Below are 53,775 nucleotides of genomic sequence, written 5' to 3'. Positions count from 1 at the left end.
TGCTGGTGAGCAGGTTGCCGTCGGCGCCGAAGGAGGTGCCGAGGCTCACCAGTCCGCCGACGCGGATGCGCTTGCCGGAGATCTCGCTCTCCACCGTGCGGCCCTGCTTGAACCATTGGGCCACCGGGCCGAACTCCGGCCGGGAGAGCTCATCGAACAGCACCCGGCCCCGCTCGCTCAGCACCCGCGCCTTGGCGGCCAGGCCGGGGTCGGTGAACAGGGGATCGGTGGGCTCAAACCCGAGGGTGAGGATCGAGCGGGTGGCCCGGGTCTGGGGGTTGCGCCAGAGCAGCAGGGTCCAGTGCACGGGGGTCACCCCCGTCACCTCCGGGTCGGCCAGGGCCTGCACCAGGCGCCGGCGCGGGAAGCCGGCCATGCTCACCGAGCTGCTGGAGCGGGGGCTGATCAGCACCAGATCGGCGTCGAACAGCCGGTGAATGGTCACGCTGGCGTCGAACAGTCCGTCGCGGAAGCCGAACTGCATGAACATCAGGATCCCGGCGAAGCTGATGCCCGCCAGGGCCACCGCCAGGCGCACCGGCTGGCGGGTCAGCAGCAGCCAGGAGAGGGGAATGCGCCGGGATCCCCACCAGGCCCCCAGCCAGGCCAGGGGATTCACGGCTGGAAGCGGGCGATGATCTTCAGCCCCGCCAGCCGCGCCACCCGCTCGGCATCGGCGGGATCGATCGCCAGCCGCACCTCCACCACCCGGGCATCGGCGTCGCCGGTGGGGTCGGTGGAGAGCACCTGGCGCTGGCGCACCTGGGGCGTGATCCGGATCACCCGGGCCCGCAGGCTGCCGCTGAAGCCGCCGTTTTCGCTGGTGAGGGTCACCGCCTGGCCGGGGCGCACCCGGCCGATGTCGCTCTCGTACACCTCGGCCACCGCCTCCATGGCGGTGCCGGCGCCCAGCTCCAGGATGCCGTCGTTGCCGGGGCGCTCGCCGGTGCGGGCCCGCAGCCGCAGCACGGTGCCGTCGATCGGGGCCCGCAGCTCGCTCTGGATCAGGTCGGTCTCCACCTTGGCCAGGGAGGCGCGGGCCTCATCCCGCTGGCCGCGCAGTTCCAGCAGCTTGATCTCGCGGTTCTCCAGGTCGCCGGCGGCGGTGGCGCCGCGGCTGGCCAGCTGGCGGTAGCGGGCGGTGTCGCGCTCCAGCAGCACCAGCTGGCGCTCCAGGCTGGCGATGCGGGTCAGCAGCAGCCGGCGATCGGCCAGCAGGCCGGGGCGATTGTCGAAGCTGGCCAGCACCTGGCCCTGGCTGACGCGGTCGCCCTCCTGCACCAGCAGCGTGCTGATGCGGGGGCTGCCGCCCGGGCCACTGATCGGCGCCGCCAGCTTGCGCACGTCCCCGGCCGGCTCGAGCCGGCCTAGGGCGGACACCGCCTCGATGCGGGCCAGCGGGGCCTTGGCCACCGCGGGCGCCGGCTTGCTGGCCGGCCGGCTGCGCAGCAGCACAACGCCGGTGAGTAGCGCCAGCACGGCGACGCCGCCGATCAGCAGCGGCCTGGGCCAGCCCTGGTCACCCGTCATGGGGCGAAGGAGGCCAGGGGCGCCGGGTCGTCGAAGAGCAGCTCCTCGATGTACCGGTCCGCCCACTGGGGGTTGAACGCCTTCTCCAGCACGCGGCGGGTCTTGTCGTTGCGTTTCTGTTGCTGGCAATAGGAGAGCTGGCCCTGGTGGCGCTCAACGCTAGAGGGATGCCCCACAGGTTGCGGTTCGCAACGACGGCTCGCTTCCGCCAGCACCTTGAGGTAGTCGGCCACCAGATCCACGAACTGCTGCTCCTCCGCCGCATCGGCCGGGCGGATGAAGCGCACGTAGGGGGAGAAGATCGTGCCCCAGGCCGGCAACTCCCGCTCCTGGCTGAAGGAGCGCGGCGGCAGGGCCCCCAGCGCCGTCACGACCGCCTCCGGCAGGCTGCCGGTCACCGGCGAGAGGTCCACGATCGCGGCGGACACCACGCCGCGGCCGGCCACGATGTCGGCCCCGAACACCGGCAGGTCGTAGCGGGGATCGGGGAAGAACACGCAGTGCAGGATCTGCAGGCCGGCGCCGAGCCGGGCGGTTTCCAGGTGCAGCTTGCGCAGGCCCCGGCTGCGGCGCAGCTCGTTGCGGATGTAGAGGTCCTCGCCGTCGAGGCTGCCGCTGATCGCCTCCAGGGCCGGATCCACCGCCAGGGGCTCCAGCTCCGGCAGCTCCGCCCAGCACAGGCGGATCCGCTCGGCCAGGGCGTCCACCAGCGGGTGCACCCCCAATGCGGAAGACGTCATGGCGCGGGCAGCGGCAACACTGCCGCGATCCTGCCAGCAGAATGCGGTCTCTCACCCGGTCCCACCGGCTTTGCCCCCAGCCCCCACGGCCCCGGCCCCCGGCCCCCAGGCCCAGCCTCCAGGCCCCGCGGCCACCGCTGACGGCCCCACACCACCGGCCCGGAGCGGCCCCGGCGGCATCGCCAACGGCCTGCCGGACCCCCAGCGCGAGCGGCTGACCAACGGGGTGGAGCTGGTGGCCCTGGATCTGCCCGAGGCGCCGGTGGTGTGCCTGGATTTCTGGTGCCGGGCCGGCAGTGCCCAGGAGGCTGAGGCGGAATCGGGCCTGGCCCACTTCCTCGAGCACATGGTGTTCAAGGGCAGCGAGCACCTGGCGGCCGGCGAATTCGACCTGCAGGTGGAGGCCCTCGGCGGCACCAGCAACGCCGCCACCGGCTTCGACGACGTCCACTACCACGTGCTGATCCCCCCGGCGGCGGCGGGCGAGGCCCTGGACCTGCTGCTGGATCTGGTGCTGCACCCCCGTCTCGACGCCGGCGACTTCGCCATGGAGCGCCAGGTGGTGCTCGAGGAGCTGGCCCAGAGCGAGGACCAGCCGGAGGAAGTGGCTTTCCAGGAGCTGCTGCGCCGCGCCTGCCCCGACCACCCCTACGGCCGGCCGATCCTGGGGCGCCGCGAGGCCCTGGAGGGCCATGACCCCGCCGCCATGGCCGCCTTCCAGCGGCGCCACTACCGCTCCGATCGCGTCTGCCTGGCCCTGGCCGGTCCCCTGGGGGATGCCGCCGGGCAACGGCTGCTGGAGGGGGTGCGCCACTCCGCCCTGGCCGGCCTGCAGCCCGCGGTGGCGCTCGGGTCCGAGGCGCCCGCGGACGGACCCGAGCCCCTGCGCCTGCAACCCGGCGAACACACCCTGGAGCTGCCGCGGCTGGAGGCGGCCCGGCTGCTGATGGCCTGGCAGCTGGCCCCCGCCCACGACCAGGAGGCCGTGGTGGGCGCCGACCTGCTCACGACCCTGCTGGCCGAGGGACGCCGCAGCCGGCTGGTGGAGCGTCTGCGGGAACAGCGCCGGCTGGTAGAGAGCGTGGACCTGGACCTGAACGTGCTGGAGGCCGGCAGCCTGGTGCTGCTGGAAGCCGTGGCCGACCCCGAGCACCTGGACGCGGTGCAGCGGGAGGTGGAGCTGGTGTGGCAGGAGCTGGCGGAGGCACCCCCGTCCGAGGCGGAGCTGGAGCGGGCCCAGCGGCTGGTGGGCAACGGCTACCGCTTCGGACTGGAGGCCGCCGGTTCGGTGGCCGGGCTGCTGGGCAACAACAGCGTCTGGGGCCGGCGCCAGGGGCTGGCGGCGCCGCTGGAGCTCATGCGGCGCTGGAGCGCCGAGCGGCTCTGGCGGGAGCTGGTGCCGCAGCTCGATCCCCGCCACGCCTTCACCCTGCGGGCCCTGCCGGCATGACCAGCACCCGTCCCAGCCCCGCGCGCCCCGATCCCGCCATGGAGGCCCCCGGCCTGCGCCACTTTGACCTGCCCGGCGGCCTGCCGGTGTGGGTGATCGAGCGCGGCGGCCCGGCGATCCTCTCGGCCAAGCTCTGGATCCGCGGCGGCAGCAGCGCCGACCCCGCCGGCGAGCGCGGCGTGCACCAGCTGCTGGCCGGCGTGCTCAGCCGCGGCTGCGGGCCCTGGAGCGGCGAGGCCCTGGCGGACCTGGTGGAGGGCCGCGGTGCCGGCCTGCGCTGCGAGGCCGCCGAGGACGGCCTGCTGGTGAGCCTCAAGTGCGCCTCGGCGGACGCCCCGGCCCTGCTGCCGCTGCTGCTGAGCCTGGTGCAGCAGCCCTGGCTGGTGCCGGATCAGATCGACCTGGAGCGCCAGCTCAACCTGCAGACCCTGCAGCGCCAGCAGGAGGATCCCTTCCAGGTGGCCCACGACGGCCTGCGGGAGCTGCTCTACGGCACGGGGCCCTACGGCCACGACCCCCTGGGGGTGGAGGCGGAGCTGGAGAGCCTCGGCCGTGAGGCGCTGCAGCGGCAGGCGGGCGCCCTGGGCCAGGCCGGGGCCGTGCTGGTGCTGGCCGGCCAGGCGCCCGCGGATCTGGAGCCGTTGCTGCTGCAGGGGCAGGGCGAAGGACCCTGGGCGGTGCAGGCCCCGGCGCGGCGGCCCGGGCCCGCGGGCCACAGCGGCGGCCGTCTGGCCCCGGCGATCGACGAGACCGAGCAGCTGGTGCTGATGCTCGGAGCCACCACCACGGCCCTGGGCGAACCCCAGGCCCTGGCCCTGCGGCTGCTGCACTGCCACCTGGGCATCGGCATGTCCAGCCGCCTGTTCGTGGCCCTGCGCGAGGAGCACGGCCTCGCCTACGACGTGGGCGTGCACCATCCGGCCCGGCTGGGGGCGGCCCCGTTCGTGTTCCACCTCTCCAGTTCGGCGGAGCGGGCCGAGCTGGCCACCCGCGAGCTGCTCAACGAGTGGCAGCGGCTGCTGGAGCAGCCGCTGAGCGCGGCGGAGCTGGCCCTGGCCAAGGCCAAGTTCCGCGGCCAGGAGGCCCTGGGCCGCCAGACCTGCAGCCAGGTGGCCGACCGCCACGCCCTGGTGCTGGGCCACGGCCTCCCCTTCGACTTCGCCGACCGGTCGCTGGCCGCCGCCGAGGCACTCACCGCCGCCGATCTGCAGGCGGCGGCGCGGCAGCTCCTAACGCGGCCCTGCCTCAGCCTCTGCGGTCCCCAGCAGGCCCTGGCGGAGGCGGAGCGGGCCTGGAGCCGCCATCCCCTGGCGGCCTGAGGGCGGGCGGCCTCAGCGGGCCACCACCTCCAGCTGGCTGCGCTCCAGCAGGAACGTGCCGCGCCGGAAGCGCACCGCCAGCTGCTCCAGGGCCCGCAGACCCACCACCTGGCCCAGCTCCTCCGCATCCACCAGATCGGGCGGCCGCAGCATCGGCATCGGGTCGGCGGTCTTGAGGTAGGTGGGGGCCGCGACCAGCCGCACGGTCGCCCCCACCTCCAGGGCCATCTCCGGGGCGCCACCCACGGCCTCCGGGGCCTGCGCTGCCGCTGCGCCGGCCGCTAGGGAGACCTGGTCTGCGGCAGCCGGGGGCTGGGCCACGGGCTCGGCGGCGGGCGTGGGCTCCGGCTCGGGGGCGGTGCCGTCCATGGGATCCGGGGTTGCAGCTGACCCACTCTCCTGCAGGATGGGCCCAGCCTTCGGCCCCCCTTTGCGCGCGCTTGCCAACTGGACTGGTGCCGTCGCCGGCCTGCTGCTGATCCTCACGGGCGGACTGATCCAGGCGGCCCTGCCCGTGCCGGGCGCGGCCGGAGTCCAGCTCGTGAGCCTGCCGATCACCTTGCAGGTGCCCGCCCTGCTGCTCACGGCCCTGGTCTGCGGCCCGCGGCCGGCCCTGCTGGCGGGGGTGGCCTACATCAGCCTGGGCCTGTTCCAGCTGCCCGTGTTCCACACCGGCGGCGGCCTGGCCTATCTGCTGGATCCCGGTTTCGGCTACCTGGCGGGCTTCCTGCCGGCGGCCTGGGTCACGGGCCGCCTGGCCAGGCAGCAGGGCATGGACAACGTGCTGAGCCTGGCGATGGCGGCGCTGGTGGGTCTGGCGGTGCTGCAGCTCTGCGGCCTCGCCAACCTGCTGCTCGGCGGCCTGGCGGGCCGCTGGGGCGGCGGCCTGCCCCAGCTGCTGTTGAGCTACAGCGTGGGCCCCTTGCTGCCCCAGGTGCTGCTCTGCTGCGCGGTGGCGGTGCTGGCCCGGGGCCTGCGGCGCCTGCTGCTGATCGAGGCCCCATGAGGCAGCCCCGATGAACCCGCCCAGTTCCCCGCGCAGCGCCCTGGCCGGTCGGCGGCGCCTGGCCGCCTATGGCCTCGCCCTGCTGGTGGTGCTGGTGGATCAGCTCAGCAAGGCCTGGGTGGTGGAACACCTGGCCCTGCGTGGCAGCGCCCCCCTGCTGCCGGGTCTGCTGCGGCTGCAGCTGGCCTACAACACCGGAGCCGCCTTCAGCCTGTTGCGGGATTCCACCCTGGCCCTGGGTCTGGTGAGCCTGGTGGTGAGCCTGGCCCTGGTGGTGTGGATCCAGGGCAGCGGGCCGCTCCGGCGCTGGCAGCTGCCGGCGGCCGGCCTGCTGCTGGGGGGTGCCGTGGGCAACGGCATCGACCGCTGGCGCCTCGGCACCGTCGTCGACTTCTTCGAGTTCGTGCCCGTCCGCTTCCCGATCTTCAACGTCGCGGACGTGGCCATCAACCTGGCGGTGCTCTGCCTGCTGATCGACCTGCTGCGACGTGATGGCCCCGGCGACCAGGCCACCCATGACCGCTGAGGGCCTGCGCCGCTGGCTGGCTTCAGCCCGTACGGGCGCCGCGGCCGACCTGGAGCTGCTCTGCCCGGGCCAGGAGCCGCGGCAGCTGGTGCTGCACGGCGGCACCTACCGCCTCGGCCGCGACCCGCGCCAGGAGATCGCCCTGCCCCACGGGGCCGTGAGCAAGCAGCATGCCCTGCTGGAGCAGGTGGGTCGCCACTGGCTGCTGCGGGATATCGGCTCCACCAACGGCCTCTGGTGGCGCGGCCGGCGCGTGCGCGAGCTGCTGCTGGCCGACGGGGATCGGGTGCGCTTCGGTCCCGCCTCGGAGCCCGAGCTGCCGGAGCTGGTGTTCCATTGCCGCCAGGCCTCGCCGCTGGCTCCCCTGGCCCGCTTCGCCAGCTTGGCCCTGGCGGCGACGGCCGCCGGTGGCCTGGCCCTGCTGGGGCTCTCGCTGATGGCTCAGCCCCTGCGGGGCAGCCTGGCCAGCGTGCGCGGCCCCCTGGCCCTGTTCGACGGCGCCAACCGCCCCATCGCCTCGGCCGACACCAGCCTGCACCGCGAGCACCGCAGCCTGGCGGGCTACCCACCGGTGCTGGTGGACGCCCTGCTCGCCAGCGAGGACAGCCGCTTCTGGTGGCATCCGGGCGTGGATCCGATCGGTACCGGCCGCGCCCTGGTGACCAACGTGCTGGGGGGCCGGGTGCTGGAGGGGGGCAGCACCCTCACCCAGCAGCTCGCCCGCAGCCTTTACCCCGAGCAGGTGGGCCAGGGCGAGAACCTGGCCCGCAAGTGGCGCGAACTGCTGGTGGCCCTGCAGCTGGAGGCCCGCTTCAGCAAGCACGATCTGCTGCTCAGCTATCTCAACCGGGTGTACCTGGGGGTGGGCTGGGGCTTTGAGGATGCCGCCCGCAGCTTCTTTGCCAGACCGGCCCGGGAGCTGCGGCTGGAGGAGGTGGCCCTGCTCGTGGGTCTGCTGCCCTCCCCCAACGGCCACGACCCCTGCATCAACCCCCAGGCGGCACTGGAGGCCCGCAACACCGTGCTCAACAAGATGGCGGACACGGGCCGGCTCGATGCCGGTGCCGCCCGCCGGGCCCGGCGCCGGCCGATCACCCTGGCGCCCACGGCCTGCAGTGGTGGCGGTGCCACGGCGGGTTCTCCAGCCGGCAAGGCTGGCGGCGGCTCCGGCAGCTTCGCAAGCTCTGTGAGCGCCGTCCGGCGGCCGGTGCCCTTCTACACCGATCAGGTGCGCCGCGATCTCGATGCCCTGCTGGGGCCGGACGTGGCCGCCGAGGGCAACTTCCTGGTGGAGACGCACCTCGACCCGCTGCTGCAGGAGGTGGTGGAGCGGCGGTTGCGGGAGCTGCTGGCCAGCACCGAGCCGGCGGTGAGTGAGGGGGCCGTGGTGGTGCTGGATTCCCGCAACGGCGGCGTGCTCGCCATCGCCGGCGGACGCGACTACCGGCGCAGCCAGTTCAACCGGGCCTCAATGGCCCTGCGCCAGCCGGGCAGCACCTTCAAGCTGTTCACCTATCTGGCGGCTCTGGAGAAGGGCCTCCGCCCGGGCGACACGGTGAGCTGCGCCCCCCTCGACTGGGGCGGCCAGGCCTTCGCCAGCGGCTGCGGCGGCCAGCTGTCCCTCCGTTCCGCCTTCGCCGCCAGCAGCAACACCGCCGCCCTGCGCCTGGCCAGGCGGGTGGGGCTCGATGCGGTGGTGCAGAAGGCCCGCGACCTGGGCATCAGCACCCCCCTGGACCCCGTGCCGGGCCTGGCCCTGGGCCAGAGCGAAGTGCGCCTGATCGAACTCACGGCCGCCTACGCCGCCATCGCCAACGACGGCGTCTGGCATGCACCCAGCACCGTGCGGCGCCTCACCGACGCCGAGACCTGCGGCGGCCTCGAGAGCAGCCGCTGTCGCAGCCGCAAGGGGGCCAGCGAGCGGCCGATCAGCCCGGCCCGGCGCGTGACCACCGCGGCCACGGCGACGCAGATGCAGGGCCTGCTGCGGGGGGTTGTGCGGGGCGGCACCGGCGGCGCCGCCAGCCTCGGCGGCGAGGAGGGCGGCAAGACCGGCACCACCAACGAGGGCCGCGACCTGCTGTTCGTGGGCTACGAGCCCCGCCGTCACTGGGTGATCGGCATCTGGCTCGGCAACGACGACAACCGCCCCACCGGCAGCAGCAGTGCCCTGGCGGCGGGCCTGTGGAGCGCCATCATCCGCTCCGCCGGCAGCGGCAGCCTGCCGGCCAGCGCCAAGCTGTGAGGCCTGGCCCCCTGCCCCCCGTGATCCCGCCCGTCCCGTGAAGACCCCGCCGCGCCTGTGGATCTGGCTGGGGGTGGCACTGGCCGCCCTGGTGGCGATCACGGCCGCGCTGCAGGCCGTCAACAACCTGCTCTGGCAGCTGAGCTACCTGCTGCCGGGCTGGCTGGTGGGGCCGGTGGCCCTGCTGCTGTTCGGCGGAGGGGCCCTGCTGCTGGCGCGGCTGGCCTGGCCCTGGCTGGTGGACCTGCGGCGCCAGGGCTGGAAGGGTTCGGGTTCGGCCGGTGGCCGGCCGTTGCCGTCGGCCCCCGGCAGCCGCCAGGAGGCGGCCCAGCAGAACCTCGAGGCCATCGATCAGCTGCTCAGCCGCATCCGTGACGACGTGGGTCGCCAGGCCCTGCAGCAGGAGCGCGAGCGGGTGGCGGCGGAACTGCAGCGCGGCGACCTGGTGCTGGTGCTGTTCGGCAGCGGCTCCGCCGGCAAGACCTCGCTGATCCGCGCTTTGCTCCAGGAGGTGGTGGGCCAGGTGGGTGCCGCCATGGGCTCCACCGATGCCTGCAGCACCTACCGGCTGCGGCTGCGGGACCTGCCGCGGGGCCTGCGGCTGGTGGACACCCCCGGCATCCTCGAGGCCGGCAGCGCTGGGCGGGAGCGGGAGCGGATCGCGCGCCAGCAGGCCGCCAACGCCGACCTGCTGCTGTTGGTGGTGGACGGGGACCTGCGGGCCGCCGAGCAGGAGGTGTTCGATGCCCTGGCGAGCCTGGGCAAGCGCCTGATCCTGGTGCTCAACAAGGCCGACCTGCGGGGCGAGCAGGAGGAGCGGCGCCTGCTCTCCCTGCTGCGCCAGCGCTGCCTCGGCCGCATCGCCCCCGAGGATGTGGTGGCCGCCAGCGCCGCCCCCCAGAGCGTGCCCAGGCCCGGTGGCCAGCCGCTGCAGCCGCCGCCGGAACTCGATGCCCTACTGCGCCGCATCGCCCAGGTGCTGCACAGCGATGGCGAGGAGCTGATCGCCGACAACATCCTGCTGCAGAGCCGCCGGCTGAGCGAGGCCGGCCGCCAGCTGCTCGGCCAGCAGCGCCAGGGCGACGCCGAGGCGATCGTGGACCGCTACGCCTGGATCAGTGCCGGCGTGCTGGCCGCCACGCCCCTGCCGGTGGTGGACCTGCTCGGTGCCGCGGCGGTGAACGCCCAGATGGTGGTGGAGATCGGCCGCGTCTACGGCGTGACCCTCAGCAGGGCCACGGCCCAGGAGCTGGCGGTGTCGGTGGGGCGCACCCTGGCGAGCCTGGGGGTGATCAAGGGGGGGCTGAGCCTGATCGGGGCGGCCCTCAGCCTCAACCTGCCGGCCCTGCTGCTGAGCCGGGCCGTGCAGGCCGTGGGGGCCGCCTGGCTGACGCGGGTGGCCGGCCGCAGCTTCATCACCTACTTCCAGCAGGACCAGGACTGGGGCGATGGCGGCGTGCAGGAGGTGGTGCAGCGCCAGTACGACCTCAACCGGCGCGACTCGGCCCTGCGCCTGTTCCTCGATGCCGCCCTCAGGCGGGTGGTGGAGCCGTTGCAGCGGCGCCGGGATCCCCAGCTGCCGCCCCAGCCGGCTGGCCGGCCAGCGGCCCCGCCGCCGCCGGGACGGCGATCCCCAGGGCCTCGGGGGGCGGGGGAAGCAGAGGACCCCGGGAATCCAGCACCGTGATCAGCACCAGATACAGCACGCCGATCAGCACCGAGAGGGCGCCGGTCACGATGGCGACCCAGCGGCCGCGGGGATTCGGCCCCGCTGGCTGAACGGGCTCCGGATCGGGAGTCTGGGGGCGGGGATCGTCGCTCATGCCAGGGGCTCCTGGAGGGAGGCCGCCACCACCCGGGCGATGGCCTGCAGTTCGGCCTCGCCGGTGTGGGGGTTGCCCAGCACCGCCTTGAGGTGGTGGCGGCCGTGGTGCAGGGGCCGCGACAGCATCAGCTGCTGCTCCAGCAGCCGCTGGCGCGTCAGCGCCGACCAGAGCTCCGCCTGGCGGGGTGTTGAGCCCCGCGGGGTGAACGCCAGCAGATGCAGCGGTCCGCCCAGCAGCTCCAGATCCAGGGGCTCCAGCAGCTGCCCCAGCCGCAGCCGCCGGGCGATGGCGCCATCAATCACCGCTTCGATGCCGTCCAGGCCCAGCTGGCGCAGCCCCAGCCAGAGCTTGAGCGCCTCGGCGGGGCGGGTGCCCTGCAGGCCGCACTCGCCGCCGTGGGCCTCGCCCCAGCTGGGTTCCATGTAGGGCAGGCCCGTGGCGAAGCAGGAGGCCAGGTGCTGCGGGTCCGCCAGCAGCAGCAGCGAGGAGGTCTTGGTGACCCCCAGCAGCTTCTGGGGATTCACCGTGAGCGAATCGGCCAGGCCCAGCCCCGCCACCCGCCCGGCGTGGCGCGCCGTCAGGCCGCAGACAGCGCCGATGGCCCCGTCCACGTGCAGCCAGACGCCGTGGCGCCGGCAGAGCTCCGCCAGGGGTTCGAGCGGATCCACCGCCCCGCGCACGGTGGTGCCGGCGGTGGCCACCACCGCCAGGGTGGGCTCGCCGCGGCGCGCCCGCTCCTCCAGGGCCTCGGCCAGCAGTGGCACCTGCAGGCGTCCCTCCGCGTCCACGGCGATCGGGCGCAGGGCCTGGGGGGGCAGTCCCATCACCGCCAGGGCCTTGCCGATCGACACGTGGGCGTCGGCGCTGCAGAACACCACCGCCTCGCTGCGGCCATGCAGACCGCCGTGGTGCCTGGCGACCACCAGGGCCATCAGGTTGCTCAGGCTGCCGCCGCTGGCGCACACCCCACCGGCCCCCTCCCCAAGGCCCAGGGTCTGGGCCATCCAGCTGCAGAGGGCCCGCTCCAGCCGGCTGAGGCTGGGGGAGAGCTCCTCGGCCAGCAGGTTGTTGTTGAGGCCCGCCGCCACCAGGTCGGCCACCACCGAGGCCGTGAGCGGCGGCGGATCCAGGTGGGCCAGGGCGCCCGGATGGCAGGGGTTGTAGGCCCCGTCCATCACCAGCTGCAGATCCGCCAGCAGGGCCTCGCTCTCCAGGCCCCGGGTCTGGGGCGCCACCTCCGGCAGCACGCTCAGGGCCGGCAGCGGCGGCCGCTCGCTGGCCGTGGCCCACCAGCGGCCCAGCTGCTCCGTGGCCTGGCTCAGGAAGGCACCCAGCGCCGGATCGAGGGCCGTGGGGTCGGGAAAGGCCGCCAGCGCCGCGGCCGCGGGGCCCGCGGCTGACCGCCGGCCGGACATGGAGGCCGTTGGCTCGGGCTGGGGGGCTGGAGCCAACGACCTGGCGACAAGGCCCCCCATTCTCCGCTGTCGGGGTGCCGGGGGCCGCGGCCGCCGGTGCCAATCTGCCCGCAGCCTCCGAGCCGGCCCTGAGCAGACCCCCTTCCGGTCCAACCCCCACTCCGGCCGAGGCGCTGTGGATGGAGCGGCTGCTGCGCCGGTCCGCCCGGGTGGGGGAGCGCGGCGAGGTGCCCGTGGCGGCGGTGCTGCTGGATGGCGCCGGCCGGGCCATCGGCTGGGGCAGCAACCGGCGCGAGCGGGATCAGGATCCCCTCGGCCACGCCGAGCTGGCGGCCCTGGCCCAGGCCGCACGCCTGCGCCAGGACTGGCGCTTCAACGACTGCACCCTGCTGGTGACCCTGGAGCCCTGCCCGATGTGCGCCGGCGCCCTGGTGCAGGCCCGCCTCGGTCGGGTGGTCTTCGGTGCCGCTGACCCCAAGCGCGGCGCCATGGGCGGCTGCCTGGATCTGGTGCACGACCCGAGCGCCCACCACGCCATGGAGGTGGTGGGCGGTCTGCGCTCAGCGGAGTGCCAGGAGCAGCTGCAGCGCTGGTTCAGGCAGCGACGGCGGCAACGGCGGGGGAGCCAGCCCTGAAGGCGGGCAGATCCTCCTCCAGCAGGTTGAGCAGCAGGTCCACGTTCTCGGCGCGGCTGTTGTAGCCCATCAGGCCGATGCGCCACACCTTGCCGGCCAGGGCCCCCAGGCCGCCGCCCACCTCGATGCCGTGCTTGTTGAGCAGGTGCAGGCTGAAGGCCTTGCCATCCACGCCTTCGGGGATGCGCACGGTGGTGAGGGTGGGCAGCCGCAGCTCGAGGGGCACGTGGGGTTCGAGGCCCAGGCGTTCCAGGCCGGCCCAGAGCCGCTCGGCGTTGCTGCGGTGGCGGGCCCACACGTTCTCAAGGCCCTCCTCGGCGATCAGGCGCAGGGCCTCGCGCATGCCGAAGTTCATGTTCACCGGCGCCGTGTGGTGATACACCCGGTCGCTGCCCCAGTACTGGTTGAGCAGGCTCACATCCAGGTACCAGTTGGGCACCTTCTCCTGGCGGTTGGCCAGCTTCTCCTCGGCGCGGGGGCCCATCGTGAAGGGACCCAGGCCCGGCGGGCAGCTGAGGCCCTTCTGGCTGCAGCTGTAGGCCAGATCCACCTTCCAGTCATCGAGATACAGCGGCACCGCGCCCAGGGAGGTCACGGTGTCCAGCAGCAGCAGGCAGTCGTACTGACGGCAGAGATCGCCGATGCCCTGCATCGGCTGGCAGACGCCGGTGGAGGTCTCGGCGTGGACCATGGCCAGGATCCTGGGGCGGTGCTGCTTCAGGCCGGCCTCGATCTCCTCGAGGCTGAAGGCCTCACCCCAGGGCTTCTGGATCGTGTGCACGTTGGCCCGGTAGCGGCCGGCCATGTCCTGCAGGCGCAGGCCGAAGTAGCCCTTCACGGCCACCAGCACCGAATCGCCCGGCTCCACCATGTTGGCGAGGGTGGCCTCCATGGCCGCGCTGCCCGTGCCGCTCATCGGCAGGGTGAGGCGGTTGTCGGTCTGCCACACGTAGCGGAGCAGCTCCTGCACCTCGCCCATCAGGGCCACGTAGAGCGGGTCGAGGTGACCGATCGGCGTGCGGCTGAGGGCCTGCAGCACCGTGGGGTGGGCGTTGGAGGGTCCTGGTCCCAGCAGCAGCCGGTCTGGCGTGGCGATCGGCCCGAGGTTCAGGCGATGGCGATCGGACACGGGAGAAGCGATGGGGGAAGCCAAGACCTGGGGGCAATCAGCGTTGGGGGAAGCCTAAGCAGCGGCCGGAGGGCGCCATGAATAGTGGTCGCGCAGACAGCGACCGCCCCGGACGGTGTCCAGGGAGGTGGGGAGCCGCGTGCGGCTCAGCGGGCGCGCACGTTGATGTCGCCCAGGCCCCGGGCCAGGTGGGTGAAGGGGGCACGCACCACCGCCTCGAGAGTTGCGGCATCGGCCACGCCGGCGTCGGCCAGCTTCTCCACCAGCACATCCGCCAGCAGGGCGATGCTGCGCACGGTGGGGCCGGTGGGCACGCCGAGGCTCTTGTAGGTGTCGTCGAGGCCGTTGAGCACCCGCTCGTTGAGGATCGTGCTGTCGTCCGCCACCAGGGCGTAGCTGGCGTAGCGCAGGAAGTAGTCCATGTCGCGCAGGCAGGCGGCCCAGCGACGGGTGGTGTAGGCGTTGCCGCCGGGCAGCAGCAGCTCGGGATCGGCCTGCCAGAGGCGCTGACTGGCCTCACGCACGATCTCGGCGGCCTCGCGGTTGATCGTCTCCACCGCGGCCAGGCGCAACTCGGCCTCGCCGTAGTAGGTGGCGATGCGATCGATCGCATTGCGATCGAGGTAGCGCCCCAGTTGGTCGTAGCGACCAATCAGACCGGTGATGGCATCGCGCATGGCGTGAACAATCGACGCACCTGAGCCGGAACGTAGCACCTGAAAAGGGCCAGATCCCTTGCCCGGCCGCGGGTCTGGCGAAGTTGACAGAAACGGTTACGCAACGGCGCCTGGCGGTCTGGGGCGGATTTTGGTTACAGCGGCTACACAGGCCTGCGCGGGCTGCTCCGTACCGTCCGGCGGCGCCACGACAGAGCGGCAGCCACGGCGTGGCGGAAGCCTCGGACGGGCTCGGCCCTTCCCCTGGGAACCAGGCCTTGGCCCCGGTCCCGTCATGGTCCCGCCGCCTCCGTGTTCAGCGCCCTCCGTCCACTCCCGTCGTATCCACCCCGTACCCACCGTCATGGCCAAGACCGCCCAGGACGTGCTCCGTCAGATCAAGGACGAGGGCATCGAACTGATCGATCTGAAGTTCACCGATCTGCACGGCAAGTGGCAGCACCTCACGGTCTGCGCCGACCTGGTCGATGAGGCCGCCTTCACGGAGGGCCTGGCCTTCGACGGCTCCTCCATCCGCGGCTGGAAGGCGATCAACGAGTCGGACATGGCGATGGTGCCCGACCCCGCCACCGCCTGGATCGACCCCTTCTACCGCCACAAGACTCTCAGCCTGATCTGCTCGATCCAGGAGCCCCGCAGCGGCCAGCCCTACGGCCGCTGTCCCCGGGCCCTGGCCCAGAAGGCCCTCGCCTACCTGGCCTCCACCGGCCTGGCCGACACCGCCTACTTCGGTCCGGAGCCCGAGTTCTTCATCTTCGACGACGTCCGCTACAACTCCAGCCCCGGCAGCAGCTTCTACGCCGTCGATTCGATCGAGGCCCCCTGGAACACGGCCCGGCTGGAGGAGGGCGGCAACCTGGCCTACAAGATCCAGCTGAAGGAGGGCTACTTCCCCGTCGCCCCCAACGACACCCTCCAGGACATCCGCAGCGAGATGCTGCTGACCATGGCCAGCCTGGGGGTGCCGATCGAGAAGCAGCACCACGAGGTGGCCACCGCCCAGCACGAACTGGGGATCAAGTTCTCGGAGCTGATCAGTGCGGCCGACAACGTGATGATCTACAAGTACGTGGTGCGCAACGTCGCCCGGAAGTACGGCAAGACGGCCACCTTCATGCCCAAGCCGGTGTTCTCCGACAACGGCAGCGGCATGCACGTGCACCAGAGCCTCTGGAAGGGCGGTCAGCCCCTGTTCTTCGGTGAGGGCACTTACGCCAACCTCTCCCAGACGGCCCGCTGGTACATCGGCGGCCTGCTCAAGCACGCCCCCAGCTTCCTGGCGTTCACCAACCCCACCACCAACAGCTACAAGCGCCTGGTGCCGGGCTTCGAGGCGCCGGTGAACCTGGTGTATTCCCAGGGCAACCGCTCGGCCGCCGTGCGCATTCCGCTCACGGGTCCCAGCCCGAAGGCCAAGCGCCTGGAGTTCCGCTCCGGCGACGCCCTGGCCAACCCCTACCTGGCCTTCTCGGCGATGCTGCTGGCCGGCCTCGACGGCATCCGCAACCAGATCGACCCCGGCGACGGCACCGATGTGGACCTGTTCGAGCTGTCGGCGGAGGAGTTGGCCCGGATCTCCACGGTGCCTGCGTCCCTCAACGGTGCCCTCGAGGCCCTCGATGCCGACAAGGACTACCTGCTGGCCGGCGGTGTGTTCAGCGAGGACTTCATCAGCAACTGGATCGGCATGAAGTACGAGGAGGTGCAGCAGCTGCGCCAGCGGCCCCACCCCCACGAGTTCACCATGTACTACGACGCCTGATCCCGGGCGTCTGAACCCCGACGCCACCTGAAGCGCGTCTTCCCGCCCTGGCCTTGGCCGGGGCTTTGCTGTTGCAGGGCGATGAGCCGTCAGCTGTGGCGGATCTGGGCGATGGCGCTGTCGTGCAGGTGCTTCTCATGGGCCTGGCGGATCGCCCAGGCCCGTTCCTGGCCCCGCACGTCGCCGCCGGCGTGGGGGTCGGGATGGGTGGTGATCTGGGCCAGGCCCGCGGCCTTGCGGCGCAGCTCCCGCTGGTGGGCCACGGCCCAGGCCAGGAATTCGGGATCGGCCATCCGGTCCTGCAGGGCCGCGTTGAGGGGGAGGGTCATGGCGGGGAATCCGGCTGGGAGGCCGGCCGGTGCGTGGGGCGTTGGATCCATTCTGGGTGGCCTGCCTGGGGGCCCCGCAGCGGGATAAATCTCTTCACCGCCCGCTGGACTGCACCCGGTGGCCGACAACCCACGGCCCATGGGTGGGATCGGTTGGAATGGGCCGAGCGTGCGCCCTGGGGCGAGACAGACACATGGCGGATCCGGTGACCCGGCTGGCGTATCAGACCCTGCAGCAGGGCAAGAGCCTGGTGGGACTGGCCCACAAGGAGGTGAGCACCAAGCTGATGGAGCTGCTGGCTCCCCAGGGGGCCGTGCCCAAGACGGTGCCGGTGCCCCCCGAGATGCTGGCGGAGCTGCAGGCCTCCCACAGCCGCCTTCTGGAGGTGGACTGGCGGGAGGCCGAAGAGGGTCTCTACCCCCCCGGCCTGCTGTTCGACGCACCCTGGCTGGACTGGGCCAGCCGCTACCCGCTGGTGTGGCTGGACATGCCCTCCACCTGGAGCCGCCGCAGCGAGCGCCGCGTCGATGACCTGCCGGCGGAGATCAACCGCGACGACTACCCCGCCTATTACCTCCAGAACTTCCACCACCAGACCGACGGCTACCTGAGCGACCACTCGGCCTCGCTCTACGACCTGCAGGTGGAGATCCTGTTCAACGGCACCGCCGACCCGATGCGCCGGCGGGTGCTCAAGCCACTGGTGCAGGGTCTGCGCGCCTTTGCCGATCGCCCCGCCAGCCAGCTGCGCATCCTCGATGTGGCCACCGGCACCGGCCGCACCCTGCGCCAGGTCCGTGGGGCCCTGCCCGAACCCCGCCTGATCGGCCTTGATCTCTCCCCGGCCTACTTGCGCCAGGCCAACCGCTGGCTCAGCCAGCTGCCCAACGAGCTGCCCCAGCTGGTGCAGGGCAACGCCGAGGCCATGCCCTTTGCCAAGGGCTCGATGCAGGCCGTGACCTGCGTGTTCCTGATGCACGAGCTGCCCGGCGAGGCGCGCCAGAACGTGCTCAACGAGTGCTTCCGCGTGCTGGAGAGCGGCGGTGTGCTGGTGCTGGCGGACTCCGTGCAGATGGCCGATTCGCCCCAGTTCCAGCCGGTGATGGACAACTTCCGCCGCGTCTTCCACGAGCCCTACTACCGCGACTACATCGGCGATGACATCGACGCCCGCCTCCAGGCGGCCGGTTTCAGCGCCATCCGGGCCGAATCCCACCTGATGACCAGGGTCTGGACGGCCACCAAGCCCTGACAGGCGCCCTTGCAGGACCCCCGCCGGCCAATAGGGTGCCGCCAGTAGTGCCCCCGCCGATGGCGAATCCCTTCAGTATCCGGTGGCTGGATGGCTGGACCTTCCAGACCGTCTTCATGGAGGGGGCGGTGCAGGTGGAAGCCCATGGCTTCGGCATCTGCCTGCGCACCCCGGTCCTGCCCGGCGAGAGCCCGATCACCGCGGCGGACCGGCTGGTGCTGGCCGAGGATCGCCGCCGCCGTTCCCTGCACACCGCCTGGCTGCGGGGCCAGCAGCTGCAGTCGGTGATCGAGCCGCCGCCCCTGGAGGGCGCCGCGGCGGAGGTGCCTCCGGCGCCGTTGCCCGTCAGCCTCAGCGCTTGAGCAGCACCGCCAGGATCAGGCCGGCCCCGCCCCAGCGCAGGGCCTTCCACAGCACCTCCTCCTGCCAGCGGCCCGCGCGCAGGGGGGCCGGCAGGGGGTCGAACAGGCGCTGGGCCAGGGCCATCCGCTGACGCAGGCGCCGGGCCCGCAGGCTGTCGTCCCCGTCGCGCAGCCGCTCCGCCTGGGACACCTGGGCCATCAGCCCCGCCAGCTGGTGCAACCAGCGGATCGGCCGGTGCGGAGATCGCGTGGGCTGTTGCATCTCAGCGGGCGGCTGCACCAGGCCAGGATGGGGCCTTCGCGTCGCTCCCGTCCAGTGTCCGCCTCCCCCGCCAGCTCCCCCGCGCGCGAGCCTGCCGCCGCGACGACCCAGTGGCCGGAGGGAAGCCTGGAGGCGGCCCAGGCCCTGCACCGCCTGCTGGCCATCGGCGATCGCCAGTGGCATGCCCTCAAGGGCCAGCCCCAGCGCCGGGCCGCTGAGCAGCTGGCCGCCGCCCTGGTGCAGCTGCTGGATGCCGCCAACCCCCCCGGGGCGCCCATCGCGACGCCCGCCCGGGAGGCGGCGACGGCGCTCACGGCCCACGCCCTGGGCTGGTTGCAGGGCGAGCTGCGGGACCCCGGCTGCCCCCAGCACGGCCGCTAACTCAGGCCCGGGCCGGCTGGCGGCGCGTGGCCACCTGCACGCGGTTGCCCCGCGGGCTCCAGCGCACGTCGTCGAAGCAGTGGTGGATCAGGAACAGGCCCCGGCCACAGGCCGAATCCGTGGCCTCCGGCAGGGCGTGGCCGCGGGCCTGGGGCCCCAGCCCATCGCCCTCGTCCTGCACCTGCCAGATCACCCAGCGGGGCGAGACGATGCGCCGCACCCGCAGGCACTTGCCGGGATCGTTGCCGTTGCCATGGCGCACTGCGTTCACCAGCACCTCCTGCAGGCCCAGCTGCAGCGAGGCGCTCTGCTGGGCGCAGCGGATCGGCTCCAGCAGCAGCTCCAGCAGCGGTGCCAGGTGCAGGGTGGATGGCGTGATGAAGTCGGACCAGCGCAGCGTCATGGATCCGGTTCAACACCGGTTTCGACCCTACCCCCCAGGCTGCCAGCGGCTCCCGGCGGCCTGGATCAGGGCGTCACCCGCTGTTGCAGGGCGGGATGGGAGAGCAGGGCATCCATCAGCCGCACGCCCCGCAGCTGGTTCACCAGGGGCAGGTGCCCCTCCGGGGCCGTGATCGACCAGGTAAAGGAGCCTGGGTAGCGGGTCCAGATCCCGCCGGCCTTCCAGCCGAGCCGGGACCAGAGCTGCTCCCAGCGGCCGCCGAGGCTGCGCAGCAGCCGCAGTTGCACCGAGAAGCCGAATCGGCCCTGGGAGTAGGTGACCCACAGGCGATCGAGGCTCTCCAGGTCCACCGACGGCATCGGCGGCACTTCGCTGTAGTACACGTAGCCGCGCTTGACGGCGGCGGGGCCGGCGAGCTGGCGCAGGATCTCGCTGGTGATCCGGTCGGCCTGCTCGTACTCCTGGGCCATCAGGTGGCGCTGCAGGGGGGCGTAGTCGATGCCGCGGGCGCTGCCCACGGCCAACCAACCCTCGGGGTGGCGCTGCAGGAAGGCCTCGGCCAGGCCATCGCGCGGGGCGGCGCCATCGGCAGCCGCGGCGCCATTGCCGGCAGCGGCTGCGGGTTCCAGGAGGGCGTGGATCAGGCTGCCGGCGGCCCAGTCGTCGCCGGTGGCATCCAGCCGGTCGAGCGCATCGGGGATCAGGGGGCGGATCTCGGCCGAGCGCTGCTGCAGCTGGGCCAGCAGGCTGCGGCGCTGGCGGGCGGAGCTGGAGAGGAAGCGCTCCAGCAATTGGTCGGCGCTGGCCGTGGCGGAGACGGAGGGTCCGGAGAGCATGGAGACGGGCCGGCCTGGTCGGTGCCAGCGTCAGGCCACTATGTCAGGCCAGGCTGGCTGCGGAGGCCGATGGCAGGGTTGGTGGTGCGACAGGCGATCGAGCCCTTCCTCGCCGGTGCCGGACCCGTGGTGGACATGCGCAGCCCGGCGGAATTCGCCCAGGGCCACATCCCCGGCGCCCGCAATCTGCCCCTGTTCAGCGATGAGGGCCGGGCGGCCGTGGGGACCACCTACAAGCAGCAGGGGCGCCAGGCCGCCGTGCAGCTGGGGCTGCAGCTGGTGGGTCCGCGGCTTGGGGAGCTGGGGGCCAGCCTCAGCGCCTGGAGCCTCGAGGCGGGCGGGGCGCCGCTGCGGCTGCACTGCTGGCGGGGCGGCATGCGCTCGGCCAGCGTCGCCTGGCTGGCCCAGACCCTGGACCTGCCGGTGGCCCTGCTGGAGGGCGGCTACAAGGTCTACCGCCGCTGGGTGCTGGAGCTGCTGGAGCGGCCCTGGCCCCTGCGGCTGCTGGGCGGCCGCACCGGCACCGGCAAGACCGATCTGCTGCTGGCCCTGGCGCGCCGCGGTGTGGCCGTGCTCGACCTGGAGGGCCTGGCCCACCACCGTGGCAGCAGCTTCGGTGGCCTGGGGTTGCCGCCCCAGCCCAGCACCGAGCACTACGAAAACCGGATTGCGGCCGTGCTGCAGGGCTGTGACCCGGCCACCGCCGAGATCTGGGTGGAGGCCGAGAGTGTCCAGGTGGGCCGCTGCCGCGTGCCGGCGGGGATCTGGCGCCAGATGCAGAGCGCGCCCCTGCTGGAGGTCGTGCGCCCCCTGGAGGAACGGCTGCGCCAGCTCGTGGCGGTCTATGGCGCCCAGGATCCGGAGGAGCTGGCCGAGGCCACCCGGCGCATCGCCCGGCGCCTGGGTCCCCAGCGCACGGCGGCGGCCCTGGCGGCCATCGCCGAGGGCGACTGGGCCGCTGCCTGCCGCCAGATGCTCGATTATTACGACCGCTGCTACGACCACGAGCTCGAGCGCCACGTCCTGCAGGGGCCGGATCGGCAGCGCCAGGACCAGGGGATCCAGGGCCAGGCGCGCCATCCCCAGCAGGGCGCGTGCCAGCCCAGCCCGGGCGAGGACAGTCCGGATCAGCAGGGCCACGACCAGCAGAGCCCCCGCCCAGGCCCCGCGCCCGAGGCCCCCGATCGCCGCAGCGTGGATCTGGGCTTCAGCTCGGCGGATCAGGCCGCCGACCGCCTCCTAGCCGAGGGGCTGATGCAGTCCTGCTCCGTCCCAACGGTGGACCCGGGGCCTGGCGGCCAGGGTGGCCCGGGACAAGGCCCTGCCTAGGATCGGATTTTCCGGTGCAGCCGATGGCCGCCATTCAGTTCTTCCGTGGCGTGGATGAGCCCGTGGTGCCCGACATCCGCATGACCCGCTCCCGCGACGGACGCACCGGCCAGGCGATCTTCGTGTTCGAGGAGCCCCAGGCCCTCGCCCCCGAGACCATGGGCGACATCGGTGGCATGTACCTGATCGACGAGGAGGGCCAGCTGGTCACCCGCGAGGTGAACGCCCGCTTCGTGAACGGCAAGGCCGCTGCCCTGGAGGCCACCTACACCTGGAAGACCACCGAGGATTTCGAGCGCTTCATGCGCTTTGCCGAGCGCTACGCGGCCACCGCCGGCCTTGGCTTCGCCGAGGCGGGCGGTGACCAGGGCGAGGCTCCCGCCGACGCCGACGCCTGAAGCCCCGATGCGCTTCGGCCAGGCCCTCGGACTGATCGCCACAGCCGCTGCCCTCTGGCTGCTCTGGAGCCTGCGGGAGGTGCTGCTGCTGGTGTTCGCGGCCGTCGTGCTGGCGATGGCCCTGTGCACCCTGGTGGCCCTGGTGCGGGAGCGCCTGCGCTGCGGTCGCCCCCTGGCCCTGCTGGTCACCCTGGTGGGCCTGGTGCTGGTGCTGGTGGTGGTGGCCACCACCGTGGTGCCCCCCTTCCTCGACCAGTTCGCCGAGCTGCTGCGCAAGCTGCCCGCCGCTGCGGCGCTGCTGCAGAGCAGCCTGCGCCAGGCCCTGGATCAGATCAGCCAGATGCTCTACGGCCAGCAGGCCCTGCAGTGGCTGCAGCAGGGCTGGGGCTCCTCCAGCGAGTCGAACGGGGCGCTGGCCGCCGGTCTGGGCAGCGGCCTGGTGCGGCTGCTGGGTCTGGCCGGTGGCCTGGGCAGCGGCCTGATCCAGCTGCTGTTCGTGCTGGTGGTGAGCCTGATGATCACGGCCCAGCCCCACGCCTACCGGGAGGTGGCCGTGCTGCTGGTGCCCTCCTTCTACCGGCGCCGCTTCCGCGCGGTGCTGCTGCTCTGCGGCGAAGCCCTCAGCAGCTGGATGGGCGGCCTGCTGATCAGTTCCCTGTGTGTGGCCGTGCTGGCGGGGATCGGCCTGTCGCTGCTGGGGGTGAAGCTGGTGGTGGCCAACGCCCTGCTGGCGGGCCTGCTCAACATCATTCCCAACATCGGTCCCACCCTCAGCACGGTGTTTCCGATGGCGGTGGCCCTGCTGGATTCCCCCTGGAAAGCCCTGGCGGTGCTGGTGCTCTATCTGGTGGTGCAGCACCTGGAGAGCTACGTGATCACCCCCTCGGTGATGCACCACCAGGTGAACCTGCTGCCCGGCCTCACCCTGATCGCCCAGTTCGTGTTCACCGTGCTGTTCGGGCCCCTCGGCCTGTTCCTGGCCCTGCCGATGGCGGTGTGTCTGCAGGTGGTGCTGCGCGAGGTGTTGATCCACGACGTGCTCGATCCCTGGAAGCAGCGCAGACTGGCCTGGTGATGCCAGCGATGTGATGAACGGCCGGACCCTGCTGGGCCTGCTGGCCCTCGTGGTGGTCGGGCTGCTGGCCTGGGAGCTGCGCTGGGTGCTGCTGGTGCTGTTCGGCGCCATCGTGCTGGCCGTGGCCCTGGATGTGCCCGTGGCCTGGCTGCGCCGGGTCACGCCTCTTAGCCGGCCCGCGGCCCGGGCGCTGGTGCTGGTGGTGGTGCTGCTGGGGGGCTGGAAGCTCGGGGAGCTGCTGATCCCCGAGCTGCTCGATCAGGTGCAGGAGCTGATCCAGCTGGTGCCGGTGCTGATCACCCGGCTGGGCGAGATGGTGGGCGACGTGAAGCTGCTCCAGAGCCTGGAGAGCCGCATCCTCAGCCTCGCCACCTTCGACAAGCTGCAGCCGGTGGGGGCCCAGCTGCTGGGCTTCGCCGGTGGCGCCGCCAACGGCACGATCCAGCTGCTCCTGCTGCTGCTATTGGCGATCCTGCTGGCCCTCGACCCCCGCAGCCACCAGCGCCTGCTGATCGCCGCCACCCCCAGCAAGTACCGCCCCCTGGTGGCTGAGCTGCTGCGGGAGTGCCGCGAGGCCCTGGGGGGCTGGCTGGCCGGCATGACGATCTCCGCCAGCGCCGTCTTCGTGCTCACCTGGGCCGGCCTGGCGCTGCTGCAGGTGCCCCTGGCCCTGCTGAGCGCCCTGGTGTGCGGGGTGCTCACCTTCGTGCCCACGATCGGCCCCACGGTCGCCACCCTGCTGCCCCTGGCGATGGCGATGCTGGTGTCGCCCGGGCGGGTGGTGCAGGTGCTGGTGCTGCGGCTGATCCTGCAGAACGGCGAGGCCTTCCTGCTCACGCCGATCCTGCTGAACCGCACCGCCCATCTGCTGCCCACCGTGGCCCTGATGGCCCAGCTCTGCCTCGGTGCGCTGCTGGGGCTCCCGGGGGTGCTGCTGGCCCTGCCCCTGGTGGTGGTGCTGCAGGTGCTGGCCGAGAAGGTGCTGGTGGAGCGAATCATGGACCGCTGGTGAGCGGCCCACCAATCCGGTCAGCCGCCGCTGGCTAGCGGTAGCGGCGCACCAGGGAGGGCATCAGGGCCAGCACCACCACGGCCAGGGGATGCTGCCCCGGGATGTAGCCCAGGGAGGCCCAGGTGAAGTGGTCGGCCAGCAGCAGCAGTTCGCTGCGCAGATCCAGAAGGGCCAGCAGCGCCAGCAGCACCGGAATCCAGGGAAGACGCCAGGGCCGCAGCGCCATCAGCGACGGGCCAGCAGCGGCAGCAGCGTGGGGGCGACGCCGATGCTCGACCAGCTGCCCACCACGATCCCGGTGGTGAGGGCGATCGCGAACCAGAACAGGCTGGAGCCGCCGAAGAAGATCAGCCCGAGCAGGGGCAGCACGGTGGTCAGGGAGGTGTAGAGCGAGCGGGTGAGGGTGGCATTCACGGCCACATCCACCTGCTCGGTGACGGGAAGATCGGCGAGGGCGGTCTTCTGTTCCCGGATGCGGTCGAACACCACCACGGTGTCGGTCACGGAGTAGCCGGCCACAGTGATCAGCGACACGGCGAACAGCGAGTCGACCTCAATGCCCTGGAGCAGGCCCAGCCAGGCGAACAGGCCACAGGTGATCAGCACGTCGTGGCCCAGGGTGACCAGGGCCAGGAAGGCGAAGATGCGGTCGTAGCGGAAGGTGATGTAGGCGGCGATCGCCGCGAAACTCACCACCAGGGAGATCACGCTGCCCTGGAGCAGCTGGGCGCCGAGGGTGGGGCCGATGGTGTCCACCGCCGTGCCGGCCTGGTTCAGGGGGCCGAAGGCCTCGTTGAGGTCCTGGATCACGGCGGTGGCCTGGGCGGGTCGCAGGGCCGGCAGGCGCAGCACCATGGACTGGCCCTGGTCGAGCACCTGTACCGCTGCGCTGGAGATGTTGGGGGCCGCATCGCCGCCGTCCTCCGGCAGGGCCAGGGCCGCGAGACGGCGCTGGACGTCGGGTCCGGCGATGGGGCTGCAGCTGCCGATGGGGCACTGGCGCTCGATCTGGATCTGGGTGCCGCCGGTGAAATCCAGGCCCGGCTTGAGGGGCGAGTGGATCTGGGGGTTGAGCCAGCTGACCACCAGGCCGATCAGGCTCAGCAGGCAGGCCAGGCCGCTGCCGATCCAGGCCAGACGCCGGTAGCGGCTGATCCGGAAACGGGGCTCCGGCACGGAGGGCGCGCTGGCTGCCTGCAGCTCGGGGGTCGCGGTCATGGGGCGGTGCTGCTGGGCAGCTGGGCGGCGGGGATGAAATAGGTGCTGCGGCGCAGGGCCGGGTAGCTCATCAGCAGGCGCAGCAGGGTGCGGCTGCAGGTGAGGGCCGTGAACAGGCTGAGCAGCAGACCGATGGCCAGGGTCACCGCGAAGCCCTTGACCAGGCCGGTGCCGAGGGCGAACAGGGCGGCGCAGCTGATCAGGCCGGTCACGTGGCCGTCGAGGATCGAGGAGAAGGCCAGCGAGAAGCCGGTGTCGATGGAGCGGATCAGGGTGTTGCCCTCCCGCAGTTCCTCCTTGACCCGCTCAAAGATCAGCACGTTGGCATCCACTGCCATGCCGATCGAGAGGATGAAGCCGGCGATGCCCGGCAGGGTGAGGGTGACGGGAATCAGGGCATAGAGGGCCAGGTTGAACAGGGAGTAGAGGCTCAGGGCCAGCACCGCCACGACGCCGGGCAGGCGGTAGACCACCACCATGAACACGGCCACCAGGGCCAGGCCCGAGAGGGCCGCCACCAGGCTGGTGCGCACGTTCTCGGCCCCCAGGGTGGCGCCGATGGAGCGCTGTTCCACCACCTTCACCGGCAGCGGCAGGGAACCGCCGCGAAGCTGAACCTCCAGATCCCGGGCTTCGTCGGGGGTGAAGTTGCCCGTGATGCTGGCGGCCCCGCCGGTGATGCCGGCGGCCTTGAACTGGGGTCCGACGCTGGCCTCGCTGATGGAGCGGCCGTCCAGGACGATGCCGAGCAGGCGTTCCGTGCCTGCGATGCCCTGGGTGAGGGCCGCGAACTTCTCGCCGCCCTCACGGTTGAAGCTGAGGGTCACATCCCAGCCGCTGCCGGTCTGCTGCTGCTGCCGGCCGGCGCCGGTGAGGTCCCGGCCGGTCAGCTGGGCCGGTTCGTAGAGGGCCACCACCTTCTGGTTCACGGCGTCGAGCAGCAGTTCGAGCTGTTCGGTTTCCGTGGCACCCTCAGGAACGCTGATGCCCAGGCCTGAGAGGGCCTTGGCCAGGTCCTCAGCGGCAAAGCTGGCCTTGGGGGGCTCCGGCTGACCCTGCACGCTGGCGGTGACCCTGGCGCGGCGCTGGTTGAGCACCGCCTCCGCCTGGCGCTTGAGCCTCAGCAGCCCCTGCATCTCCCGCTCGGTGCCGGCGCGCTGGGCGCGGAATTCGAGCAGGGCCGTGGTGCCCAGCACCTTGGCGGCACGGGAGGGATCCTGCTCGCCGGGCAGCTGCAGCACCAGCTGGTCGTCACCCACGGTCTGGAGGGTGGATTCCGCCACCCCCAGGCCGTTGATGCGGCGCTCGAGCACATCCTTCACCGCCTCCAGCTGTTCCTTCTCCACCTTCTTGATGGCGCCTGCCGGCAGCACCTGGAGGGTGAGCTGGCTGCCGCCGCGCAGATCGAGGCCGAGCTGCAGCGGGAAGCTCATCAGCAGGGCCCCGGCGGCGATCGCCAGGGCGAGGATCAGGGCGAGCCACCCCTGTTGGCGTGCCATCTCAGATCGTGCCCGCGTGCAGTTGCTTGGCGGCGTCCACGATCTGGTGGGGCTGGATGATCGTCAGGTTCTCCAGGGTGCCGTTGTAGGGCGTGGGGATGTCCTGGGAGGACAGGCGCACCGGGCGGGCGTCGAGGTCGTCGAAGCAGTGCTCGGTGATCAGGGCCATCAGCTCGGCGCCGATGCCGCCGGTCTTCATGCACTCCTCCACGATCAGCACCTTGTGGGTCTTGCGGATCGAGCGGGTGATCGTCTCCATGTCGAAGGGCTTGAGGCTGATCAGATCGATCAGCTCCACGTCCACCCCGTCCTTGGTGAGCTGCTCCACGGCCTTGAGGCAGTGGTGGCGCATGCGCGAGTAGGTGAGGATCGTCACGTCCTTGCCCTCACGCACCACATCGGCCTGGTCGAGGGCGCAGGTGTAGTCGCCTTCGGGGATGTCCTCGCTGAGGTTGTAGAGCAGCACGTGCTCGAAGAAGAGCACGGGGTTGTTGTCGCGGATGGCGGCCTTCATCAGGCCCTTGGCGTTGGTGGGGGTGCTCACCGCCACGATCTTGATGCCCGGCACGGCGTGGAAGTAGGCCTCCAGGCGCTGGCTGTGCTCCGCCCCCAGCTGGCGGCCGACGCCACCGGGGCCACGCACCACGGTGGGGATGGTGAAGTTGCCGCCACTGGTGTAGCGCAGCATCCCCATGTTGTTGGAGATCTGGTTGAACGCGAGCAGCAGGAAGCCCATGTTCATGCCCTCCACGATCGGGCGCAGGCCCGTCATCGCGGCGCCCACGGCCATGCCGGTGAAGGCGTTCTCGGCAATGGGGGTGTCCAGCACCCGCAGTTCGCCGTATTTCTCGTAGAGGTCCTTGGTGACCTTGTAGGAGCCGCCGTACTGGCCCACGTCCTCACCCATCACGCACACATGGGGGTCGCGGGCCATCTCCTCGTCGATGGCCTCGCGCAGGGCGTTGAAGAGAAGCGTCTCTGCCACGGCTTGCGTTCGATTCCGGCTGCAGCCGGGGACTGTTCCGGCCTGGGCCAGATGTGCGGCCAACTTATCTCAGCTCTCCGCCGGCCCGGGCGGGCGCTTCAGCCGCCGGCGGCGAAGGTGGCGAGGAGCAGCACCGACAGCAGCATCCCCGGCGAGAGCAGCAGCACCAGCAGTTCCAGGTCGTGGGCGGTCATGGCGGATGCAAGCGCGGCTCCAGGCTAGGGAGTTTCCTCGGCCTGTCTCCAGCCCGGCATCAGGCTGCGCACGAAGGTGGCGAACAGCCCCAGGCCCACGAAGGCGAAGGTGAAGGTGGCCAGGAAGCTCATGCCCACCACCAGGGTCTTGACGAAGGTGGCGATGCTCTGGGCGAAGCGGGCGTCGTAGTGCGGCGGGTGGTCGGCGTAGTAGCCCACCACCCGGATCGAGAGCTGCAGGGCCAGCCAGCCCAGGCCGAAGCTGGTGAGTGAGCCCGAGAGGAAGCTGAGGGGGCCCTTGCGCGGCCTGGTCTCGGGGGACGGGCTGGCCTCCGCCAGGGGTGCGGGCGGGGTGGCGTCGCCGGCGGGCTGGTCCACGGCGGGGTCAGTGGCCTGGCTCACGGGGGCTGGATCTCGGCTCAGACCAGGCTGACACCAGAGCCGGTGCAGCGGCAGCACCAGGCCTCGAAGCCGGCGGTCTCCAGGCCTGCGGCCAGGTCGGTGCGGGCCTGCTCGGCGGCGGCGAGGTCGGGGAAGAGGGCGAACAGGCTGGGCCCGCTGCCGCTCATGGCCACCGCCAGGGCCCCCGCCGCCTGGCGCAGCAGCGCGAGGCCCTGGTGCACGGTGTCCACCTCCGGTTCCACCACCTGCTGCAGGTCGTTGCGGATCGGCGGCAGGGGCGCGGCCCCCTGCAGGGCTGCGACCAGCGCCCCGCGGCGCAGGGCCTCCCGCCGCTCCTCAAAGGCCGCCTCGCTGCTGAGGTAAGTGGAGCCCCGCTGCTCGCGGCAGCGGCCGTAGGCCCAGGGTGTCGAGACGCTGGAGCCGGGGTGCTTGATCAGCAGCACGCCCCAGGGGGGTGGGGCGGGCAGGGCAACGGGTTCGAGCCGCTCGCCGCGGCCGAAACACAGCTGGGTGCCGCCATCGAGGCAGAAGGGCATGTCCGAGCCCAGGGCCGTGGCCATGGCCTGCAGCTCCCCGGGGCCAAAGCCGCAGCCCCAGAGGGCGTTGAGCCCGAGCAGCGCCGCGGCGCCGTTGCTGGAGCCGCCCGCCAGGCCGGCGCCGATGGGGATGCGCTTCTCCAGGTGGAGGCGGGCCCCCAGTTCCGGCAGCCCGGCCCGCGCCCGCAGCATCTCCGCTGCCTTGACGATCAGGTTGCTGCCATCGACCGGCAGGTCGGTGCGGTCGCAGCTGAGCTGGATCCGGCCATCGGCGCTGGGGTTGAGCGTGAGCGTGTCGGCCAGATCCAGGGTCTGCATGACCATCGCCAGCTCGTGGAAGCCGTCGGGACGCAGGCCCAGCACCTCCAGGTGCAGGTTGATCTTGGCCGGGGCCACTACGCGGAGCTCGGGCATGGGGTGGGTCAATCAGGCGGCCGGCAGGCCGCCGCCGGTGGACCGATTCAAGCCCGCCGCCAGGGCCACCCAGCGCTCCGGGGCCAGCTCCTGGGGGCGCTGCTGCAGGCCGATGCCCGCCTCGGCCGCCAGATCCTGCAGCTGATCGGGTGGCAGCAGGCCCTGCAGGGTGTTGCGCACCATCTTGCGGCGGGCGGCGAAGCAGCGCCGCAGCAGCATCTCCACCGTGCGCGCCAGGCTTGGCTCCAGGAGCTGCTCGGGCCGCAGCGGTTCCAGGAGCACCACCTCGCTCATCACCTTCGGCGGCGGCTGGAAGCAGCGCGGCGGCACCGGACAGACCGTGCGGCAGCTGGCCAGCAGCTGCATGCGCACGCTCAGGGCCGAGAAGGCGCTGCTGCCGGCCCTGGCGCGGATCCGCTCGCCCACTTCCTGCTGCACCAGCAGCACCAGCCGCTCGTAGGGCTTCAGCACGGGCCGATCGAGCCGGCCCACCAGCCGCTCCAGCAGCGGGCCGGTGATGTTGTACGGGATGTTGGCCACCACCTTGTTGGCCTCTGGCAGCTCCACCGCCAGCACGTCCCCCTGCTGCAGGGAGAAGCGAGGATCGGCGCTGAAGCGCTCGCGCAGACCCACCACCAGATCCCGGTCCAGCTCCACGGCGGCCACGGCGGCGGCGGGGGAGGCCAGCAGCCGCTGCGTCAGGGCCCCCCGGCCCGGGCCCACCTCCAGCACCGTGTCGCCGGGGCCGAGCTCCGCCGCTGCCACGATCCGGTTCAGCACCCCCTCGTCGCTGAGCCAGTGCTGGCCGAAGCGCTTGCGGGCGCGGTGGGCCGCGAAGGTCATGGGGTGCAGGCGGCGGCAGAGGTTCCAGATTGCCGCGTCGGGGTGCGCCGAGGCCCCGCTGCGCCGCTGGGTCTCCCGGGGGGCGGGTGAAGGAGTGGCCCCCGCGGGAGCGGCGCCCTGGGGGCCGGGAGCATCTGGCTGGGCTGAGCTGGCCAGTGGCCACGGATTGCTTGCCCTGTCCCCTCTCCGCGCATACACCTGGGAAACTCGGCATCACGCCATGGCCGTCCCTGCCCGCCCCTGGTTCCCGACCCCCGGCCTGGGGACCGTCGCCCCTCTGCTCCCCTCCGGCCTGCTGCTGCTGCTCCTCGCTGGGGCGGCTCCCGCCCGGGCCGGCTCGGTCACCTCCCAGTCGGTCTGGGGCAAGTCCAACGCCATCGATCGGGCGATGCAGCAGGTGCCCGCGGGGGCCACGGTGACCGGCACCAGCTGCGACGAGGTGAACGTGGGCATCGGCAACTACCACTACACCTGCACCGTGGAGTTCACCGAGGCGCCGGCGAATCCCGGGGGCGCTGCCTCCCCCGCACCGGCTCCTGCCCCGAGCCAGCCCTGAGTCGGTGCTGCCCTAACTCCAGCGGTGCCAGCGCACGGGCCCTCCGGCCGGCGGCAGGGGCACCAGCGCCAGCACCAGTTCCACGCTGCAGCGGTGCCACTGGGGATGTTCCGCCAGCCAGCACTGCCAGGTGAGCCGCAGCCGCCGGCGCTTGCCGCGATCCAGGGCCGCCACGCCCCAGCCGTCGGGTCCGCAGCGGCGCCGGGCCTTCACCTCCACCAGCAGCAGCCTCGCAGGTTCCTTGCGCAGCAGCAGGTCGAGTTCGCCGTAGCGGCAATGCCAGTTCTGGTCCAGCAGGCTCCAACCCCGGCTGCGCAGCAGCCGCAGGGCCCGCTGCTCGGCCCAGGCCCCCTGGCGCTGGCGGTGGGTTGGGGCCATGGATCAGCAGCACTCCGCTGAGGGTTCCCGTGCCTGCCTGGCTCCAGCCCCTGGGGTGGGCGCCATCGCCCTGCGGATGCCGGCCGGTTGGGGGCAGGAGCCCAGCACGCCAGCGGGAGCGGCCGGCCCGGTGCGGGGAACCCTGCCGAGGTCCGCTGTCGCCGCCTCACCGCCATGGCCGAGTTCCCCCGTCAACCCCTGCCCACCGCGGCCGCCTCCCAGCCCCAGGCCATCGCCGCCACACAGGACGACTGGCTCGGCCACCTGCGCCCCTGGATCGCGCTGTGTGAGCGCGGTGTGGAGCCGTTCCTGGCCTGGCGGTTGCTGGCCCAGCAGCGGCGCGGCTGAGGCCCCGCCGGGCGCAGCGCAGCCTGCCGCTCCCCCTAGGGTTGGCCCAGTTGCGCTGCGTCCATGCCTCGGCCTCCGCTCACCCCCTCGCCCCGGGCATGGTTCCTGGCGGGTCTGATCGGCTGCCTGGTGGCCCTGCTGGGCCTCCCATCGCCGTCCCTGGCCGCCATGGACTACGCCAAGCAGGTGCTGATCGGCCACGACTTCGCCGGCGCCGATCTGCGGGGGGTGACCTTCAACCTCACCAACCTGCGGGATGCCGACTTCCATGGCGCTGACCTGCGGGGCGCCAGCCTGTTCGGCGCCAAGCTGCAGGACACCAACTTCCGCGGCGCCGATCTGCGCGACGCCACCCTGGATTCCGCCATCTTCGAGGGGGCGGATCTGAGCGACGCCGTGCTCGAGGACGCCTTCGCCTTCAACACCAAGTTCCGGGACGTGGTGATCGCCGGGGCTGACTTCACCAACGTGCCCCTGCGGGGCGATGCCCTCACGACCCTCTGCGCCGCGGCCAGCGGCACCAATCCGGTGACCGGCCGGGCCACCCGCGACACCCTCGGCTGTTCCTGAGATGAGCTTCGACGCCCGCAGCCTGGAGCGCCTGCAGCAACTGGGCCGCAGCCTGCCCAAGCCGCTTCCCAAGCCCGAGGCCCCCAAGCCGGTGACCCGGGCCACGGAACAGCGCCACCGGGTCGAGACCGAGACGGACCCCGAGGCCCTGTTCCATGAACTGATCAAGGTGAGCCCCGACGGCACTGTGCCGCCGCACCTGCTGGATCGCCTGCGCAGCGCCGAGGAGGAGCAGCGGCAACGGGAGCGCGACCGGCAGCGCCAGGCCCTGCGGCAACAGGCTGGTGCCCCGCTGGGCTCCGGCGCCGCCTCCGCTGCCTCTCCTGGCCGGGCCACCGATCCGCGCGCCGGAGCCGGCCAGGGCGGTCTGCGGGCGAACCCCCAGCGGCGCAAGCCCGGCACCGACGAGGAACTGGAGCTCTATTCCGCCTTCCAGCAACTGCTGCTGGAAGGCGACGGCGACGACTGACGGGGTCAGCCCACCGGATGAGCTGACCGGGTCAAGTCACGGGATCAGCGCCGGCGGGAGCGGCCGGGGCCAGCGGCGGCCGTGGCACGGGGCCCGCTCAGGTCGCGGTTGCCGCCGCCGCTGCGGCCCCCACGGGCGCCCGCGCCCGGACGGCCACCGCCGCCGCCGCGGGATCCGCCGCGACCGCGGCCGCCACTGAGGTCCAGGGGCGGGGCCGAGAGGATCGTGGGCTCAAAGCCCGGCACCGGCTGCTTCGGCAGGGGGTTGCCGATCATCCGCTCGATCGCCCGCAGCAGCTCGTGCTCCTCGGCCGCCATCAGCGACACGGCATGGCCGCTGTGGCCGGCCCGGCCGGTGCGGCCGATGCGGTGCACGTAGTCCTCGGCCTGGTTGGGCAGGTCCAGGTTCACCACGTGGGGCAGCTGGTGGATGTCGATGCCGCGGGCGGCGATGTCCGTGGCCACAAGCACCCGCACCTCACCGCTCTTGAAGCCGGCCAGGGCCCGGGTGCGGGCCCCCTGGCTCTTGTTGCCGTGGATGGCGGCGGCGTTGATGCCCTCCTGGCTGAGGCGGTCGGCCAGGCGGTTGGCGCCGTGCTTGGTGCGCGAGAACACCAGCACCTGCTGCCAGTCGTTGCTCTGGATCAGGTGGCAGAGCAGGTCCGGCTTGCGGGCCATGTCGCAGGGGTGGAGCACGTGCTCCACCGTGGTGGCGGTGCGGTTCTCCGGGGTGGCCTGCAGCTGCACCGGGTTGTGCAGCAGACCCGTGGCCAGCCGCCGGATCGAGGCCTCAAAGGTGGCCGAAAACAGCAGGTTCTGGCGCTTGGCCGGCATCAGGGCCAGGATCTTCTGGATGTCGCGGATGAAGCCCATGTCGAGCATGCGGTCGGCTTCATCGAGCACGAGGATCTCGACCCGATCCAGCTTCACGGCGTTCTGCTGGGCCAGGTCCATCAGCCGGCCGGGGGTGGCCACCAGGATGTCGGCGCCGCGGCGCAGGCGCATCATCTGCGGGTTGATCTTGACCCCGCCGAACACCACGTCGGAGCGCAGGTCGAGGTAGCGGCCGTAGGCGGCCACGTTCTCGCCCACCTGGGCCGCCAGTTCGCGGGTGGGGGTGAGCACCAGGGCCCGCACCACGTTGTTGCGGGCGTGGGGGCCGTGGCGCAGCCGCTCCAGCATCGGCAGGGTGAAACCGGCGGTCTTGCCGGTGCCGGTCTGGGCGGCGGCCATCACGTCGTGGCCGGCCAGCACCGCCGGGATGCACTGCAGCTGGATCGGTGAGGGTGTCGTGTAGCCCTTCTCCACCACCGCCTGCACGATCGGCAGCCCCAGCCCCAGGGCCGCGAAGGCCGAGTCGTGCAGCTCCGGCGCGAAGTGCACGGGGATGCGGGAGCTGGGGGTGGCGTCGGGGCTGGGGGACGATCCGGGGCCCGATGGGCTGGCCGCAACCGGCTGGGGACGGGAGGGACGGCGGCGGCCGCCCCGGGGCCGCGTGCGCTGCTCCTGACCCGGAGCGGGGTTGGTGGGCAGGGAAATCGGACTCACCGGCATGGGGATTCCCCCAGCCTAGGAGGGGCCCGGCGGGCTGCCCGCTGCTGGCCTTGGGGGCCGGCTGGCCTCAGGCCCGATCCTCGGTGTAGAGCGCCCGGGCCTGCTCCAGCACCTGGGCAAGGTCGGCGTCCTCCAGGGCGAGGGCTTCGCTCCAGCCGGCCTCCCGCAGCCAGCGGCGGAAGCGTGTCAGGTCGAGCCCCGCCTCCGTCGCGTTGGCGTCTCCGCGGCCTGCGCCGTCCAGCGGCAGGCCGCTGTCCCGCTGCAGGTCGGCGAAGAAGCGCTCCTGGGCCGCCAGCACCCGGAACTTCAGGCACTTCGACGCAGGTCGACTGGTCTGGGCTCAGTCCTCTGCCTGTCCCCCAGTGGCAACGCAACGGTGTGGCCCCGCCCCAGACGACCGAGCGGTTCTGAATCGCCTCTACCTGGACCAGCAGCTGCATGAACGGCTGCAGGCCCCAGCCGAGGAGAACGAGCGAATCCTCAACGGGCAGATCGGTTTCGTCCTGCGGCGTTGGCTGGAGCAAGCAGAGACCATTGATGGCTTAACGCCGGCACTCGCCACCCCATCGCTAGGTCCGGCACCGCCGGAGCCACGGCCAGAGGGTGACCAACCGCCCCACTGGGGCACACATCAACCCACGGGAACCTGTGACATGAGGCTCGATCACCTCCATCTACTGACCGAGTTCCCGGAGATCGTCCTCGGCAATGGCGAACGGGAGCCAGTCTCCAACAGCTGGGGCACCGACCCATCGCAACCTTCGAGCTGGTCGACCAGGGTGCCGCCGGGCACATCACGGTGATGCTGGCCGAGGCCGGCCACCCGGAGGACGTGACCAGGGAGTTGATCATCCAGGTGCTGGCCAAAAATGGCGTTAGCCAGGCACGGCTGTCCCGTGTCAATCAGGTGATGGGTTGTGTCAATCAGGTTGACCAGTGAGAAGCAGCGTTTCTTGGTCTTCTGCAGCCGTGGATCGGATCACCCAGGAGATCCGTACCGCCAAGCTCGGCCAGAAGCTCGCCAGCGAGGGCTGGCAGCGGGGTGAGATCGTGGCCAACGGTGACGCTATCCAGGCCCCCGGCAAGTCGATGTCCCCACCGATGGCCCCCTCACCTGCGAATGGCGGGTAGTGGACGCCGAGCCGCATCAGCTGAAGCTGCACCTGGGCGATGCCGGCTGGCATGCCGAGACGCGGCGGGATGTCCGGACTTTCGCCATCGGATGCAATGTGGCGACGCACAAGCTGGTGCTCGACTCCCTGGTGCCGGGTGACCGACTCAGCCGGATCGTGGTGTTCGTTCCGGTGCCCGGCGATGACTCCTGGTTGACGCAGATCCAGGCGCTGCGGCAGGCCATCACCAAGATCGACGCCGGCCCCGCCAAGACCAAGGCGTGGGCCCGATGGCATGAGCTGCGGTCGTACTGCTGCGACCTCAGGTCAGCGGCCTGTCTGACGGTGCATCGGGCGGAGGGCTGCACCTTCCGCAACGTCTGGATCGCTGGCGATCTCGCCTGGTGTCAGACCACTGATGCGAGGGCCTTGCACTACACGTCGATCACCCGGGCCAGCCAGGCTGTTCACCTGCTGCGCCGGCAGGGCAGCCAGAGGGGGACACCGTGATCCCGCTCCTCATCGCTCAAACCATCGTCTGCTCCACCTACCGGGCCACCCCTGCCAGCCGCGGTGGCTGCACTGTGCCGTACCCAGAGGGCGGTGTGGCTTACCTCCAGCAGATCAATGGACAGCTGTGGATCGTCTCGCTGGCGCCCACTGGCTATCAGGCCAATCCCGTCCAACCACGCGTCCTCAAAGAGCCTCACCAGATCGGCCACCAGCGCAGCCTCAGGTGGCAGCGCCATCGTGTCGGCGTCTTTGCGTCTGCGGGTCAGGATGCCACCCCTTGGCGGTTAGATCTACCAGCCCCACCTCCGTTGGATCGAGCCCAGCAGCGAATCCTGTTCCGTCGAGAGGTCGGGCGGATCGCGGCTTCACCTCAGCTGCGGCTAGTGGAGCTGCTCAGCTGAAAACATGGCGAGATACAAAGGATCATTTGATTCTGACGCAGCTCCGCAGCATATTGCGGACAGACGCTTGGCTTGCCTTGGCAGGAGCCTTGGAACCTAGAGAATGAGATTGTGACTTCCAAAGAGGTCAACATTTCCAAGAACCAGCTCAAAGTCTGCTTTTCTGTCTCCATTCGTGTCGCCTTGAAGCAAGGTGTTATTCGACGCGTGCCTAATGGTTAGCTCTCCCGCTCTGCCACTGAAAGCCCTGCCGTTTATCCAGTCAAAATGCTGGCTACCTGTCTCCAGTTGGTTCGCGTCTACGGCGGATAGGTCAATCTTGTCTTCAAAGCCAAAATCTGTGATGGTGTCACGAAGACCTTTGATGGGCAGGCTGCTATCGGCCCGAACATAGATATAGGTATCCTCCCCTCCAGTGATTGATTGGACTTGTGATCCGCCTCTGGTGATTGGGTCGTCGATCAGGTAGGCCTTGCTTGAAACGGCTCCTGATCCGGACATGATGTCACCCCCATGGCCACCACTGATTAGATCATTGCCATTGGTTCCCGTGATCGCATCATTGCCAGAGGTGCCAAAAAGATGCCCTGCAGTGTCGATCGGGTTGATCACGATCTGATCGGGGATTGGGCCGTAGGTGACCTGGCCATAGTCTTCTTCTTGCTGGTATGTGAAGAAGCCGCGAAAGTCCGCTGGTACGCCAATCTGGGGCTGGGGGCCAGTAGAGGCAGCGGCCGCCAAGGCCGCTGTATAGCCATTGGGTATGTCTGTGGCAGTTTGCCAAACATCCCAGTTGTTGCTGTAAGTGCTGTTGCTGCCTGTTACAAGCAGGCTGCCATTCCAGGGTACATCGGCTGCAAAGGTGGCCATTTCGGCAGGAAGCAAATTCAATGGTCCAGTGCCCCCTTGTGCTGCCTGCCAGATGAATTCCGGTCCAATAATCCTGGAGTTGGCCGCCAGTGCTGGATCTGAGTTGGGCGTTGTTGGTGGAGTGGATGTCCAGATCAGATCCGCAGTGTCGCCACTGCCGTTGGCAAAGCTAGGCTGGGAGATGAGCTGATTGATCGTGGCAGCCAGCGACTGGATTCCATAGGTGCGCTGCAAACTGTCGATAGCGCTTGTGACCACTGTCTGGATTGGATAGGACCATTCTTCAACAAGGGTGGAGTCCCATGTGAAGCCGGAGCTGTCATAACTATATTCCCAGAAGCTGTAAATCTTGCTCCAGTCTGGACCGCTTGGCGAAGGGTTCGCAGGATTGCTAGCGTTAAAGAGGCTTTCAGTGAGTTTTTCGTTGGAGAAATAGATTCTTTGCCCATCCTGCTGCGGCAGGTTAGAGAGTGTCTGAACGCCTGTGGCCAGCGTCCCGAATACGGTAGGCACGGAAATGGTGCCGGATCCCACTGAAACGGCATAGTAGAGGAGGCTTCCAGTATTGTTGTTAATGGACAGCGATCCATTCCATTCGTTGGACATCGGCAGTCTCGACTCTTGTCTCAGTATGTCCCTGGTTGCGCTTACTCTTTGCAAGCGCAGTATCTCTTAGCAATGGCTTTCGTCGTTGGTGCTCGGCTCGCGGCCATGAACGCCTAAAAGTCTGTGCGCGGTATTCTCTATGGCTCTATCGGCATCGGTTTAGATCGCTAGTCGTTAATGACAGGTGTGGGTGGCTTGGAAGGAGGGCATGACAGGCGCACTATGATCCGAGTCTGTACCCCGCCACGCTCAGCTTTGTGTTGCACTTAATAAACACCTATTGCTAGGCCGCTATGCAGGAGTGCCTAGCCCTTGAGTACAACCGTCGGAAGGACGAGCTCGGTGCCGACCTAGAGCATGAGGTAGTCCACTCCCTCTGCTACGCATTGCCATTGTCGGTCCTTTCCGTCTGCGTGGCAGTGACACCTGCGCCGGGCTGGTTGCGACCGCGAAGCGGCACCGGCTTCAGGGGTGGCAGCCCAGCTGCGACCAGGCGCTGGTTCACCTCCGCCAGGAACTCCTCCCGGCTGGATCGAATCTCATCGTTGTACGACCTGGCCTTGGCCTTCCTGCGTTCCAGCCGGGCTGCCTGGTGGGCCTGGCGCTCCTCGGGGGGTAGGGGCAGGGGCGGACGCTTGGGCTTCGCCTCCGTTCTGACCCATGGGGGGCTCGATGCGCGGTCCTGCGCACGAGACGTGCCCTGTCCCGCTCATGCTGGGCGTGCAACCCCGCCTGGCGGGCTTCGGGTGTCTCGCTGTCCCGCACCCACCGCCAGCGGGCCCTGTCGCGCTGCCTGGTCCATTCCCGGCGCCGTTCCAACTGGGCCAGACGTTCGGCCTCCGTTTGAGGTGAACCTGGTGGCCGACCCCTCCTCGAGGTCACGGGCGGTAGACATATGGCCGCACGACGACGGTCCCCCTCCACCCATGCAGCTGCCATCGCAGCCTCATGGGCGATAGCAGCGGCCTCCATCGCATCCAGCTGTGCTCGTTCCTCCCGTGAGGGGATGAACTTGAAGCAGCGGAATCCGTCCTCCTCGACAACCCACTGGACCGGCATGGGCTGCAGCTCCTGTGCCATGTCAGGGTCAACCACCTGGCCATCGAAGGCCGCGCCCAGACTGTTGGCTGCACCGTCAACGGTCGGGCCGTCCTGGCCCCTTACAGACGCCTCGGTGGGCCACTGAGGTGCTTGCTGCTGCTTCGTGGTGGAGTGTGGCTCGGTCACCACCATGGGGCGATACCCGTTTAGTTCCGCATCAATGTGGGGATGCTCGATCCAGGCCCTTTCGACATCAACCACCGCGACCGCCTGAGCCCCATCGTAAATACCTCTCACATCCTCAGGCCCATTTGTTGATCAGGCGTTGATGTCGCCTCACAGGAGGCCGAGGGCTGAGGACCGGCCCTGGGCTTGTCTGATCCTGCTGTGGTCCTAGTGTTTGCTTGGCCTGTTGTCATGCAAAGAGCTCCAGCTGTGATCGATCTATTGAGCTGACACCTAGTAGGAATAGCTCAAATTCTGGTTGTCGACCGCTGTCTGTGGTTCCTTGAAGGACAATACCGAAACCATCTTGCTCGTAGCGCAGTTCTCCCGCCTTGCCAGAGAATCCATCTTGGCCGATCCACTTGAATGCCTGCAGACCACTTCTCGTGCTGTCGGCGTCAAGGCCTGTGAAATCAATTTTGTCTTCGCTGCCAAAGTCGATGATGTTATCGCGAAGCTCCCCCTTGGGGCCGCTCTCTGAGGCTGAGAAATACAAGTATCTATCATTTCCCCCATTGTTATCTGACCCGCTAAACGTATCCCCGCCGGCCCCGCCAATGAAAGTGTCATCAGCGCTAGTTCCTGTGATGACATCGTTCTCGGCGGTGCCAACGATGTTTGCCGTCGCCAGAGGATGAACCGTCAGTGAGATACTGCTTGGATCGTAATTGTTGAATTCGGCGTTAAAGTTGTCGAGTGGAAAAGTGAAGAAGCTGCTTTTGGGTTTGCCGTCGACCACGTGCTGGCCTTCATCGGTCAACGCCTGCGCCCTGAGTGCTGCGGTATACCCATTAGTGTAGAAGCTGGTGCCTACCTTGTAATTGTCTGGGGAGACATTGTTGGCAGGCCTGCTCGGGTTATATTGTGAGCTGCCCTTATTCCAGACGGCGAAGTTGGTCGGCAGTTTCTGGCCTTCACCTGACGTGTCATCTGTATTGTCTGGCCCGAATGGATATGAAATCGAAAAGTCAAACCCATAGACCGGGGCGGGGTAGGTGCTGTAGGCGCCGCCGGCCCCATTAATCCGTGACGGCCAATTGGGGTTGGCTTTTGGAAGGTCTTCGAACGCAGCTGTTGTCTGAGAAGCTTCACTGCTCGGTACAAAGCCTGTTCCCGGCGAAGCTTCTCCGGCGCCGCCGTATGGCATTGCACCAAAGGGCACATCGGATCCAAACTCCATCCACGTCTTTGCTGCGGTTGAGGCCCAGTCTGATTCCTTCCATGCTTCGTCATGGGTCCATTCTGCCCATGTCCTCTGATTGACAAATATTGATAGGGGGCCAATGAATCGCTTGTTGACGGAATCGTATAGGTCAGCCGTTTTCCCGACAGCTCGATTTCCCGGTGCAGATGCGCTCGCGGGGAAGAAGTCCTTGTATTCCTCGCTAATCATCTTGGCGACGACGGCATTGGCATTATTGAAGCCAAATGTGTTGCTGCCGTCGTTGATTTGGACTGGATAAGCCCAGTCGTTAATATAGGAAGTGTCTAGGTTGATCGTGTTGGGGCGCTGAAGTTGTATTCAATAAAGCTAAAGGGAACGAATGTGGTTCTCATCCCGTCTATGTCTGCCTTGAGTGGCAGAGTGCCAGCATAGAAGTGGGCTCTATACTTTCTGCCTAAGCTAGAGCCCGGTGTTAGATCTAGTGATTGCGATCCAGGGTCGAGGCTTCCGCTTGCAACAGTCTTATTGGCGTTGTAGTCGAATATCGAATAATTGATAGCGCCTAGGCCTTGCCCAAGTGCAAAGTCAATTGCGGGCATTGCATTAAGCCTCCTCTCGCTATTTCCACCTATAGCGGCCTGTCTAGTTTTTGGCAATGTTTCCCTTGGAATATTGCAATGCTTTAACTAGCTGGATCTGGTGCTCGCTCCTTGGCTAGTACTTCCAGTGGGTCATTTGGTGACTCGACTCGCACTCCCTCATCGCCTTGGCTTATTGTGGTGGGAGGACCGGGCGGGTCTCAACTGCCTCTATTGCTGCAGCGCATCCCCAGCTACTGCCGCTTAATCAGCCCGCTTCATGGTTGAGTTCTGACAGGTTTGGGCTGCGACTCCGGAACGGCGCGTCTAATCAGCAAGGCGATGTGACTTTCACTGCTGGCCCTGGTCTGTCGTTCCTGCTGAATGGCCCTGGAGTAGCTGCCTGTTCAGCAAAGTATTCAGCTGCTTGTTCTCCTCTGGCCCCAGGGTGTGATTCAGGGCAAAGTGCAAAACCCCGTGTGATCGTCCTTCTGTCCGGTCAGATGGCCCTAGTGAAGGTCCGCTAGTACGCCGCGAGGAGGCTTGGGACATAATGACGGCGTTATGGGCTGATTTCGGTCGCGCGGCAAGCGAGCGGTTTCCTCTGCGTAATGCCGCCAAGCCCCCTGCCCCCTTGTCTTTCCGTTCCGCCAGCGCCACCCCGTGAGGATTGAGGGCGCCCGAGTCATGTCATCCGTCCTGCCGGCAGCATCCGCGTTGGCTTCCGGCTGGCACGGGCGACTGCAGGCTGCAACGGCTGAGGACGCAAGGGCCGTGTCTGGCTGTGCAGTCCCGCCGTATCTTCTGCTGCGACCATCTGCGATGACTGGCTGAAACGGGGCTATTGGGCCTTCCTGTTCTCGAATGCATTGACAGTGCAACGGCTGGGATGTGCTGCCGTAGACAGGCGGTGGAGCCAGGCCCAGCAGCAGGGGCCAGCCCCAGCCACAGCCACAGAACGCCACCCGCACCGGCAGCAGGCAGCGAGGCCCAGGCCCTGACCCGTCCGGCTTCATCGCCGCACCACTCGCCCCGGCACTGGCCGGGTCAAACCATGTCCACGTCCCTGGTCCGGTTCATCCGGGCCGACTGGGGCCCGGCGATCAAGGCCGCGGCTCACACCCTTGCCACCGCGGTGGTGGCTGCCTACGCCGCCGGCCTGACGGTCGGTGCCTGGCTGCATCGCCTGAACGACGCCCTGGCCCTAGTCGTCAGCCGGCGCATGGCTCCGCTGCGGACGCCCGCTGCAGCTCCTCCCGCGGCCCAGGTGGAGGCCATGTCGGTGCGTGAGCTGCGCCGCCTCGCCCATGCCGCTGGCCATCGCGTCCTGGCCCGCAGCGGTCGCCGTGCAGAGCTGCTGCTGGCCCTGGCCGCCTGATCGCCTGCGGCTCACACGGCACTCCGTTGCCCTGACCGATCCCTCTACCCACGGCGTGGTCTGGTGCTCGGCCATAACACCCACAAGGACCGATGGCGACGCCACGCCCTGTCTGCCCGTACCCGTGCGCCGGCAGCTGCTGCCCATTCACCCGCAGAGACGCCGAGTGCATGGCCTGCGAGGCCCGGCCCCTGCTCGACGCCCACCACCAGGCCCTGACCGCCTGGATCGAGGCCCTGCCCGAGGACGACAGCAAGCCCAGTACCCCCGAGTTGGTGGCCCATGGGAGTCAGCACTGGGCAACTGCCGCCCTCGGTGTCAACGGCCAGCGGTACTGACCACCACCGCCGACGGCCCGGCCTGGTGCTGGGCCACAACAACCGCGAGCACCACTGACCACCACCACTGCACCAACCACCGCCCCGCCCTGCATCGCCACCGGATGCACTGATGTCGGGGTCTACCTGATTGGTTTTTGGGGCGTCGACAAGCCAGCAAGAAGCTCCAAGGGGGGCAGGGTGTCGGTTGGCTGCGCTGCCCCCAGGGCGAGAAGTTGGTCCGTATCACCGGTGCTGGTGAGAGCCTTCATGCCAAGGGGTGAGGTCACAGATGCCGACCTCGCCCGCGAAGGCAGGCCCCTGGTGCGGCACTCCAGGCGGATGCTTCGCTTCAACGCTGAACAGTTCTGGCAGAACCTGATCCGGCTGGGGTGGAGGCGGGTTCCGCCGCAGTGGTGAGAACAGGTCTCCCCTAACAGAAGTACCCGGAAGCCAGCTGGCAGCAGTGCACCTTCAACCGGCATGGCAGACAGAGCCCGCACTGCGGCTCAACTCGCTGATACCAGAGATTTCGAAGCAGCACATCGTTCACGACTGGCGTTCTACTAATTCAGGCCGGACACTACTGGCCGAGCCCGGAGCGCCACAAAGTCATAAGTCTCCGCAATCTGGGCGAGGCTGCGACAATGTTCAAGGTCCTGGTTAACCAGCCGGAGATGCTCCCTCTGAGTTGGACGGGTATTGGGTGGGCTGTGCAGGGGTGCGTGAGGTCGCGGTTGGTGGGTCGTACCTCAACCCGTAGCGGCCTCAAATCCCTTTGTCACTGAATAACCTGGTAAGACAGGACAGCTAGCGTCCGCTGGTATTGCGTTGGCTCGACAAGGGCCGGGTGCAGGGGCTGAACCGGGCACTCCTACAGATCCCCTGCAGAATTGAGAAGATGCCCACGCATGACGCCGCGTGGCACTCACACCAGAACAGGCCTACTTATCGCCCAAGCAGTGGAGGCGGCAGCGCTCACCCTTTAGGACCTGAAACCGGAGAATCCCAGGCTGCTCAAGGGAGTCCGTGCGCAGCAGATCCAGACTGTCGTGCAGGCTCACAATCCGGAGCTCGCCGCCACCATGGCAGCAGAAACACCTGTTTCCCTCGCCTATCTGGCGCTGCAGTAAGGAATCCCCGCGTAGGACTTGAGTCATACCGGCATGAATGCTGCACCCTGCGGCCCGGCTCCAGATCTCTTGACCTTCATCACGGGACGCATTAGCACTGAGGCCAGTACGTTCCGGGGCAGGAGATGACCAACTGGCGCTGGATACTCGATAGGATCGGCAGCTGGTTTGCCGATGCCAACTGGCTCTCCGACCCCGGCGGAAGCAACGGTGTGCCTCAGCCCAACGACACCGCGGTGATCGGCGCCGGTTGGGCCACAGTCGCCTCCTCGAACGGGAGGCTGCCGGATGTCGACCAGGTTCAGATCACCCTCGCCGGCAGCACCAATACGGGTCAGCCAGTGGGTGTTCAGCTTGTCGAGGCCGACCTCGACAAGGTGGAGGTCACCATCGCCAGCGGCTCTGACGGCTGGCTGACTCCGATCGTCGCCGCGACCGACGTGGTGGGCATCACCACATTCACGCAGGGTCGCATCTACGTCACGCCGCAGCGCGGTGAGCTGACGATCGATGTGCAGGACGCGCCGGATGGCACAGCGGGCCTTCTGCATCTGGCCGACGACCCGCTGGCAGGCTCCGGTGCCGATTCACTGATCACCGTGGCCCAGCAGAGCACCCTCACGCTGCGTGGTGGCACGCTTCAAAACGATGGCTTCATCCAGATCGAGGGCCTGGGCCGGTTCGAGGCCGACACCGCGATCCTCGGCGATGGTGTGATCGAGGTGGAGAACGGCGGCAGTCTCTTGATCAGTGGTGCTGTCGGGGCGGATCAGGCGCTGGCCCTGCCCGACGGCTTGTCCACGGTGGTGATCAGAAGCCCCTCCTCCTTCCATGGCCGCCTTCAATTCGGCGGGGCCGCAGGCACTCGCATCGATCTTCCCGGAATCAAGGCCACCAGCCTGAGCATCAGCAATGTCAGCAAAGGCGGCAATCGGGGGCAATCTCTGAACCTGCTCGACTCCCGTGGCAAGGTGCTGGCGAGCTTCTCCGTGGAGCTGATCAATCCCAACAACCTTGCCGTTCAGAAGCAGCAGAAGCTGAGTAGCAAGGATTTTGTTCTCGAGGACCTGGGCGATCAGGGCACACGTGTGCTCTTTGAGCCCCAGGGTCCCACCATGCTCACCACATCCCTTCCTGTGCCGGTCATGGCGTCAGCGGGAACGCTGGTTGATCTCAGCGACATCTTGCTCGCCGCCTTCGGTACCAAACTTCCAGCCTTCCATGGCCTCACCCTGCTTCCCACCACCAGCACCGACCAAGCAAGTGGCTACTGGGGGCAGCAGGTGAATGGTGAACGGATGGCCAAGCCGGCCTGGCTGGTGAACGGTGCTCCGATCAGCCGCGAAACCACCGTGAAGACTGGCGACAGGGTCCAACTGCTGGTTGGCAACAACGTGAGCCAACCGCCGCAGATGATGGCCCAGCTCACGCCCGCGGCGAAGGGTGAGAAGGCGGTCTTTCAGACCTACAACATCTGGACAGTGTCGCCGATGATTGCGGAGCCGGATCGCATCGGCAACCCAGTGCCGCAGGACATGGTCGACGCAGCTGACGCCTTCAGCTCCGTTTATCCAGGAGTGGTCAATACGGAGCTCTGCAACTGGATTGCTGACAATGTTGCGGCGGCTGCCTGGGCCACCATGCCCTTCCCCAACGCCTCGCTATCGCCGGAGCAGAACATGGAGGGTGGCTTCTGGCGCTTCGCCTACCGCTCGTCAGACACCGAATCCCCGGTGGCGGACTGGAGCACGCTGGTACAAGGTGGAGATATCGTGCGCATGCAATGGACGACCCAGACCGGACACACGACAACAGTGCTCGGTGCAGCAGGTGAGCATGGCGAATTGAAGGTCTATGACAACATCGGCCCACCGGCCCCGAAGGGAAACATTCCCCAGGGCAAAACGACTGCCATCCACGATGCCGCCTACTGGCGATCAACAACTCCTGATGGCATCACCATTTATCGTCTTGACCCCAACCAGAAGTATCTCATTACAGGCACGGAGAAGGCCGAATTCCTCCAGGGCAGCATCTTCGATGACCTCATCCGGCCGCTTGGCGGTGGCGACACCCTGGGCCTCGGACCCGGTTCGGACATGATCGAGGGTCGCCTGCGCGACCTCAACAGCACAACGTTGCGGGGCTTCGGCGGCGATGACGTGGTTGCTCTCACCGATCTCGATCCGGCCGCAGCCTCCGTACTGCTTCGTGGCGACAGGCTTCGGGTGTTCAGCGAAGGCCAGCGCGTAGCCACCATCGAATTCCCCGGCATCGCCCCTAGCTCTACCTTCACCCTCACTCCGGACGGTTCAGGCGGCACGCTAGTCGCCCTCGATATGCCGTTGTTCTGAACGATGGATGGCCAGACCCAGGCCTCAGCATGCAATCGCCCCGGCCTCTTGGGCCATATGGGGCTGTCCAACTTGATGCCAAAAGGGTTGCGCTAGATGGGCAGATGCTGTCGTGGCAAGACGCTTGGGGCGACTGGCGTCACGCAGTTTTCGCACTCATCAACTCACTAGTCATCCTGATTAGACAGCAAGTTCCGCGCTCCTCAGAGCCATTCCGGCCGTGCGTTCTCCCCGCCCATGCGGGGATGGTCGGGGCACTGGTTTGGCTTGTGAGATCAGAGGAAGGCTTTCAGATCAGGAGCAGTGGAGCAGGTGGTGGTGGGTGAGGTGTGGCGCCGGGCGGCCCGATTCAGGGTGCAGGTGGATCAGGGGCCCAGCTCAAGGCCCAGCTGACCGTCGTCGTCCTGCGCTCGCAACCGCGCGGCCTGGCTCGGCTGCCGCGGAAGCTCAGAGGGGCTGGTGGTGGGCACAGCGGTCGCAGGGGCCATCGGGCAGCACGGCGCAGCGCAGCAGCGGGCTGCGGGCATTGAAGCGGCAGCCGGGATCGCCGATCACCCAGCGGTCCTGCCACCAGCGGGCATCGGCCGGCCGCACCTGGGGCTTTACCTGCAGGGCCACGCTGGCCAGTTCGTACCGGCCGGCCTTCAGCTGGTAGCGGTGGTGGCGCTGCAGCACCAGGAAGCTGCGCTCCCCCACCACCAACCAGCGGCCGGGATGGGGCACCTCCTCCAGATCGAGGCGATCGAGCAGCCGGTCGCTGCCGGCCTGGCGCAACTCCACCCGCATGGCTCAGGGGTTGACCTCGCCCGGCGTCGGTTCGGGCCTGCGCTCCGAGAAGCCCCAGGTGAACAGGGCGGCCACCAGCAGCAGCAGGCCCCACTCCGGCGGCACCAGCTGGGGAGCGGCCAGCCGCAGCAGCAGCCGCACCCCCACCAGTCCCACCGCCAGGTAGCCGGCGGTCTCCAGGCGCCGGAACACGGCCAGCCAGCGAATGAACAGAGCCGAGGTGAGCCGCAGGGCCACCACGCCGATCACGCCGCCCGCCATCACCAGCAGCAGGTTGTCGCTCACGGCCACGGCGGCGGCCACGCTGTCGACCGAGAAGGCCAGGTCGGTGAAGGCCAGGGTGGCCACCACCGCCCCCAGGCTGCGGTGGTGGTGGGGATGGTGGTGATGCACGGGGTGGCCGTCGGGTCCGAGCGTGCTGGTGTCCTCGTCGTCCTCCTCGTTGAATAGGGGCAGCAGGTTGGAGCCGCACAGCCACAGCAGGTAGGCCGCCGCGGCCAGTTGCAGGGGCCAGAAATCCAGCACCCAGCTGGCGGCGGCGATCAGCACCAGCCGGAACACCAGGGCCAGGGCCAGGCCGAGGTTGAGGGCCCTGCCCTGCTGGGCAGGGTCTTTGAGGCCGCGGGAGATGGCCGCCAGGGCGATGGCGTTGTCGGCTGAGAGCACGGCCTCCAGGGCCACGAGCAGGGGCAACAGCACCAGCACCTCCCCCCACTGGTCGGCGCTCTGGATCAGCGGCGTGAGGGTGGGAATCGATTCCGCTTCCATGCAAAACCTGCGGTGGAGACCCTGCAGTGGATCGGGGCAGGAGTCACTCTAGGAAGGTGTTTCACGGGGGGCGTCCCAGTCATGCAGCTCCGGGCCCGACTGGTGCATGCCGACGCCGGGCTGCGGGTGGTGCAGGTGAGCGCCTGGCAGGGGGGGCAGTGTCTGGGCAGTGCCCTGGGGGAGGCCGGCGACGCCGAGCAGGCGGAGGAGCGGGCTGCGGCGCGACTGCTGCAGCGGCTGGGGGGGCAGCCTGCCGTGCCTTCCGGCTCTGAGACGGGGCCGGGACAGCTGGAGGCCCCGGCCCGGGCCGTTCCCGTGGCCCGCCGGGAGTCCCCCACGGGTTCGGCGCCGATCCGTCGCCCTGGGACTGGGGCCGATCCCGGAACGGCTGGCGCGTCCCCGGCGGCGACGGGCATGCCGGCGTCTGCCAGCCCCGGCACGGCGATTCCCCCCCGCTCCGCCGCGGAGGAGGGTGCCAGCCCGTTGCCTGCGGAGCCCGCGACGCCGCAGCAACCCAGCCTGGATCTGCGCCCCGAGGCCCCGGCCGCGTCCCCGGCTGAACGCGCCCCAACGGCGCAGCCCCCGTCTCCGGCTTCGCCGACGCGGGCGCCTGGGCCGTCTCCAGACCCCCCGCCCGAGCCGCCCCCGGCGGACCCCGACGACTGGAGCGACGAACTCGCCGCCCTCGACCTGCAGCTGCAGCGCATCGGCTGGCAGCGGGAGCAGGAGGCCACTTACCTGGAGCGGGCCTTCGGCCACCCCAGCCGCTCCCGGCTCACCACCTACCGCGACCTCAGCGCCTACCTCCAGGCCGTGGGCCAGTTCGCCCCCGGGGCCGATCCGGCGCGCGCGCCGGTGCCGCTGCGCCGCAGTGAACTGCTCGGCCAGTGCGATCTGCTGCTGGCTCAGCTGGGCTGGGACGCCGCCCGGGGGCGCCGCTTCCTGGAGGAGCAGTTCCAGCTGGCCAGCCGCCAGCAGCTCAGCGACGAGCAGCTCCTGCACTTCAACATGCTGCTGGAGAGCGAGCTGCTCTCGCTCCCGGAGGCGCCCACCCCAGCGGATCCCCAGCCTGAGGTCGTGGCCCCGGCGAGCGCCGCTCCCTAGGCCTGGGCCGTCGGGGCCGGCCGGGCGCGGCAGTTGGCCTCCAGCAGCTGGATTCCCAGCTCCAGCCGCCCCTGGTTGGCATAGGCCTCCTCCTCCAGGGTCCGCTCCCGGGCGGAGGCGCGGGCATAGATCGGCTCGCGCAGGTGGCGCTGGGACTCCGCATCCACCTGGCGCGGCAGCCCCAGTGGGATGGGCCTCGCCCGCAGGTGGCCGTTGCGGCAGCTCTGGGCCACATGGATCGCCTCGTGGTTGAGCACCTGGGCGAACTGGCGGCTGCCCTGACCCGGCACGTCCGCTCGGATGCGCAGCAGCCCGGCCCGGGGCTCCCACTCGCCGGCAGCCCCCGCCTTGCGGGGGGGACCCAGAACCACAAGGACGCCGCGGCTGCGCAGGGCCGTCAGCAGGCCGCCGATGGCGGCGCGTTCCTGCTCGAAGCGGGGCGGATAGCGCATCAGCAGCTTGATCTGCTCGATGCTGAGCGGCGGATCGCCGCGGCGGCGCCGGTAGCTGTAGCGAATCCGGCCACCGGGCAGGGCTTCGGCCCTGGGGCGCCAGGTCTGGTCCGCCGCATCGAGCTGGCCGTAGAGATAGGTGTCCCGCTCGGCAGTGAGGGGCGCGTCCTCGGGCCGGGGCCGCGGGGGACCGGTGATCAGGTCCGTCACCTGGCCGGCCAGGGCCGCCAGGGGCCCCTGGTTGGCATCCGGCAGCGGGCGGGGGCGCGGCATCACCACCCCGAAGGTCGCTGCCGCCAGGCCGCCCGTCACCAGCAGCAGCGCCACCACGCCCCAGGGACGCACCAGCGGCACCCGTTCCAGGGGATCGCCGCAGCGGCCGCAGATCGCCACTCCATCGGCCCGACGGGCCATCCGCAGGGGCCGGGGCCGGCAGTAGGGGCAGCGGTAGGAGCTCATGGATCCGGCCGGAGCCCACCGCGGCATCGAGCTTGATTCTGCCGCCGTCCGCGGCGGCCCGGGGTCCCTTGCGAGGATGGCCTGCTGCGTTCACCCCAGCCCCGATGCCCCTCACCGCCCTGGTGCGCCAGCTGCAGCAGGCCACCCTCACCGGGGAGGTGCTGGAGCGCAGCAAGCGGGCCGAGCGCCTGCGGCTGAGTGGCGCCGGCCGGGGTGCCCGGGCCCTGGTGAGCAGCGCCCTGGCGGGGGCCGCCGAGGCGCCGCTGCTGGTGGTGGTGCCCACCCTGGAGGAGGCCGGCCGCTGGGCGGCGCTGCTGGAGCTGATGGGCTGGCCCAGCTGCCAGCTGTATCCCACCAGCGAGGGCAGTCCCTACGAGCCCTTTGACCCCACCAGCGAGATCACCTGGGGCCAGCTGCAGGTGCTCAGCGAACTGCTGGATGCCAACGGCGGCCCCGGGGGTGGCGTCGCGGCGCGGCGGATGGCGATCGTGGCCACCGAGCGGGCCCTGCAGCCGCACCTGCCGCCGCCGGAGGCGCTGCAGGCCCAGTGCCTGAGCCTGCGCAAGGGCGACACGGTGGACCTCGAGCAGCTGGGTGAGACCCTCACGCGCCTGGGCTACGAGCGGGTGCCCACCATCGAGCAGGAGGGCAGCTGGAGCCGCCGCGGCGACATCGTGGACCTGTTCCCGGTGAGCGCCGAGCTGCCGGTGCGGCTGGAGTTCTTCGGCGAGGAGCTGGAGAAGCTCAAGGAATTTGATCCCGCCTCCCAGCGCTCCCTCGATGCGATCGAGGTGGTGCGCCTCACCCCCACGGGCTACGGCCCGCTGATCGCCAATGCCCTGCGCGAGGCGATGCCCGATGGCCTCGATCAGCTGCTGAGCCCGGAGGCCAGCGACCAGCTGCTGGAGGGGGGCACCCCCGAGGGCCTGCGGCGGCTGATGGGCCTGGCCTGGCAGCGGCCGGCCTCGCTGCTCACCTACCTGCCCGCCCACACCCTGATCGCCGTGGATGAGCGGCGCCACTGCCTCTCCCACGGCCAGCAGTGGGCCGACCACGCCCACGACCACCACGCCGAGGTGTGCCAGGAGCTGGCGGAGGCGGCCGGCATCAGCGCCGAGGTGATTGCCGCCCTGCTGCCGCCGCTGCTGCACCGTCCGCCCGCCGAGGCCCTGGAGCAGGCGGAGGCCTTCGGTGGCTTTGACCTGGCCGAGCTGCACGAAACCGACAGCCACCCCAACAGCTTTGATCTGGCCTCCCGCTCGGTGCCGGCCTACCCCAACGCCTTCGGCAAGCTGGCGGGGCTGGTGAAGGGGTTCGTGGCCGAGAAGGCCACGGTGTGGCTGCTCTCGGCCCAGCCCAGCCGGGCGGTGGCCCTGCTGGAGGAGCACGACTGCATCACGCGCTTCGTGCCCAACCCGGCCGATTTCCCCGCCATCGAGCGGCTGGTGCAGCAGGGAACCCCGGTGGCCCTGAAAACCAGGGGCACCGCCGAGCTGGAGGGCCTGCAGCTGCCGGCCTGGAAGCTGGTGCTGATCTCCGACCGGGAGTTCTTCGGCCAGCACAGCCTGGCCGCCACCGGCTACGTGCGCCGGCGCCGCAAGGCGGCCAGCCGCACGGTGGACCCCAACAAGATGCAGCCGGGCGACTTCGTGGTGCACCGCAACCACGGCATCGGCAAGTTCCTCAAGCTCGAGAAGCTGGCGATCAGCGGCGAATCCCGCGACTACCTGGTGGTGCAGTACGCCGATGGCCTGCTGCGGGTGGCCGCCGACCAGCTGGGCAGCCTCGGCCGCTACCGGGCCAGCACCGATGCGCCGCCCGACCTCAACCGCATGGGCGGCACGGCCTGGACCAAGGCCAAGGAGCGGGCCAAGAAGGCCGTGCGCAAGGTGGCCCTCGACCTGGTGAAGCTCTACGCCGAACGGCACCAGGCGCCGGGCTTCGCCTTCCCCGCCGATGGCCCCTGGCAGAGCGAACTCGAAGACTCCTTCCCCTACGAGCCCACCCCCGACCAGGTGAAGGCCATCAGCGATGTGAAGCGCGACATGGAGCAACCCCAGCCCATGGACCGGCTGGTGTGCGGCGATGTGGGCTTCGGCAAGACCGAGGTGGCGATCCGCGCCATCTTCAAGGCCGTCACGGCCGGCAAGCAGGTGGCGATGCTGGCCCCCACCACGGTGCTGGCCCAGCAGCACTGGCGCTCCCTGAGCGAGCGCTTTGCGCCCTACCCCCTCAAGGTGAGCCTGCTCAACCGCTTCCGCACCGCCGGCGAGCGCAAGGTGATCCAGGAGGGCCTGGCCGCCGGCACCGTGGATGTGGTGGTGGGCACCCACCAGCTGCTGGGCAAGAGCACCAGCTTCAAGGAGTTGGGCCTGCTGGTGGTGGATGAGGAGCAGCGCTTCGGCGTGAACCAGAAGGAAAAGATCAAGGCCCTGCGGAAAGACGTGGACGTGCTGACGCTCAGTGCCACGCCGATCCCACGCACCCTCTACATGAGCCTCTCGGGCGTGCGGGAGATGAGCCTGATCACCACCCCACCGCCCCTGCGCCGCCCGATCAAGACCCACCTGGCCGCCCTCGATGAGGAGGCAGTGCGCAGCGCCATCCGCCAGGAGCTCGACCGCGGCGGCCAGATCTTCTACGTGGTGCCGCGGGTGGAGGGCATCGAGGATGTGGCTGAAGGGCTGCGGCAGATGATCCCGGGCCTGCGGCTGTTGGTGGCCCACGGCCAGATGGCCGAGGGGGAACTGGAGAGCGCGATGGTGGCCTTCAACGCCGGCGAGGCCGACCTGATGCTCTGCACCACGATCGTGGAGAGCGGCCTGGATATCCCGCGCGTCAACACGATCCTGATCGAGGACGCCCACAAGTTCGGCCTGGCCCAGCTGTATCAGTTGCGGGGCCGGGTGGGCCGCAGCGGCATCCAGGCCCATGCCTGGCTCTTCTATCCCGGCGATGCCTCCCTGAGTGAAGCGGCGCGGCAGCGGCTGCGGGCCATCCAGGAGTTCGCCCAGCTGGGCAGCGGTTACCAGCTGGCCATGCGCGACATGGAGATCCGCGGCGTGGGCAACCTGCTGGGGGTGGAGCAGAGCGGCCAGATGGAGGCCATCGGCTTCGACCTCTACATGGAGATGCTGCAGGAATCCCTGGCGGAGATCCAGGGCCAGGACATCCCGGCGGTGGACGACACCCAGATCGATCTGCCGATCACGGCCTTCATCCCCGGCGACTGGATCACCGAGAACGACGAGAAGATGGCCGCCTACCGGGCCGCCGCCGACTGCGGCAGCAAGGAGGCCCTGCTAGAGCTGGCGGCCGGCTGGGTGGATCGCTACGGCGCCATCCCCGCCCCGGTGATCTCGCTGCTGCAGCTGATGGAGCTGAAGCTGGTGGCCAAGCGCTGCGGCTTCTCGCGCATCAAGCCGGAGAAGCCCAACATCGCCCTGGAAACGCCGATGGAGGAGCCGGCCTTCCGGCTGCTGCGCCAGGGCCTGCCCCAGCACCTGCATGGGCGGCTGGTGTACCAGGGCGGTGCCGGCACCACCGTCAAGGTGCTGGCCCGGGGCCTGGGGGTGCTGGCGCCCGACAAGCAGCTGGAGGAGCTGATGGGCTGGCTGAACCAGATGGCCGAGCAGATCCCGGGCGCCGATGGCCTCACCGACGCCCAGCGGGCCGAGCAGATCAAGGCCGCCAACGCGGCGGTGCTGGCGCCTTAGGGTAATTGGAAATCGCTACATCAAGCCGGGCGTCCATACCTGAGTAAAAAAACTCAGCGGGACAACAAGAAACCTTTAGTTTTGTGATAAAATCTCAACAGTTAACGCATGGCAGCAGAGAACTGCCATGCGTTATGCGTATTTTGCATAGTTCCGATGTTGCTGGCCGGCCCCGACCTCTCTGCAGAGCTCGCTACCTGGCAGCTGCAGCTCCAGGCCTTGGCCCTAAACGGAGCCCTAGCCCAGGCCGCGCAGAGCGCTCTGCTGCTGGATGAGAGAGCCCAAGGGGAATTGGAGGCGTGGCTGTCCCTCTTGGCCGTCGGCGACTTCAGCACGCTCCCCCCTATCGAGGCTCTGGACGGCAGCGCCATGCCAGGCGCCGCAGGCGCCTATGCGGCCAGCACAGGCACGATCTACCTGAACACCAGCTGGCTGGATATCGCCAGCAGCGAGCAGGTCAGTGCCGTGCTCTGCGAAGAGCTAGGCCACTGGCTCGACAGCTGGCTCAACGGCAGCGACACCCAGGGCGATGAGGGCGAGCTCTTCGCCGCCCTGCTGCTCGGTCAAATAGTCAGCCGCGAGGAGTTCCAGCGAATTGCGATTGAGGATGATCAGCTCACTATCACCGTAGCCAGCGGCGAGGTGGTGAAGGCGGAAGCCTCAAAGATCAACGGCAGCGAAGCCGACGACACCCTCACGGGCGACGGCCTCAACAACGACATATACGGCTACGGCGGCAACGACTCCATCAACGCTGAGGCAGGGGCCGACCTCATCGATGGCGGTGACGGCAACGACATCATCGATGGCTCCTTCGGGAATGACACTCTTTTCGGCGGTTCTGGCGACGACCAGCTCACCGACTCACAAGGCTCCAACCTCCTAGATGGCGGCGATGGATTCGACACCCTGACCTCAAAGGCTCTCAGCGG

The 53,775-nt window shown here is 69.6% G+C and carries 55 protein-coding genes (1 of these 55 only partly in view); 29 read left to right on the top strand and 26 right to left on the bottom strand.

Features of this window, described 5'->3' with window-relative positions:
* The 3 genes in view from devC to ACLV7J_RS13470 are tightly spaced (each overlapping or abutting the next) and all read right to left on the bottom strand, a layout consistent with a single transcriptional unit that may run on beyond the window.
* Nucleotides 1–619, bottom strand: the 5' portion of a protein-coding gene (devC, locus tag ACLV7J_RS13480) for an ABC transporter permease DevC (RefSeq protein WP_411869590.1). It extends 569 nt beyond the left edge of the window; only the first 619 of its 1,188 coding nucleotides appear in the window; the start codon lies at nt 617–619; the stop codon falls past the left edge of the window.
* A complete protein-coding gene (locus tag ACLV7J_RS13475; protein WP_411869589.1) occupies nt 616–1,530 on the bottom strand; it encodes an HlyD family efflux transporter periplasmic adaptor subunit in 915 nt (304 codons plus the stop codon). Before ACLV7J_RS13475 ends, devC begins: the two co-directional genes overlap by 4 nt.
* A complete protein-coding gene (locus ACLV7J_RS13470; protein ID WP_411869588.1) occupies nt 1,527–2,270 on the bottom strand; it encodes a phycocyanobilin:ferredoxin oxidoreductase in 744 nt (247 codons plus the stop codon). Before ACLV7J_RS13470 ends, ACLV7J_RS13475 begins: the two co-directional genes overlap by 4 nt.
* Before the next feature lie 70 nt (nt 2,271–2,340).
* On the opposite strand from ACLV7J_RS13470, the gene ACLV7J_RS13465 reads away from it, so the two are divergent.
* Entirely contained in the window at nt 2,341–3,720 is a 1,380-nt protein-coding gene (locus ACLV7J_RS13465) for a M16 family metallopeptidase (RefSeq protein WP_411869587.1), read from the top strand.
* The gene (locus ACLV7J_RS13460; protein ID WP_411869586.1) at nt 3,717–5,039 is read left to right on the top strand and encodes a M16 family metallopeptidase; all 1,323 of its coding nucleotides are present in this window, start codon (nt 3,717–3,719) and stop codon (nt 5,037–5,039) included. The genes ACLV7J_RS13465 and ACLV7J_RS13460 overlap by 4 nt, the downstream gene beginning before the upstream one ends.
* A 12-nt stretch (nt 5,040–5,051) precedes the next feature.
* Here ACLV7J_RS13460 and ACLV7J_RS13455 read toward each other — a convergent pair whose 3' ends face one another.
* Entirely contained in the window at nt 5,052–5,408 is a 357-nt protein-coding gene (locus ACLV7J_RS13455) for an NAD(P)H dehydrogenase assembly family protein (protein ID WP_411869585.1), read from the bottom strand.
* A gap of 61 nt (nt 5,409–5,469) precedes the next feature.
* On the opposite strand from ACLV7J_RS13455, the gene ACLV7J_RS13450 reads away from it, so the two are divergent.
* The 4 genes from ACLV7J_RS13450 to ACLV7J_RS13435 are packed head-to-tail and all read left to right on the top strand — an operon-like array spanning nt 5,470 to nt 10,503.
* Nucleotides 5,470–6,045, top strand: a complete 576-nt coding sequence (locus tag ACLV7J_RS13450; protein WP_411869584.1) for a biotin transporter BioY — start codon at nt 5,470–5,472, stop codon at nt 6,043–6,045.
* Between the two features lie 10 nt (nt 6,046–6,055).
* Nucleotides 6,056–6,571, top strand: a complete 516-nt coding sequence (gene lspA / locus ACLV7J_RS13445; RefSeq protein ID WP_411869583.1) for a signal peptidase II — start codon at nt 6,056–6,058, stop codon at nt 6,569–6,571.
* Complete coding sequence (locus ACLV7J_RS13440; protein WP_411869582.1) at nt 6,561–8,816, top strand: transglycosylase domain-containing protein; 2,256 nt, start codon at nt 6,561–6,563, stop codon at nt 8,814–8,816. Before lspA ends, ACLV7J_RS13440 begins: the two co-directional genes overlap by 11 nt.
* Nucleotides 8,817–8,853: 37 nt before the next feature.
* Nucleotides 8,854–10,503, top strand: a complete 1,650-nt coding sequence (locus tag ACLV7J_RS13435) for a DUF697 domain-containing protein (protein ID WP_411869581.1) — start codon at nt 8,854–8,856, stop codon at nt 10,501–10,503.
* A 132-nt stretch (nt 10,504–10,635) separates the two neighbouring features.
* On the opposite strand, the gene ACLV7J_RS13430 is transcribed toward ACLV7J_RS13435, so the two are convergent.
* On the bottom strand, nt 10,636–12,057 hold the full coding sequence (locus tag ACLV7J_RS13430) for a pyridoxal phosphate-dependent decarboxylase family protein (protein ID WP_411869580.1): 1,422 nt from the start codon (nt 12,055–12,057) through the stop codon (nt 10,636–10,638).
* A 179-nt stretch (nt 12,058–12,236) separates the two neighbouring features.
* Between ACLV7J_RS13430 and ACLV7J_RS13425 the strand changes: the two genes are divergently transcribed.
* Entirely contained in the window at nt 12,237–12,692 is a 456-nt protein-coding gene (locus ACLV7J_RS13425; RefSeq protein ID WP_411869601.1) for a nucleoside deaminase, read from the top strand.
* On the opposite strand, the gene ACLV7J_RS13420 is transcribed toward ACLV7J_RS13425, so the two are convergent.
* Both ACLV7J_RS13420 and ACLV7J_RS13415 read right to left on the bottom strand, forming a co-directional pair.
* Complete coding sequence (locus tag ACLV7J_RS13420) at nt 12,652–13,821, bottom strand: pyridoxal-phosphate-dependent aminotransferase family protein (RefSeq protein WP_411869579.1); 1,170 nt, start codon at nt 13,819–13,821, stop codon at nt 12,652–12,654. The genes ACLV7J_RS13425 and ACLV7J_RS13420 overlap by 41 nt on opposite strands.
* Before the next feature lie 146 nt (nt 13,822–13,967).
* The gene (locus tag ACLV7J_RS13415) at nt 13,968–14,498 is read right to left on the bottom strand and encodes an allophycocyanin subunit beta (RefSeq protein ID WP_411869578.1); all 531 of its coding nucleotides are present in this window, start codon (nt 14,496–14,498) and stop codon (nt 13,968–13,970) included.
* A gap of 343 nt (nt 14,499–14,841) precedes the next feature.
* Between ACLV7J_RS13415 and glnA the strand changes: the two genes are divergently transcribed.
* Nucleotides 14,842–16,260: a type I glutamate--ammonia ligase gene (glnA, locus tag ACLV7J_RS13410; RefSeq protein ID WP_411869577.1), complete on the top strand. Its 1,419-nt coding sequence runs from the start codon at nt 14,842–14,844 to the stop codon at nt 16,258–16,260.
* Nucleotides 16,261–16,349: 89 nt separating this feature from the next.
* Here the strand turns inward: glnA and ACLV7J_RS13405 are convergent, their stop codons facing one another.
* Nucleotides 16,350–16,589 (bottom strand): hypothetical protein, encoded by a 240-nt coding sequence (locus ACLV7J_RS13405; protein WP_411869576.1) that lies wholly within the window; start codon nt 16,587–16,589, stop codon nt 16,350–16,352.
* A gap of 194 nt (nt 16,590–16,783) precedes the next feature.
* Between ACLV7J_RS13405 and ACLV7J_RS13400 the strand changes: the two genes are divergently transcribed.
* Both ACLV7J_RS13400 and ACLV7J_RS13395 read left to right on the top strand, forming a co-directional pair.
* Nucleotides 16,784–17,842, top strand: a complete 1,059-nt coding sequence (locus ACLV7J_RS13400) for a class I SAM-dependent methyltransferase (protein ID WP_411869575.1) — start codon at nt 16,784–16,786, stop codon at nt 17,840–17,842.
* A 59-nt stretch (nt 17,843–17,901) separates the two neighbouring features.
* A complete protein-coding gene (locus ACLV7J_RS13395; RefSeq protein ID WP_411869574.1) occupies nt 17,902–18,204 on the top strand; it encodes a copper-binding protein in 303 nt (100 codons plus the stop codon).
* Here ACLV7J_RS13395 and ACLV7J_RS13390 read toward each other — a convergent pair.
* On the bottom strand, nt 18,194–18,466 hold the full coding sequence (locus tag ACLV7J_RS13390) for a hypothetical protein (RefSeq protein WP_411869573.1): 273 nt from the start codon (nt 18,464–18,466) through the stop codon (nt 18,194–18,196). The two genes, ACLV7J_RS13395 and ACLV7J_RS13390, sit on opposite strands and share 11 nt — an antisense overlap.
* Nucleotides 18,467–18,520: 54 nt before the next feature.
* Here ACLV7J_RS13390 and ACLV7J_RS13385 point away from each other — a divergent pair, with 54 nt between their 5' ends.
* A complete protein-coding gene (locus ACLV7J_RS13385; RefSeq protein WP_411869572.1) occupies nt 18,521–18,847 on the top strand; it encodes a DUF6439 family protein in 327 nt (108 codons plus the stop codon).
* Between the two features lies 1 nt (nt 18,848).
* Here the strand turns inward: ACLV7J_RS13385 and ACLV7J_RS13380 are convergent, their stop codons facing one another.
* Both ACLV7J_RS13380 and ACLV7J_RS13375 read right to left on the bottom strand, forming a co-directional pair.
* A complete protein-coding gene (locus ACLV7J_RS13380; RefSeq protein WP_411869571.1) occupies nt 18,849–19,250 on the bottom strand; it encodes an ATP-binding protein in 402 nt (133 codons plus the stop codon).
* Between the two features lie 65 nt (nt 19,251–19,315).
* The gene (locus ACLV7J_RS13375) at nt 19,316–20,086 is read right to left on the bottom strand and encodes a GUN4 domain-containing protein (RefSeq protein WP_411869570.1); all 771 of its coding nucleotides are present in this window, start codon (nt 20,084–20,086) and stop codon (nt 19,316–19,318) included.
* A gap of 69 nt (nt 20,087–20,155) precedes the next feature.
* Here ACLV7J_RS13375 and mnmH point away from each other — a divergent pair, with 69 nt between their 5' ends.
* Genes mnmH through ACLV7J_RS13355 form a run of 4 tightly spaced genes read left to right on the top strand, consistent with a single transcriptional unit; the run spans nt 20,156 to nt 23,900 of the window.
* On the top strand, nt 20,156–21,415 hold the full coding sequence (mnmH, locus tag ACLV7J_RS13370) for a tRNA 2-selenouridine(34) synthase MnmH (RefSeq protein WP_411869569.1): 1,260 nt from the start codon (nt 20,156–20,158) through the stop codon (nt 21,413–21,415).
* Nucleotides 21,416–21,438: 23 nt separating this feature from the next.
* The gene (gene psb28 / locus ACLV7J_RS13365) at nt 21,439–21,813 is read left to right on the top strand and encodes a photosystem II reaction center protein Psb28 (protein ID WP_411869568.1); all 375 of its coding nucleotides are present in this window, start codon (nt 21,439–21,441) and stop codon (nt 21,811–21,813) included.
* A 7-nt stretch (nt 21,814–21,820) separates the two neighbouring features.
* Nucleotides 21,821–22,888 (top strand): AI-2E family transporter, encoded by a 1,068-nt coding sequence (locus tag ACLV7J_RS13360; protein WP_411869567.1) that lies wholly within the window; start codon nt 21,821–21,823, stop codon nt 22,886–22,888.
* A 13-nt stretch (nt 22,889–22,901) separates the two neighbouring features.
* Nucleotides 22,902–23,900 (top strand): AI-2E family transporter, encoded by a 999-nt coding sequence (locus ACLV7J_RS13355; protein ID WP_411869566.1) that lies wholly within the window; start codon nt 22,902–22,904, stop codon nt 23,898–23,900.
* Between the two features lie 31 nt (nt 23,901–23,931).
* On the opposite strand, the gene ACLV7J_RS13350 is transcribed toward ACLV7J_RS13355, so the two are convergent.
* From ACLV7J_RS13350 to rsmA, 7 genes are all read right to left on the bottom strand, one after another.
* Nucleotides 23,932–24,126, bottom strand: a complete 195-nt coding sequence (locus tag ACLV7J_RS13350; protein WP_411869565.1) for a hypothetical protein — start codon at nt 24,124–24,126, stop codon at nt 23,932–23,934.
* Nucleotides 24,126–25,118 (bottom strand): protein translocase subunit SecF, encoded by a 993-nt coding sequence (gene secF, locus ACLV7J_RS13345; protein ID WP_411869564.1) that lies wholly within the window; start codon nt 25,116–25,118, stop codon nt 24,126–24,128. The genes ACLV7J_RS13350 and secF overlap by 1 nt, the downstream gene beginning before the upstream one ends.
* Nucleotides 25,115–26,617: a protein translocase subunit SecD gene (gene secD / locus ACLV7J_RS13340; protein ID WP_411869563.1), complete on the bottom strand. Its 1,503-nt coding sequence runs from the start codon at nt 26,615–26,617 to the stop codon at nt 25,115–25,117. The genes secF and secD overlap by 4 nt, the downstream gene beginning before the upstream one ends.
* A 1-nt stretch (nt 26,618) precedes the next feature.
* On the bottom strand, nt 26,619–27,602 hold the full coding sequence (locus ACLV7J_RS13335) for a pyruvate dehydrogenase complex E1 component subunit beta (protein ID WP_411869562.1): 984 nt from the start codon (nt 27,600–27,602) through the stop codon (nt 26,619–26,621).
* A 218-nt stretch (nt 27,603–27,820) separates the two neighbouring features.
* Entirely contained in the window at nt 27,821–28,135 is a 315-nt protein-coding gene (locus tag ACLV7J_RS13330; RefSeq protein ID WP_411869600.1) for a DUF3082 domain-containing protein, read from the bottom strand.
* 80 nt (nt 28,136–28,215) lie between these two features.
* Nucleotides 28,216–29,148 carry a 4-(cytidine 5'-diphospho)-2-C-methyl-D-erythritol kinase gene (gene ispE / locus ACLV7J_RS13325; protein WP_411869561.1) on the bottom strand — a complete coding sequence of 311 codons (933 nt, stop codon included), beginning with the start codon at nt 29,146–29,148 and terminating at the stop codon, nt 28,216–28,218.
* Nucleotides 29,149–29,160: 12 nt separating this feature from the next.
* On the bottom strand, nt 29,161–29,991 hold the full coding sequence (gene rsmA / locus ACLV7J_RS13320) for a 16S rRNA (adenine(1518)-N(6)/adenine(1519)-N(6))-dimethyltransferase RsmA (protein WP_411869560.1): 831 nt from the start codon (nt 29,989–29,991) through the stop codon (nt 29,161–29,163).
* A gap of 220 nt (nt 29,992–30,211) precedes the next feature.
* Between rsmA and ACLV7J_RS13315 the strand changes: the two genes are divergently transcribed.
* Nucleotides 30,212–30,547 carry a hypothetical protein gene (locus ACLV7J_RS13315; RefSeq protein ID WP_411869559.1) on the top strand — a complete coding sequence of 112 codons (336 nt, stop codon included), beginning with the start codon at nt 30,212–30,214 and terminating at the stop codon, nt 30,545–30,547.
* 12 nt (nt 30,548–30,559) lie between these two features.
* Here ACLV7J_RS13315 and ACLV7J_RS13310 read toward each other — a convergent pair whose 3' ends face one another.
* Nucleotides 30,560–30,925 carry a YraN family protein gene (locus ACLV7J_RS13310; RefSeq protein WP_411869558.1) on the bottom strand — a complete coding sequence of 122 codons (366 nt, stop codon included), beginning with the start codon at nt 30,923–30,925 and terminating at the stop codon, nt 30,560–30,562.
* A 174-nt stretch (nt 30,926–31,099) separates the two neighbouring features.
* Between ACLV7J_RS13310 and ACLV7J_RS13305 the strand changes: the two genes are divergently transcribed.
* The 3 genes from ACLV7J_RS13305 (at nt 31,100) to ACLV7J_RS13295 (ending at nt 32,312) form a co-directional block, all read left to right on the top strand.
* Nucleotides 31,100–31,273, top strand: a complete 174-nt coding sequence (locus ACLV7J_RS13305) for a hypothetical protein (RefSeq protein WP_411869557.1) — start codon at nt 31,100–31,102, stop codon at nt 31,271–31,273.
* Nucleotides 31,274–31,336: 63 nt separating this feature from the next.
* Nucleotides 31,337–31,843, top strand: a complete 507-nt coding sequence (locus ACLV7J_RS13300; RefSeq protein ID WP_411869556.1) for a pentapeptide repeat-containing protein — start codon at nt 31,337–31,339, stop codon at nt 31,841–31,843.
* 1 nt (nt 31,844) lies between these two features.
* Nucleotides 31,845–32,312, top strand: a complete 468-nt coding sequence (locus ACLV7J_RS13295) for a hypothetical protein (protein ID WP_411869555.1) — start codon at nt 31,845–31,847, stop codon at nt 32,310–32,312.
* A gap of 44 nt (nt 32,313–32,356) precedes the next feature.
* Here ACLV7J_RS13295 and ACLV7J_RS13290 read toward each other — a convergent pair whose 3' ends face one another.
* Complete coding sequence (locus ACLV7J_RS13290) at nt 32,357–33,622, bottom strand: DEAD/DEAH box helicase (protein ID WP_411869599.1); 1,266 nt, start codon at nt 33,620–33,622, stop codon at nt 32,357–32,359.
* 310 nt (nt 33,623–33,932) lie between these two features.
* Nucleotides 33,933–34,163 carry a hypothetical protein gene (locus ACLV7J_RS13285; RefSeq protein WP_411869554.1) on the bottom strand — a complete coding sequence of 77 codons (231 nt, stop codon included), beginning with the start codon at nt 34,161–34,163 and terminating at the stop codon, nt 33,933–33,935.
* A 504-nt stretch (nt 34,164–34,667) separates the two neighbouring features.
* Between ACLV7J_RS13285 and ACLV7J_RS13280 the strand changes: the two genes are divergently transcribed.
* The 3 genes from ACLV7J_RS13280 to ACLV7J_RS13270 are packed head-to-tail and all read left to right on the top strand — an operon-like array spanning nt 34,668 to nt 35,487.
* Nucleotides 34,668–34,805 (top strand): hypothetical protein, encoded by a 138-nt coding sequence (locus ACLV7J_RS13280; RefSeq protein ID WP_411869553.1) that lies wholly within the window; start codon nt 34,668–34,670, stop codon nt 34,803–34,805.
* A 29-nt stretch (nt 34,806–34,834) separates the two neighbouring features.
* Nucleotides 34,835–34,996, top strand: a complete 162-nt coding sequence (locus ACLV7J_RS13275; RefSeq protein ID WP_411869552.1) for a hypothetical protein — start codon at nt 34,835–34,837, stop codon at nt 34,994–34,996.
* Nucleotides 34,996–35,487, top strand: a complete 492-nt coding sequence (locus tag ACLV7J_RS13270) for an ATP-binding domain-containing protein (RefSeq protein ID WP_411869551.1) — start codon at nt 34,996–34,998, stop codon at nt 35,485–35,487. Before ACLV7J_RS13275 ends, ACLV7J_RS13270 begins: the two co-directional genes overlap by 1 nt.
* Nucleotides 35,488–35,987: 500 nt before the next feature.
* On the opposite strand, the gene ACLV7J_RS13265 is transcribed toward ACLV7J_RS13270, so the two are convergent.
* Both ACLV7J_RS13265 and ACLV7J_RS13260 read right to left on the bottom strand, forming a co-directional pair.
* Nucleotides 35,988–37,367 carry a M10 family metallopeptidase C-terminal domain-containing protein gene (locus tag ACLV7J_RS13265; RefSeq protein WP_411869550.1) on the bottom strand — a complete coding sequence of 460 codons (1,380 nt, stop codon included), beginning with the start codon at nt 37,365–37,367 and terminating at the stop codon, nt 35,988–35,990.
* Between the two features lie 1,456 nt (nt 37,368–38,823).
* Complete coding sequence (locus ACLV7J_RS13260; protein ID WP_411869549.1) at nt 38,824–40,026, bottom strand: hypothetical protein; 1,203 nt, start codon at nt 40,024–40,026, stop codon at nt 38,824–38,826.
* 1,404 nt (nt 40,027–41,430) lie between these two features.
* Between ACLV7J_RS13260 and ACLV7J_RS13255 the strand changes: the two genes are divergently transcribed.
* From ACLV7J_RS13255 to ACLV7J_RS13240, 4 genes are all read left to right on the top strand, one after another.
* Nucleotides 41,431–41,754, top strand: a complete 324-nt coding sequence (locus ACLV7J_RS13255; protein ID WP_411869548.1) for a hypothetical protein — start codon at nt 41,431–41,433, stop codon at nt 41,752–41,754.
* Nucleotides 41,755–41,924: 170 nt separating this feature from the next.
* Nucleotides 41,925–42,092 (top strand): hypothetical protein, encoded by a 168-nt coding sequence (locus ACLV7J_RS13250; RefSeq protein WP_411869547.1) that lies wholly within the window; start codon nt 41,925–41,927, stop codon nt 42,090–42,092.
* Between the two features lie 249 nt (nt 42,093–42,341).
* Nucleotides 42,342–42,491 carry a DUF1651 domain-containing protein gene (locus ACLV7J_RS13245; protein WP_411869598.1) on the top strand — a complete coding sequence of 50 codons (150 nt, stop codon included), beginning with the start codon at nt 42,342–42,344 and terminating at the stop codon, nt 42,489–42,491.
* An 838-nt stretch (nt 42,492–43,329) separates the two neighbouring features.
* Nucleotides 43,330–45,558: a hypothetical protein gene (locus tag ACLV7J_RS13240; RefSeq protein ID WP_411869546.1), complete on the top strand. Its 2,229-nt coding sequence runs from the start codon at nt 43,330–43,332 to the stop codon at nt 45,556–45,558.
* 447 nt (nt 45,559–46,005) lie between these two features.
* Here ACLV7J_RS13240 and ACLV7J_RS13235 read toward each other — a convergent pair whose 3' ends face one another.
* A complete protein-coding gene (locus ACLV7J_RS13235) occupies nt 46,006–46,344 on the bottom strand; it encodes a DUF6464 family protein (RefSeq protein WP_411869545.1) in 339 nt (112 codons plus the stop codon).
* Nucleotides 46,345–46,347: 3 nt separating this feature from the next.
* Entirely contained in the window at nt 46,348–47,112 is a 765-nt protein-coding gene (locus ACLV7J_RS13230; RefSeq protein ID WP_411869544.1) for a TerC family protein, read from the bottom strand.
* A gap of 81 nt (nt 47,113–47,193) precedes the next feature.
* Between ACLV7J_RS13230 and ACLV7J_RS13225 the strand changes: the two genes are divergently transcribed.
* Nucleotides 47,194–48,216: a hypothetical protein gene (locus tag ACLV7J_RS13225; RefSeq protein ID WP_411869543.1), complete on the top strand. Its 1,023-nt coding sequence runs from the start codon at nt 47,194–47,196 to the stop codon at nt 48,214–48,216.
* On the opposite strand, the gene ACLV7J_RS13220 is transcribed toward ACLV7J_RS13225, so the two are convergent.
* Entirely contained in the window at nt 48,213–49,127 is a 915-nt protein-coding gene (locus tag ACLV7J_RS13220; protein WP_411869542.1) for a hypothetical protein, read from the bottom strand. The genes ACLV7J_RS13225 and ACLV7J_RS13220 overlap by 4 nt on opposite strands.
* Nucleotides 49,128–49,231: 104 nt before the next feature.
* Here ACLV7J_RS13220 and mfd point away from each other — a divergent pair, with 104 nt between their 5' ends.
* Nucleotides 49,232–52,843: a transcription-repair coupling factor gene (gene mfd / locus ACLV7J_RS13215; protein WP_411869541.1), complete on the top strand. Its 3,612-nt coding sequence runs from the start codon at nt 49,232–49,234 to the stop codon at nt 52,841–52,843.
* A gap of 156 nt (nt 52,844–52,999) precedes the next feature.
* Nucleotides 53,000–53,775 (top strand): calcium-binding protein (locus tag ACLV7J_RS13210; RefSeq protein WP_411869540.1); only part of this gene is annotated, 776 nt, incomplete at its 3' end.

The sequence above is a fragment of the Vulcanococcus limneticus LL genome, from assembly GCF_943369875.1.
GTDB lineage: Bacteria > Cyanobacteriota > Cyanobacteriia > PCC-6307 > Cyanobiaceae > Vulcanococcus > Vulcanococcus limneticus_A.
Note: the sequence above shows the minus strand (reverse complement) of the source record. Positions and strands in the feature narration are given on the sequence as shown.

Excerpts from the sequence above, each read along its gene's own strand:
- ACLV7J_RS13475 (WP_411869589.1), bottom strand. The coding sequence starts at position 1,530 with ATGACGGGTGACCAGGGCTGGCCCAGGCCGCTGCTGATCGGCGGCGTC.
- ACLV7J_RS13470 (WP_411869588.1), bottom strand. The coding sequence starts at position 2,270 with ATGACGTCTTCCGCATTGGGGGTGCACCCGCTGGTGGACGCCCTGGCC.
- ACLV7J_RS13460 (WP_411869586.1), top strand. The coding sequence starts at position 3,717 with ATGACCAGCACCCGTCCCAGCCCCGCGCGCCCCGATCCCGCCATGGAG.
- ACLV7J_RS13455 (WP_411869585.1), bottom strand. The coding sequence starts at position 5,408 with ATGGACGGCACCGCCCCCGAGCCGGAGCCCACGCCCGCCGCCGAGCCC.
- lspA (WP_411869583.1), top strand. The coding sequence starts at position 6,056 with ATGAACCCGCCCAGTTCCCCGCGCAGCGCCCTGGCCGGTCGGCGGCGC.
- ACLV7J_RS13440 (WP_411869582.1), top strand. The coding sequence starts at position 6,561 with ATGACCGCTGAGGGCCTGCGCCGCTGGCTGGCTTCAGCCCGTACGGGC.
- ACLV7J_RS13430 (WP_411869580.1), bottom strand. The coding sequence starts at position 12,057 with ATGTCCGGCCGGCGGTCAGCCGCGGGCCCCGCGGCCGCGGCGCTGGCG.
- ACLV7J_RS13425 (WP_411869601.1), top strand. The coding sequence starts at position 12,237 with ATGGAGCGGCTGCTGCGCCGGTCCGCCCGGGTGGGGGAGCGCGGCGAG.
- ACLV7J_RS13415 (WP_411869578.1), bottom strand. The coding sequence starts at position 14,498 with ATGCGCGATGCCATCACCGGTCTGATTGGTCGCTACGACCAACTGGGG.
- glnA (WP_411869577.1), top strand. The coding sequence starts at position 14,842 with ATGGCCAAGACCGCCCAGGACGTGCTCCGTCAGATCAAGGACGAGGGC.
- ACLV7J_RS13405 (WP_411869576.1), bottom strand. The coding sequence starts at position 16,589 with ATGACCCTCCCCCTCAACGCGGCCCTGCAGGACCGGATGGCCGATCCC.
- ACLV7J_RS13400 (WP_411869575.1), top strand. The coding sequence starts at position 16,784 with ATGGCGGATCCGGTGACCCGGCTGGCGTATCAGACCCTGCAGCAGGGC.
- ACLV7J_RS13395 (WP_411869574.1), top strand. The coding sequence starts at position 17,902 with ATGGCGAATCCCTTCAGTATCCGGTGGCTGGATGGCTGGACCTTCCAG.
- ACLV7J_RS13390 (WP_411869573.1), bottom strand. The coding sequence starts at position 18,466 with ATGCAACAGCCCACGCGATCTCCGCACCGGCCGATCCGCTGGTTGCAC.
- ACLV7J_RS13380 (WP_411869571.1), bottom strand. The coding sequence starts at position 19,250 with ATGACGCTGCGCTGGTCCGACTTCATCACGCCATCCACCCTGCACCTG.
- ACLV7J_RS13375 (WP_411869570.1), bottom strand. The coding sequence starts at position 20,086 with ATGCTCTCCGGACCCTCCGTCTCCGCCACGGCCAGCGCCGACCAATTG.
- mnmH (WP_411869569.1), top strand. The coding sequence starts at position 20,156 with ATGGCAGGGTTGGTGGTGCGACAGGCGATCGAGCCCTTCCTCGCCGGT.
- psb28 (WP_411869568.1), top strand. The coding sequence starts at position 21,439 with ATGGCCGCCATTCAGTTCTTCCGTGGCGTGGATGAGCCCGTGGTGCCC.
- ACLV7J_RS13360 (WP_411869567.1), top strand. The coding sequence starts at position 21,821 with ATGCGCTTCGGCCAGGCCCTCGGACTGATCGCCACAGCCGCTGCCCTC.
- ACLV7J_RS13355 (WP_411869566.1), top strand. The coding sequence starts at position 22,902 with ATGAACGGCCGGACCCTGCTGGGCCTGCTGGCCCTCGTGGTGGTCGGG.
- ACLV7J_RS13350 (WP_411869565.1), bottom strand. The coding sequence starts at position 24,126 with ATGGCGCTGCGGCCCTGGCGTCTTCCCTGGATTCCGGTGCTGCTGGCG.
- secF (WP_411869564.1), bottom strand. The coding sequence starts at position 25,118 with ATGACCGCGACCCCCGAGCTGCAGGCAGCCAGCGCGCCCTCCGTGCCG.
- secD (WP_411869563.1), bottom strand. The coding sequence starts at position 26,617 with ATGGCACGCCAACAGGGGTGGCTCGCCCTGATCCTCGCCCTGGCGATC.
- ispE (WP_411869561.1), bottom strand. The coding sequence starts at position 29,148 with ATGCCCGAGCTCCGCGTAGTGGCCCCGGCCAAGATCAACCTGCACCTG.
- rsmA (WP_411869560.1), bottom strand. The coding sequence starts at position 29,991 with ATGACCTTCGCGGCCCACCGCGCCCGCAAGCGCTTCGGCCAGCACTGG.
- ACLV7J_RS13315 (WP_411869559.1), top strand. The coding sequence starts at position 30,212 with ATGGCCGTCCCTGCCCGCCCCTGGTTCCCGACCCCCGGCCTGGGGACC.
- ACLV7J_RS13310 (WP_411869558.1), bottom strand. The coding sequence starts at position 30,925 with ATGGCCCCAACCCACCGCCAGCGCCAGGGGGCCTGGGCCGAGCAGCGG.
- ACLV7J_RS13305 (WP_411869557.1), top strand. The coding sequence starts at position 31,100 with ATGGCCGAGTTCCCCCGTCAACCCCTGCCCACCGCGGCCGCCTCCCAG.
- ACLV7J_RS13300 (WP_411869556.1), top strand. The coding sequence starts at position 31,337 with ATGCCTCGGCCTCCGCTCACCCCCTCGCCCCGGGCATGGTTCCTGGCG.
- ACLV7J_RS13295 (WP_411869555.1), top strand. The coding sequence starts at position 31,845 with ATGAGCTTCGACGCCCGCAGCCTGGAGCGCCTGCAGCAACTGGGCCGC.
- ACLV7J_RS13280 (WP_411869553.1), top strand. The coding sequence starts at position 34,668 with ATGCTGGCCGAGGCCGGCCACCCGGAGGACGTGACCAGGGAGTTGATC.
- ACLV7J_RS13265 (WP_411869550.1), bottom strand. The coding sequence starts at position 37,367 with ATGTCCAACGAATGGAATGGATCGCTGTCCATTAACAACAATACTGGA.
- ACLV7J_RS13260 (WP_411869549.1), bottom strand. The coding sequence starts at position 40,026 with ATGATTAGCGAGGAATACAAGGACTTCTTCCCCGCGAGCGCATCTGCA.
- ACLV7J_RS13255 (WP_411869548.1), top strand. The coding sequence starts at position 41,431 with ATGTCCACGTCCCTGGTCCGGTTCATCCGGGCCGACTGGGGCCCGGCG.
- ACLV7J_RS13250 (WP_411869547.1), top strand. The coding sequence starts at position 41,925 with ATGGCCTGCGAGGCCCGGCCCCTGCTCGACGCCCACCACCAGGCCCTG.
- ACLV7J_RS13245 (WP_411869598.1), top strand. The coding sequence starts at position 42,342 with ATGCCAAGGGGTGAGGTCACAGATGCCGACCTCGCCCGCGAAGGCAGG.
- ACLV7J_RS13240 (WP_411869546.1), top strand. The coding sequence starts at position 43,330 with ATGACCAACTGGCGCTGGATACTCGATAGGATCGGCAGCTGGTTTGCC.
- ACLV7J_RS13235 (WP_411869545.1), bottom strand. The coding sequence starts at position 46,344 with ATGCGGGTGGAGTTGCGCCAGGCCGGCAGCGACCGGCTGCTCGATCGC.
- ACLV7J_RS13230 (WP_411869544.1), bottom strand. The coding sequence starts at position 47,112 with ATGGAAGCGGAATCGATTCCCACCCTCACGCCGCTGATCCAGAGCGCC.
- ACLV7J_RS13225 (WP_411869543.1), top strand. The coding sequence starts at position 47,194 with ATGCAGCTCCGGGCCCGACTGGTGCATGCCGACGCCGGGCTGCGGGTG.
- ACLV7J_RS13220 (WP_411869542.1), bottom strand. The coding sequence starts at position 49,127 with ATGAGCTCCTACCGCTGCCCCTACTGCCGGCCCCGGCCCCTGCGGATG.
- mfd (WP_411869541.1), top strand. The coding sequence starts at position 49,232 with ATGCCCCTCACCGCCCTGGTGCGCCAGCTGCAGCAGGCCACCCTCACC.